At 55.1% G+C, this 57,113-nt stretch carries 50 protein-coding genes, 1 tRNA gene and 3 pseudogenes (1 of these 54 running past the window's edge); 35 read left to right on the top strand and 19 right to left on the bottom strand.

Translation table 11 applies throughout. From position 1 onward, the window contains the following. Positions 1–679: 679 nt before the first annotated feature. The 3 genes from DBV39_RS07725 (at position 680) to DBV39_RS07715 (ending at position 2,921) form a co-directional block, all read left to right on the top strand. Positions 680–1,462, top strand: coding sequence for an EAL domain-containing protein (locus tag DBV39_RS07725; protein WP_227870857.1), 783 nt, complete (start codon positions 680–682; stop codon positions 1,460–1,462). A 141-nt stretch (positions 1,463–1,603) separates the two neighbouring features. After that, positions 1,604–2,263 carry a 3-oxoacid CoA-transferase subunit A gene (locus DBV39_RS07720; RefSeq protein ID WP_108621045.1) on the top strand — a complete coding sequence of 220 codons (660 nt, stop codon included), beginning with the start codon at positions 1,604–1,606 and terminating at the stop codon, positions 2,261–2,263. Positions 2,264–2,282: 19 nt separating this feature from the next. Continuing rightward, positions 2,283–2,921, top strand: coding sequence for a 3-oxoacid CoA-transferase subunit B (locus tag DBV39_RS07715; protein ID WP_108621044.1), 639 nt, complete (start codon positions 2,283–2,285; stop codon positions 2,919–2,921). 752 nt (positions 2,922–3,673) lie between these two features. On the opposite strand, the pseudogene cysE reads toward DBV39_RS07715, so the two are convergent. Beyond that, positions 3,674–4,183 (bottom strand): annotated as a pseudogene (cysE, locus tag DBV39_RS19895) (serine O-acetyltransferase); the annotation flags it as partial. Between the two features lie 94 nt (positions 4,184–4,277). Then, positions 4,278–5,063 carry an RNA methyltransferase gene (locus tag DBV39_RS07705; protein WP_108621042.1) on the bottom strand — a complete coding sequence of 262 codons (786 nt, stop codon included), beginning with the start codon at positions 5,061–5,063 and terminating at the stop codon, positions 4,278–4,280. Between the two features lie 42 nt (positions 5,064–5,105). Between DBV39_RS07705 and DBV39_RS07700 the strand changes: the two genes are divergently transcribed. Genes DBV39_RS07700 through DBV39_RS07690 form a run of 3 tightly spaced genes read left to right on the top strand, consistent with a single transcriptional unit; the run spans position 5,106 to position 8,349 of the window. Beyond that, positions 5,106–5,894: an inositol monophosphatase family protein gene (locus DBV39_RS07700; protein WP_108621041.1), complete on the top strand. Its 789-nt coding sequence runs from the start codon at positions 5,106–5,108 to the stop codon at positions 5,892–5,894. Positions 5,895–5,953: 59 nt separating this feature from the next. Beyond that, positions 5,954–7,534 carry a TerC family protein gene (locus DBV39_RS07695; protein WP_108621040.1) on the top strand — a complete coding sequence of 527 codons (1,581 nt, stop codon included), beginning with the start codon at positions 5,954–5,956 and terminating at the stop codon, positions 7,532–7,534. Between the two features lie 5 nt (positions 7,535–7,539). Next, positions 7,540–8,349: an undecaprenyl-diphosphate phosphatase gene (locus DBV39_RS07690; RefSeq protein ID WP_407669274.1), complete on the top strand. Its 810-nt coding sequence runs from the start codon at positions 7,540–7,542 to the stop codon at positions 8,347–8,349. A gap of 44 nt (positions 8,350–8,393) precedes the next feature. Here the strand turns inward: DBV39_RS07690 and DBV39_RS07685 are convergent, their stop codons facing one another. The 3 genes from DBV39_RS07685 to DBV39_RS07675 all read right to left on the bottom strand — a co-directional run bounded on the left by DBV39_RS07685 (position 8,394) and on the right by DBV39_RS07675 (position 10,995). Further along, on the bottom strand, positions 8,394–9,233 hold the full coding sequence (locus tag DBV39_RS07685; RefSeq protein WP_108621038.1) for a UDP-2,3-diacylglucosamine diphosphatase: 840 nt from the start codon (positions 9,231–9,233) through the stop codon (positions 8,394–8,396). Next, positions 9,226–9,807, bottom strand: coding sequence for a peptidylprolyl isomerase (locus tag DBV39_RS07680; protein ID WP_407669284.1), 582 nt, complete (start codon positions 9,805–9,807; stop codon positions 9,226–9,228). Before DBV39_RS07680 ends, DBV39_RS07685 begins: the two co-directional genes overlap by 8 nt. Positions 9,808–10,137: 330 nt before the next feature. Next, complete coding sequence (locus DBV39_RS07675; protein ID WP_108621037.1) at positions 10,138–10,995, bottom strand: tetratricopeptide repeat protein; 858 nt, start codon at positions 10,993–10,995, stop codon at positions 10,138–10,140. 136 nt (positions 10,996–11,131) lie between these two features. Here DBV39_RS07675 and cysS point away from each other — a divergent pair, with 136 nt between their 5' ends. The 7 genes from cysS (at position 11,132) to DBV39_RS07640 (ending at position 17,465) form a co-directional block, all read left to right on the top strand. After that, positions 11,132–12,649 (top strand): cysteine--tRNA ligase, encoded by a 1,518-nt coding sequence (gene cysS, locus DBV39_RS07670; RefSeq protein ID WP_108621036.1) that lies wholly within the window; start codon positions 11,132–11,134, stop codon positions 12,647–12,649. A gap of 6 nt (positions 12,650–12,655) precedes the next feature. Further along, positions 12,656–13,312 (top strand): DNA-3-methyladenine glycosylase family protein, encoded by a 657-nt coding sequence (locus DBV39_RS07665; RefSeq protein ID WP_108621035.1) that lies wholly within the window; start codon positions 12,656–12,658, stop codon positions 13,310–13,312. Positions 13,313–13,528: 216 nt separating this feature from the next. After that, positions 13,529–14,494, top strand: coding sequence for an acetyl-CoA carboxylase carboxyltransferase subunit alpha (locus tag DBV39_RS07660; RefSeq protein ID WP_108621034.1), 966 nt, complete (start codon positions 13,529–13,531; stop codon positions 14,492–14,494). Positions 14,495–14,748: 254 nt separating this feature from the next. Continuing rightward, the gene (tilS, locus tag DBV39_RS07655; protein ID WP_108621033.1) at positions 14,749–15,438 is read left to right on the top strand and encodes a tRNA lysidine(34) synthetase TilS; all 690 of its coding nucleotides are present in this window, start codon (positions 14,749–14,751) and stop codon (positions 15,436–15,438) included. Beyond that, entirely contained in the window at positions 15,348–15,944 is a 597-nt protein-coding gene (locus DBV39_RS20605) for a TilS substrate-binding domain-containing protein (RefSeq protein ID WP_108621032.1), read from the top strand. Before tilS ends, DBV39_RS20605 begins: the two co-directional genes overlap by 91 nt. Positions 15,945–16,050: 106 nt before the next feature. Continuing rightward, positions 16,051–17,313, top strand: coding sequence for an aspartate kinase (locus tag DBV39_RS07645; RefSeq protein WP_108621031.1), 1,263 nt, complete (start codon positions 16,051–16,053; stop codon positions 17,311–17,313). 59 nt (positions 17,314–17,372) lie between these two features. Next, positions 17,373–17,465: transfer RNA gene (locus tag DBV39_RS07640), tRNA-Ser, on the top strand. Positions 17,466–17,925: 460 nt separating this feature from the next. Here the strand turns inward: DBV39_RS07640 and DBV39_RS07635 are convergent. Beyond that, positions 17,926–19,650 (bottom strand): SulP family inorganic anion transporter, encoded by a 1,725-nt coding sequence (locus tag DBV39_RS07635; RefSeq protein ID WP_159078868.1) that lies wholly within the window; start codon positions 19,648–19,650, stop codon positions 17,926–17,928. Between the two features lie 473 nt (positions 19,651–20,123). Between DBV39_RS07635 and DBV39_RS07630 the strand changes: the two genes are divergently transcribed. Next, positions 20,124–20,408 (top strand): DUF4936 family protein, encoded by a 285-nt coding sequence (locus DBV39_RS07630; RefSeq protein WP_159078867.1) that lies wholly within the window; start codon positions 20,124–20,126, stop codon positions 20,406–20,408. A 66-nt stretch (positions 20,409–20,474) separates the two neighbouring features. On the opposite strand, the gene DBV39_RS07625 is transcribed toward DBV39_RS07630, so the two are convergent. After that, positions 20,475–21,263: a tetratricopeptide repeat protein gene (locus tag DBV39_RS07625; protein WP_159078866.1), complete on the bottom strand. Its 789-nt coding sequence runs from the start codon at positions 21,261–21,263 to the stop codon at positions 20,475–20,477. A gap of 508 nt (positions 21,264–21,771) precedes the next feature. Here DBV39_RS07625 and DBV39_RS07620 point away from each other — a divergent pair. The 7 genes and pseudogenes from DBV39_RS07620 to DBV39_RS07590 all read left to right on the top strand — a co-directional run bounded on the left by DBV39_RS07620 (position 21,772) and on the right by DBV39_RS07590 (position 28,681). Continuing rightward, positions 21,772–23,457 (top strand): IS1634 family transposase, encoded by a 1,686-nt coding sequence (locus DBV39_RS07620; RefSeq protein WP_108623162.1) that lies wholly within the window; start codon positions 21,772–21,774, stop codon positions 23,455–23,457. 149 nt (positions 23,458–23,606) lie between these two features. Beyond that, on the top strand, positions 23,607–24,902 hold the full coding sequence (gene tnpC, locus DBV39_RS07615) for an IS66 family transposase (RefSeq protein WP_108621027.1): 1,296 nt from the start codon (positions 23,607–23,609) through the stop codon (positions 24,900–24,902). Positions 24,903–24,956: 54 nt separating this feature from the next. After that, entirely contained in the window at positions 24,957–25,340 is a 384-nt protein-coding gene (locus tag DBV39_RS07610) for a transposase (protein ID WP_159078865.1), read from the top strand. Next, on the top strand, positions 25,337–25,672 hold the full coding sequence (gene tnpB / locus DBV39_RS07605) for an IS66 family insertion sequence element accessory protein TnpB (protein WP_159078864.1): 336 nt from the start codon (positions 25,337–25,339) through the stop codon (positions 25,670–25,672). Before DBV39_RS07610 ends, tnpB begins: the two co-directional genes overlap by 4 nt. 100 nt (positions 25,673–25,772) lie before the next feature. Further along, positions 25,773–27,350 (top strand): IS66 family transposase, encoded by a 1,578-nt coding sequence (gene tnpC / locus DBV39_RS07600; RefSeq protein ID WP_407669283.1) that lies wholly within the window; start codon positions 25,773–25,775, stop codon positions 27,348–27,350. A 54-nt stretch (positions 27,351–27,404) separates the two neighbouring features. After that, a pseudogene (locus DBV39_RS07595) lies at positions 27,405–27,824 on the top strand (IS66 family transposase); the annotation flags it as partial. Next, positions 27,821–28,681: a DUF4338 domain-containing protein gene (locus DBV39_RS07590; protein WP_193853054.1), complete on the top strand. Its 861-nt coding sequence runs from the start codon at positions 27,821–27,823 to the stop codon at positions 28,679–28,681. The pseudogene DBV39_RS07595 and the gene DBV39_RS07590, both read left to right, overlap by 4 nt. 396 nt (positions 28,682–29,077) lie before the next feature. On the opposite strand, the gene putA is transcribed toward DBV39_RS07590, so the two are convergent. Both putA and DBV39_RS07580 read right to left on the bottom strand, forming a co-directional pair. Next, positions 29,078–32,902 carry a trifunctional transcriptional regulator/proline dehydrogenase/L-glutamate gamma-semialdehyde dehydrogenase gene (gene putA / locus DBV39_RS07585; RefSeq protein ID WP_108621022.1) on the bottom strand — a complete coding sequence of 1,275 codons (3,825 nt, stop codon included), beginning with the start codon at positions 32,900–32,902 and terminating at the stop codon, positions 29,078–29,080. Between the two features lie 496 nt (positions 32,903–33,398). Next, entirely contained in the window at positions 33,399–34,562 is a 1,164-nt protein-coding gene (locus DBV39_RS07580; protein ID WP_108621021.1) for a C4-dicarboxylate TRAP transporter substrate-binding protein, read from the bottom strand. 258 nt (positions 34,563–34,820) lie between these two features. Here DBV39_RS07580 and DBV39_RS07575 point away from each other — a divergent pair, with 258 nt between their 5' ends. Then, positions 34,821–35,906 carry an alcohol dehydrogenase gene (locus tag DBV39_RS07575; RefSeq protein WP_108621020.1) on the top strand — a complete coding sequence of 362 codons (1,086 nt, stop codon included), beginning with the start codon at positions 34,821–34,823 and terminating at the stop codon, positions 35,904–35,906. Positions 35,907–35,962: 56 nt separating this feature from the next. On the opposite strand, the gene DBV39_RS07570 is transcribed toward DBV39_RS07575, so the two are convergent. From DBV39_RS07570 to DBV39_RS07555, 5 genes are all read right to left on the bottom strand, one after another. Further along, positions 35,963–36,490, bottom strand: coding sequence for an aldehyde dehydrogenase family protein (locus DBV39_RS07570; RefSeq protein ID WP_108621019.1), 528 nt, complete (start codon positions 36,488–36,490; stop codon positions 35,963–35,965). A 52-nt stretch (positions 36,491–36,542) separates the two neighbouring features. Continuing rightward, positions 36,543–37,850, bottom strand: a complete 1,308-nt coding sequence (locus DBV39_RS07565) for a TRAP transporter large permease (protein ID WP_108621018.1) — start codon at positions 37,848–37,850, stop codon at positions 36,543–36,545. Continuing rightward, the gene (locus tag DBV39_RS07560) at positions 37,847–38,368 is read right to left on the bottom strand and encodes a TRAP transporter small permease (protein WP_108621017.1); all 522 of its coding nucleotides are present in this window, start codon (positions 38,366–38,368) and stop codon (positions 37,847–37,849) included. Before DBV39_RS07560 ends, DBV39_RS07565 begins: the two co-directional genes overlap by 4 nt. 39 nt (positions 38,369–38,407) lie before the next feature. Further along, positions 38,408–38,554 carry a hypothetical protein gene (locus tag DBV39_RS19465; protein ID WP_159078862.1) on the bottom strand — a complete coding sequence of 49 codons (147 nt, stop codon included), beginning with the start codon at positions 38,552–38,554 and terminating at the stop codon, positions 38,408–38,410. Positions 38,555–38,934: 380 nt separating this feature from the next. Then, complete coding sequence (locus DBV39_RS07555) at positions 38,935–39,738, bottom strand: IclR family transcriptional regulator (RefSeq protein WP_108621016.1); 804 nt, start codon at positions 39,736–39,738, stop codon at positions 38,935–38,937. 213 nt (positions 39,739–39,951) lie between these two features. Between DBV39_RS07555 and DBV39_RS07550 the strand changes: the two genes are divergently transcribed. Then, on the top strand, positions 39,952–40,449 hold the full coding sequence (locus tag DBV39_RS07550; RefSeq protein ID WP_108621015.1) for a DUF2165 family protein: 498 nt from the start codon (positions 39,952–39,954) through the stop codon (positions 40,447–40,449). Between the two features lie 147 nt (positions 40,450–40,596). Beyond that, positions 40,597–42,291: a Na/Pi cotransporter family protein gene (locus tag DBV39_RS07545; RefSeq protein ID WP_108621014.1), complete on the top strand. Its 1,695-nt coding sequence runs from the start codon at positions 40,597–40,599 to the stop codon at positions 42,289–42,291. Positions 42,292–42,674: 383 nt separating this feature from the next. On the opposite strand, the gene DBV39_RS07540 is transcribed toward DBV39_RS07545, so the two are convergent. Continuing rightward, the gene (locus DBV39_RS07540) at positions 42,675–43,238 is read right to left on the bottom strand and encodes a DUF2889 domain-containing protein (protein WP_108621013.1); all 564 of its coding nucleotides are present in this window, start codon (positions 43,236–43,238) and stop codon (positions 42,675–42,677) included. A gap of 591 nt (positions 43,239–43,829) precedes the next feature. Here DBV39_RS07540 and DBV39_RS19460 point away from each other — a divergent pair. Together DBV39_RS19460 and DBV39_RS07525 are read left to right on the top strand one after the other, a co-directional pair. Next, positions 43,830–45,023, top strand: a complete 1,194-nt coding sequence (locus DBV39_RS19460) for a hypothetical protein (RefSeq protein ID WP_159078861.1) — start codon at positions 43,830–43,832, stop codon at positions 45,021–45,023. Further along, entirely contained in the window at positions 44,908–45,390 is a 483-nt protein-coding gene (locus DBV39_RS07525) for a GGDEF domain-containing protein (RefSeq protein WP_159078860.1), read from the top strand. Before DBV39_RS19460 ends, DBV39_RS07525 begins: the two co-directional genes overlap by 116 nt. An 11-nt stretch (positions 45,391–45,401) precedes the next feature. Here DBV39_RS07525 and DBV39_RS07520 read toward each other — a convergent pair whose 3' ends face one another. Together DBV39_RS07520 and DBV39_RS07515 are read right to left on the bottom strand one after the other, a co-directional pair. Beyond that, positions 45,402–46,325, bottom strand: a complete 924-nt coding sequence (locus DBV39_RS07520) for a ZIP family metal transporter (RefSeq protein WP_108621009.1) — start codon at positions 46,323–46,325, stop codon at positions 45,402–45,404. Between the two features lie 286 nt (positions 46,326–46,611). Next, the gene (locus tag DBV39_RS07515) at positions 46,612–47,457 is read right to left on the bottom strand and encodes a DMT family transporter (RefSeq protein ID WP_108621008.1); all 846 of its coding nucleotides are present in this window, start codon (positions 47,455–47,457) and stop codon (positions 46,612–46,614) included. An 88-nt stretch (positions 47,458–47,545) separates the two neighbouring features. Here DBV39_RS07515 and DBV39_RS07510 point away from each other — a divergent pair, with 88 nt between their 5' ends. Beyond that, on the top strand, positions 47,546–48,133 hold the full coding sequence (locus DBV39_RS07510; protein ID WP_108621007.1) for a methylated-DNA--[protein]-cysteine S-methyltransferase: 588 nt from the start codon (positions 47,546–47,548) through the stop codon (positions 48,131–48,133). A gap of 188 nt (positions 48,134–48,321) precedes the next feature. Beyond that, a complete protein-coding gene (mtgA, locus tag DBV39_RS07505; protein ID WP_227870856.1) occupies positions 48,322–49,107 on the top strand; it encodes a monofunctional biosynthetic peptidoglycan transglycosylase in 786 nt (261 codons plus the stop codon). Between the two features lie 19 nt (positions 49,108–49,126). On the opposite strand, the pseudogene DBV39_RS07500 reads toward mtgA, so the two are convergent. Further along, a pseudogene (locus tag DBV39_RS07500) lies at positions 49,127–49,920 on the bottom strand (isocitrate lyase/PEP mutase family protein). Between the two features lie 225 nt (positions 49,921–50,145). On the opposite strand from DBV39_RS07500, the gene DBV39_RS20275 reads away from it, so the two are divergent. From DBV39_RS20275 to DBV39_RS07480, 4 genes are all read left to right on the top strand, one after another. Continuing rightward, positions 50,146–50,280, top strand: coding sequence for a hypothetical protein (locus tag DBV39_RS20275; RefSeq protein WP_265416044.1), 135 nt, complete (start codon positions 50,146–50,148; stop codon positions 50,278–50,280). A 147-nt stretch (positions 50,281–50,427) separates the two neighbouring features. After that, the gene (locus DBV39_RS07490) at positions 50,428–51,432 is read left to right on the top strand and encodes a TRAP transporter substrate-binding protein (protein WP_227870855.1); all 1,005 of its coding nucleotides are present in this window, start codon (positions 50,428–50,430) and stop codon (positions 51,430–51,432) included. An 8-nt stretch (positions 51,433–51,440) separates the two neighbouring features. Further along, complete coding sequence (locus DBV39_RS07485) at positions 51,441–52,031, top strand: TRAP transporter small permease (RefSeq protein ID WP_159078859.1); 591 nt, start codon at positions 51,441–51,443, stop codon at positions 52,029–52,031. Beyond that, positions 52,028–53,302 carry a TRAP transporter large permease gene (locus DBV39_RS07480; RefSeq protein WP_108621004.1) on the top strand — a complete coding sequence of 425 codons (1,275 nt, stop codon included), beginning with the start codon at positions 52,028–52,030 and terminating at the stop codon, positions 53,300–53,302. Before DBV39_RS07485 ends, DBV39_RS07480 begins: the two co-directional genes overlap by 4 nt. Positions 53,303–53,328: 26 nt before the next feature. Here the strand turns inward: DBV39_RS07480 and DBV39_RS07475 are convergent, their stop codons facing one another. After that, positions 53,329–54,315 (bottom strand): LysR family transcriptional regulator, encoded by a 987-nt coding sequence (locus DBV39_RS07475; protein WP_108621003.1) that lies wholly within the window; start codon positions 54,313–54,315, stop codon positions 53,329–53,331. A 205-nt stretch (positions 54,316–54,520) separates the two neighbouring features. Between DBV39_RS07475 and DBV39_RS07470 the strand changes: the two genes are divergently transcribed. The 3 genes in view from DBV39_RS07470 to DBV39_RS07460 are tightly spaced (at most 54 nt apart) and all read left to right on the top strand, a layout consistent with a single transcriptional unit that may run on beyond the window. Next, a complete protein-coding gene (locus DBV39_RS07470) occupies positions 54,521–55,729 on the top strand; it encodes an NAD(P)/FAD-dependent oxidoreductase (RefSeq protein WP_108623158.1) in 1,209 nt (402 codons plus the stop codon). A gap of 54 nt (positions 55,730–55,783) precedes the next feature. Next, the gene (locus DBV39_RS07465) at positions 55,784–56,755 is read left to right on the top strand and encodes a TAXI family TRAP transporter solute-binding subunit (RefSeq protein ID WP_108621002.1); all 972 of its coding nucleotides are present in this window, start codon (positions 55,784–55,786) and stop codon (positions 56,753–56,755) included. A 3-nt stretch (positions 56,756–56,758) separates the two neighbouring features. After that, positions 56,759–57,113, top strand: the 5' portion of a protein-coding gene (locus DBV39_RS07460) for a DUF1850 domain-containing protein (RefSeq protein WP_159078858.1). 161 nt of this gene lie beyond the right edge of the window; the window shows 355 of its 516 coding nt (coding positions 1–355); its start codon is at positions 56,759–56,761; its stop codon lies off the right edge, out of view.

Here is a 57,113-nt window from a genome sequence, read left to right as displayed (position 1 = left end):
TTCGTGTTGTAGATGTGCGGCAAGCAGATTGTGTATGACACGGGCGCATCGGTCTGATGCCAGTGCATTGGCAGCAAGACGGTCTCTTGTGGCGACCCGGTTGGTAGTGTCCGGGCACGGTTTGTCAGAAGAGATGTTGCAGGCAATCCGATTTTGTCTCTCATCTAGTGCCCCACTAACCTTCTGCTCGACTCATGCGCTGGAGATGAGGGTCTGAGAAAGTCACGCTGATCGTTGCCAAACCGCCATTGGGTATGTAATGACTAATGACCGTCTCTGCGGTGCCTATTTCTCTGGAGCCACTTTTCGTATGCGCCACTGTTACTGACAGTTTAGCCGGTTTGGACCTTGCCCAAGCGGCCGACCAGGGTTGCCAGATGTCAAGTCCAGACGATCGCTTTAGTCGTCGTGGATCGAGCAGCTTACCCGTGGCCGCAGCGATCTGGCGTGACCAGGCGGTTGGGCAATCTGGAGTGACAACCCCTTGTGCCAATGGATGCATCATCTTCGATTACTCTCGGTTTTCGAGCAGGGAGTTGTGGCTGTGGTTGATGTGGGTGATCGATCACGCTCATCGCCTTTGGTGCCGGTCACTCCATGTGCTACATTTTTTAGTTAAACGACCAATGTGAGGTCAGATGAGTCGCAATCCAGTGACTTGCATGCGCTCACGGAGTTGATGATGTATTTATCCGAATTTTTTGGGGATGCCGATGACGAGATCATCGGCTGTATCCACTGTAAAGGCGCCAGACCACTGAACAAGCGGATGAAGATGGCATTTCAGCCGATTGTCGATGTCGATACTCGGGAAGTTTTTGCGTATGAGGCGCTGGTACGTGGGGAGAACGGTGAGTCGGCATGGTCCGTTATCAGTGCGATATCGCAAGAGGATATGTATACCTTTGATCAGACCTGCAGGGTGCTCGCAATCGAGACGGCCCAGCGTCTTGGCATGCAAACTTATCTATCGATCAATTTTCTACCGAATGCCGTGTATGAGCCTGCGACCTGCATCCGTCTGACTCTGGCCGCTGGCCGAAAGGTTGGGTTTCCTCCGGAGCGTCTCATATTCGAGATGACCGAATCGGAGAAAATCAGTGATCCAGCGCACGCTCTGCGCATCATCAGAGACTATCAGAAGAGAGGGTTTTTGACTGCGATCGATGACTTCGGGGCTGGGCACTCAGGTTTGAATCTGCTGGCTGATTTTCAGCCGCATATCGTCAAGCTTGATATGGCGCTGACTCGCGACATTGATAAAGATCCAGTGCGTCAGGCAATCGTAGGAGGTGTAATTGGTACCTGTCGTGCACTGGGATGCAGGATTGTTGCCGAAGGGGTGGAGACCCGCGAGGAGCTCGACACGCTGCGCCAGATGGGGGTGCACCTGATCCAGGGTTACCTGTTGGCCATGCCAGCGCTTGAAGCACTGCCAGAGCCTGACTACAGCGTTTGCTGACAAGCATGTCCAGGAACGATCCATATCCAGGAACCGTCCCTGAGGTGCGGGTTTTGATTTTTGGGGCTGCGCAGGACTTGCTTGGAACATGGCCGCCATCGCGTTAGACTGGCCTTTTTTTGCTTCGGGTGTGACGCAAACATGATCAACAAAATAGTTTCCTCCCTGGAAGAAGCGGTGGCCGGGATTAAGGATGGTTCCACCGTTCTGGTCGGTGGCTTCGGGGGTGCTGGCCAGCCGATTGAGCTTATCGATGCGCTGATTGCACAAGGTGCCAAAGACCTTGTCATCGTCAATAACAACGCGGGTAATGGTGAAACCGGACTGGCGGCTTTGATGAAAGAAGGTCGGGTCCGAAAGATTATCTGTTCGTTTCCTCGCCAGGCTGACTCCTACGTGTTCGACGAGTTGTACCGAGCTGGCAAGATCGAGCTCGAACTGGTGCCACAAGGCGGTCTTGCCGAGCGAGTACGCGCAGGCGGGGCTGGAATTGGTGGGTTCTACACTCGTACAGCGGTCGGAACCCCACTTGCCGAGGGGCGGGAAGTCCGTAACATCGATGGTGTGGACTACCTGTTTGAGTACCCGATTCGTGCCGATGTGGCGCTAATCAAGGCCAAGCATGGTGATCGTTGGGGTAATCTGACATACAACAAGTCTGCCAGAAACTTCAACCCGGTCTATGCAACAGGTGCAGATCTGACCATTGCCCAGGTGGCTGATGTGGTCGATCTCGGTGAACTGGATCCTGAGGCGATTGTGACACCAGGTATCTATGTCGATCGTGTAGTCAAAGTTTAGTCGCGAGGGTTAGAACAACATGGCACGTTTATCCAGAGACCAGATTGCAGAGCGACTGGCAAAAGATATTCCTGAAGGCGCGTATGTGAATCTGGGCATCGGGTTGCCGACCAAGGTCAGCAACTACCTTCCAAAAGACAAAGATATTTTTCTGCAAAGCGAGAATGGCATTCTGGCCATGGGTCCGCTTGCAGCCGAAGGTGAAGAGGACTGGGATCTCGTTAATGCTGGCAAACAGGCTGTAACCCTGCTCAAAGGTGGTTCCTACTTCCATCATGCCGATTCATTCGCCATGATGCGAGGAGGTCATCTTGACTACTGCGTGCTAGGGGCATTTCAGGTCTCACGTGATGGTGACCTGGCCAACTGGTCGACTGGTGAGTCAGGCGCGATACCGGCTGTGGGTGGAGCAATGGATCTTGCCGCCGGCGCGCGTGCGACCTACATCATGATGGAGTTACTCACCAAGGACGGTCAGTCCAAACTGGTCGAGAAGTGTACTTATCCGTTAACCGGCGTGCGTTGTGTCAAGCGAGTTTACACCGACTATGCGGTCTTTCAGATCGAACCCGAGGGCGTCGTGCGGGTGATTGACGACTGCGCCGGTGTGGGTCAGGACGAGTTGCGCAGACTGACAGGGCTTGATCTGGTTTTCTGAGAAATGCCTGCACCTCTTCGCGAAACGTTTGGTCTTGTCGCGAAGAGGATATTTCGCTGTGTCAACAGCTCCACGCGTCCTGACGTTTTCTCCGGATCATCTGGCTGACGGCTATCGCTCCAGGTTATTGGGATGTGGCCGGGCCTCCTGGAGCGGTGCTCGCTTGGTTACCGGGGCCTTCATGTATCACACGGATCCGTTATCCGCGTGATACGCAACATGCGTTATTCCACCAGCTTGTTCAGTCTTTCGGTATCTAGCGAACCGTTTTCAGGTTGCTCGATTTTTTTACCCAGAGATTCGATCGCCTGGCACAGTTGGGTGATTCTTGCATCCTGTCGTGCAGCATGCTCGATCAGCTCCTGAACCACCTTGACGAGCGGGTCGGTGTCACTACTGTCGACCGCATAAGCGCTAAATCCGCTATCCGTATCTGTCTGGTTTTGTGCCTGACTCTGCTTGCTTTCCTGTGTATCGGTCGACGTGCTATAGGATGTTCCGCTGGTCCTTGCGCTACTCATAGCATTGGGTGCGCCGTTTGATTGTGTCGAGGCCGCTCGGCCAGCTGCATTTGCCTGCGGACCACCCTTGCCGTTGTTGCTCAGCATCTCCTGAAGTGGTCGAGTATCGAGCTGTCCTTCGTTGCAGCATCCAGTCAGGTCCTGCGTGGATAGAGGGGGAGGCGCAATCGGTTGCTGCGGATCGACGAAGGGGCGTGCGCGCGCCGCAGTATTGTCCTGGTTGTCTCGGTGCTCGATGATGCGCGCTGGATTGCCGACCGCCGTTGCACCAGCTGGCACAGGCTTGACCACTACTGCGTTCGATCCGATTCGGGCACCGTCGCCGACCGTAAATCCGCCGAGTACCTGTGCACCGGCACCAACCACCACGCCTTGACCAAGCGTCGGATGGCGCTTCTCACCTTTGTATAACTTGGTTCCTCCGAGGGTTACGCCTTGGTAAATCGTACACTCATCACCAACTTCTGCGGTCTCGCCAATGACCACTCCGTGTCCATGGTCGATGAAAACCCGCCTCCCAAGCGTCGCGCCAGGGTGAATCTCAATCCCTGTCAGGATGCGCCCAAGGTGCGAGATGAAGCGCCCAAGCCAGTACCAGCCGCCTGCCCAGAGTCGATGCGCCATGCGATGTATCAGGATAGCGTGCAGGCCTGGATAGCAGGTGATGACCTCGAGCCGGCTCCGTGCGGCCGGGTCGCGTTCCAGTATGCAGGAGATGTCTTCTCGGATTCGTTCAAACATGTATCAATCGTAACTGAAGGCGCCAGTCTGATCGTGACGCAGACGTGTGACTGGCAGGGTCATTGTGTTGTGTCTGACCGACACTGTCACTGCCTCATGGGATGTCGTGGCCGGCCTTGCGCGCTGTGGTGATCATGGCAGTGCAGACGCCTCGCAGCATGTCGACCTCGTCCCGGCTCAGATCTGAGCGCTGAAGAAGATGCTGCATTCTGGCAACCAGCTTCTTGGGATGTTTTGGATCCAGAAACTTGATTGCAACCAGTGCCTGTTCCCAGTGCTCAAGAAGGTTATGCACGGCCTGTGCACTGGCTGGCGCCTTGCCTGGATCAGGTCGAATGTCCGGGGTTGTGGGTAGACGCTCGTCAGGATCAATCAGTGCGTAACGCATTTCCCAGGCGGCAAGTTGCAGGGCCTGGGCCACATTGAGCGAACTGTAGGCCGGGTTGGCTGGGATGTGACAAACGCGCTGGCAGAGGGCCACCTGAGCATTGTTAAGTCCGGCACGCTCACACCCCAGGACAATTGCGACCCGATTCTCTGTATGCTCGGCGAGGTGAGCGCGCCCCAGTTGTGCGGCTTCCCGGATGTCTAGCGGTGGCGGACCGAGATCACGCGCCCGTGCAGTCATCGCAAATGCCAGTGTAACGGGGGCGAGTGCCTCCTTTAAACTGGTAACCTGACCCGCGGATGTCAGGACGTCTGTGGCGCCTGAGGCGAGTGCGATTGCTTGTGAATCACTGATGATGTCGGGCTGCTGGGCACCCGCAATCCACAGATCCGAGAAGCCCATGGTCTTGACGGCACGCGCCGCCGAGCCTACGTTGCCAGGGTGACTTGGCTCTGTCAATATGAAGCGCACCCGTTCGAAGCTAGAAGTCAACTAAAATCCCCGCATTACTCTGTCAGGACGACGAAATTTTCCATGCATCCAATGTTAAACACGGCGGTCAAGGCCGCCAGAAAAGCAGGCAATATTATCAACCGCGCCAGCCTCGATGTAGAGCGACTGCAAATTGCACAGAAAGGTAAACGTGATTTTGTCACGGATGTCGATCACGCGTGCGAGGAGGCAATCATTGATATCCTGCACACGGCCTATCCCCAGCACGCGTTTCTGGCTGAGGAGTCTGGCAAGGTACATCACCCGGAAGATGGCTCTGTGCCGGATTTTGAGTGGGTAGTTGATCCCCTGGACGGTACCAGCAATTTCATTCATGGTATGCCGATTTATGCGGTGTCGATTGCCTTGCGTCACCGTGGGCAGCTCACCCATGCAGTAGTCTACGATCCAAACCGCAACGAGTTGTTCACGGCTAGCCGGGGAGGCGGAGCGTTTCTGAATGACCGCAGAGTGCGGGTCTCGGGCCAGCGCCGGCTTGGTGATGCATTACTTGGTGCTCGCTGGCCTGGCTCGGCAGATCCAGACGGTGGTTCGACTCGTCAGCTCAGGCAGCTGAGCTTAGACAGCGCGGGCGTTCGTCGTACGGGGTCATCGGTTTTGGATATGGTGTATGTCGCTGCAGGTCGCCTTGACGGGTTCTGTGGCGCAAATCTCAAAGAATGGGATCTGGCAGCGGCCGCATTGATTGTTCAGGAAGCTGGAGGTCTCGTGACCGACTTCACTGGTGAGCAGCAATGGATGAGTTCGGGTGAGGTTATCGCTGCGACACCTAAAATCTTCCCGCAATTGCTGTCGTACTTCACAGAGTGACAGAACCCTGCGACATAATTCCGCTACCATTGAGCTTAACTTTACAACGGGAGCTCTGAATGGAATGGCTGCTTGACCCGACAATATGGGTCGGCTTGTTGACGCTGGTTGTCCTGGAAATCGTTCTGGGGATTGATAACCTCATCTTCATCGCCATTCTGGCTGAGAAGCTTCCGCCGCGCCAGCGGGATCAGGCCCGGGTGATCGGACTGTCGCTTGCGCTGATCATGCGTCTGGTGCTGCTTGCTGGCATCGCCTGGCTGGTACAGCTTACCGAGCCAATCATCGAGTTTGGTTCGATCAGTTTTTCTGCCAGAGATCTCATCTTGATTGTGGGTGGATTTTTTCTGCTCTTCAAGGGTACGCTTGAACTGCACGAGAGGATCGAGGGCAAGCGCCCAAGCAGCTTTGGTCCCAGGGTCTATGCAAGCTTCGGTGTGATCGTTACCCAGATCGTCGTGCTCGATGCGGTGTTCTCGCTTGACGCGATCATTACTGCAATCGGGATGGTCAATCAGTTGCCAGTGATGATGGCTGCCGTGATCATTGCGATCGGAATCATGCTGATTGCCTCCAAGCCATTAACCAGATTCGTGAATTCTCACCCGACGGTGGTCGTGCTCTGTCTGGGCTTTTTGATGATGATCGGTTTTTCGCTGGTAGTCGAAGGGTTCGGTTATGAGGTGCCCAAAGGTTATCTGTACGCGGCAATTGGATTCTCGATTCTGATCGAACTGCTCAATCAACTCGCGCGTCGCAATTTGTTGCTTATCGATGCGAAGCGTCCCTTGCGTGAACGTACTGCGGAGGCGGTCATGCACATGCTGGGCAAACGGCTTCCACAGCAAGCGATGGAACAGGACGTGGAGCCCGGCGAGAAGGGCGAGCACGTCACCTTTGCAATAGAAGAGCGCAACATGGTAAGCGGAGTGCTCACGCTGGCCGAACGTTCCGTTCACTCCATCATGACGCCCAGAACGGAGATTACCTGGATCGACATGGAAGAAGCGCCCGATATGATCCGGCAGCAGATTGAGGATACGCCGCACAGCTTTTTTCCGGTGTGTCGGGGGTCCCTCGACGAGGTGGTCGGAATTGGTCGAGCCAAGCGTATGGTGTCCGATCTGCTCACGCACGGGCGCATTCGCGAGAGTCGTCTCAAAGACCCTATCATCGTACATGACACGATCAGTGTGATCAGGCTGATGGATACGCTCAAGCGGTCTCGTGGTCAGTTGGTGCTGGTCGCAGACGAGTTCGGAACCATTCAGGGGCTGGTCACACCAATCGACGTGTTTGAAGCAATTGCAGGGGAGTTTCCGGATGAGGACGAAACACCAGACATCGTTGCTGTGGATGAACGTCACTGGCAGGTGGATGGTGCCGCCGACCTTCATCTGCTTGAGCAGGTGCTCGAGTTAGGTGGGCTGGTGCAGGAAGCGGATGAGTACACGACCTTGGCCGGTTATCTGCTGGCACGATTTGGGCAGCTGCCGGCAGTGGGTGATCAGTGTGAATTGACGACTGATCATGCCTCTTATGTTTTCAAGGTGATGCGTCTGGAAGGGCGTCGGATTGCAATGGTTGATATCGAGAAGATGTTTCACAATCCACAGTACAACGAGGCAGAGGAGTCTTGAGCGACATGGAGCTGCAACTGATCAAGGCTTTCTTTTTGGGGATTGTTGAAGGGGTTACAGAATTCATCCCCGTTTCAAGTACCGGACACCTTATCCTGGTTGGCAAATGGATCGATTTCCAGTCGACTGAGTCCAAAACCTTCGAGGTGGTGATTCAGCTCGGCGCCATCCTGGCTGTGATCTGGCTGTTTCGTGACCGGGTGTTCAAGCTTCTAAAAGGCTCGATCGATCGTGATCCGGTCGAACTCTCCTTCATGCGTAACCTGGTCATTGCATTTCTGCCTGCTGCCGTCATTGGGGCGATATTCATTTCCCAGATCAAGGCGCTTTTTTTTCATCCTGGAGTGGTTGTCGTCACACTGTTTCTCGGGGGGCTGATCATGCTCTGGGTGGAAAGTCCCTCCCGGCGCCAGGGGAAAAAACCCAGTGCTGTGTCACTCGAGACGATCAGCTGGAAGCAGGCACTGGCGGTGGGGTGTGCACAGTGTCTGGCCATGGTGCCGGGTACATCTCGGTCGGGGTCAACGATTATTGGTGGCATGATAGCCGGAATCGAGCGTAAGACCGCTACCGAGTTTTCGTTTTTTCTAGCTATGCCGACCATGCTGGCCGCCGCTGTCTATGACACATACAAGCATGCGGGCGAGCTTTCCCAGGCGGACATCTGGGTGATTGTGGTTGGGTTTCTGGCTGCGTTCTTCAGCGCACTGTTCGTGGTTCGTGCCATTCTGGCGTTTGTCTCTCGTCACACGTACAGGGCTTTTGCCTGGTATCGAATCGGACTCAGTCTGGTGGTGGCCTACTTCATCTTCTGAACTCACCATTTTAAATCAACGCGAGTCAGCGACTCTGGGTGAGGTCAGATGCGGGCAGGCAAATCGATTAGCCCCCGCAAAACGAGTCCGCTCTGGTCGATCTCCATCCATCCACCCCGTTCTGGTTCTCGCCCGCAATGGTGATCACATTCCCAGTCAGGCAGCACCCATCTGCTGAGGTCTCCTGACTGAGCGGTGTGAACCGGAAAATGGCCTGGTCGATGGGTATGTCCATGGATGCAGCAGTGCGCGCCTGAGTTTTGAAGTGCCATCGCCAGAGCAGTATCCTGCACGTCGTAGGACGCTTCATGCGGGCTGCGATCGGTCTGCTGGCTTGTCTGGCGTGCGCGCCGGGCGATCTGTGTCCGCAGGGAAAGCGGCAAGAGCATGAAACATGATTGAAGAGCGGGGTTTCTGACGATGCGTCGGAAACGCTGATACTTCAGGTCTTCTGTGCAGAACTCGTCGCCATGCGCCAACAGAAACTTTTTGTCTGGTTGGGTGACTGTGTGTTTTGAAGGCTTGTCCTTGCCATGTGACGTGATTCGCAGCAGGCACTGATCCCGGATCAATCGTGCATCGAGGTGATGGGCCAGTTTATCTCCGATCAGGAAATCACGGTTTCCGCCAAGAATCCACATCGGGAGGGTCTGACCTGTCTCGCGCAGGTGGTGCAAGGCCAGTTCTAGCCAGGGGGGAGGGTGACGGATCCAGTCATCTCCGATCCAGACATCAAAAATGTCGCCTAGCAGAATGAGGGCGCCAGCCCGGTTTCTTGCGTGAGCCAGAAACCGGTAGAAAGTCTCAGACGTTCGCGGATTGTCTGGACCTAGATGAATGTCGGAAGCGAGCCAGACAGGCTCGCAAAACGACAGATTATTCAACGATCACAGCCTTCTCGATAATCACGTCAGCGGTCGGCACGTTCTGGTGAAAACCTGATGTGCCGGTTTTTACACCACGAATCTTGTCAACTGTGTCGGTACCCTCGACGACGCGACCAAAGACAGCATAGCCCCAGCCTTGCGGGGTGGGTGCGGTGAAATTGAGGAATTCGTTGTTCGCTACATTAATGAAGAACTGGGCGGTGGCAGAGTGAGGGTCGTTCGTGCGGGCCATCGCGAGGGTGTACTTCTCGTTCTTGAGTCCATTGTCAGCTTCGTTCTCGACTGGATCCCGGGTCGGCTTTTGCTTCATCCCTGGCTCGAAACCTCCGCCCTGAACCATGAAGCCGTCGATCACTCGGTGAAAGATCGTGTTGTCGTAGAACCCGTCTTTAACGTACTGCAGAAAGTTCTCTGAGGTCCTGGGTGCTTTCTCGAGATCGACCTCGATCACGAGGTCGCCTTGGTTGGTGGTGAGTTTGACGCGGTTAGGAGATGTCATGGATGAATTGCCTGTATCGGTTTGGGTTGTCGTTTCGGCCGCAACAGAGGCGACCGGCGAAGCAAATGCCATGATCAGCAAGGCTGCTGCGGCATGTCTTCCGAGCAAGCTCGGGAGTATGGTTGAGTTAATCATGTTGTGAAAGCAGTCCAATATATATTAACGGGGGATTGCAAAGGCAGGGTTCTGTCAAAAGTGGCACCGGCAAATGTGCCAGAGTGCGGGTAGCCAGGATATCCAGAACGCATGTGTGCCTGTGACGACTATTTTGCAGCTTTCTCAAGTTGAGTTCGCTGCCGCCAGTCAGCCCTGCTAGCGGTAGCTTGCCTGGGCCCGGAACGCTGCCCGGTTCCTGATGATTTGATGATGGAACCGGCCGATGGTTCAACCGACCGGTTCCAGTCAATTATCCTTCAGGAAAGATTCAAGCGCCTTCAGTCGTCTGGCGGCCCCTGGGACTTTCATCCTGGCCGCTTCACGGTAGTCACGAAGTGCCATCAGTAGACGAACATCGGCCAGGTTGGCAATCGCATTGCCATTGTCCGGGTTATTCGTTACCGCGGTTTCGAGCGCAAATTCTGCTTGGTCCAGGCTGCCGCTGCGCACATAGAGCATTGCCAGATTATTCCACGGCTCTGCAAGTTCCGGAAACCGGATAGTCATCTGCTGGTAAATGCCTCGGGCTTCTTCAGCACGGTCAAGTGCCGTCAGAGCTCTGGCCTTCTGGAACATCAACTGGACGTCGGTGCCGGGTGCCGTGGAGGCGGCTAGTTCCGCTTCGCGTGAATCAATCAGGGCAAGTGCTTCGGTTGCACGACCCTGATTGATCAGGCCCTCGATCTCGTCAGTGATCTGGGTGCCAGAGGGCGTTTCATCGGTGTTGATCGAAGGGGTCAGCGCATCGAGCATGCGAGCGAGCCCCTCCCATCCGCGATTCTCGGTCTCAACGGCTGGGGTGGCAAGATCCTTTGTGTTGTCCATGCTGTCGGATCGGCTGCCTGCAGGTTGGGCTGATACGTTCAGGCTGGTGAGCGTCACTACAGCGACAATTAACAGCCAGCCTGGTAGTGGCATAGGGCTAGCGTAAAACAGGCTCTCACGCAGTTTCGCGCTTGCAGATGCCCGCAATGCCGGCAAGATTCGGACAGGTGTGGTTGTGTCATAGGGGGGCTTGTGCGCGATGACGGCCGCCTTCGGTCGCTGGCTGGCGTGACTTGGTGACTTGCACAATCTGACAGTTTTGTCGAATGGTCTGGACATCAGTTTGATTGACCCACGTTGTTATACTGACGAGCTCTCATTGTAGCCAGCCTTTGGACAATAACCAGCCACCCCGGGTGAGAGATTTCCAGACTGTCAGGGCCTGGTCGCGTGGCGCAGCAAACCCTTGGAAACGATGCTCCAGATCTATGACTCCCTGTCGCGTAACAAGCGACCCTTCAAACCCGCTCGCGACGGCGAGGTGAGAATGTACGTGTGTGGCATGACGGTGTACGACTTCTGCCATCTGGGACATGCGCGCATGCTGGTCAGTTTTGATGTGGTCCAGCGCTGGCTGCGGGTACTGGGTTACAAGGTTACCTACGTTCGCAACATCACGGACATCGATGACAAGATCATCCGTCGCGCAGTCGAGACTGATCGCAAGTTGTCAGACGTGACGCGCTTCTTCATCGATGCCATGCACGCCGACGAGGCAGCGCTGGGAGTCCAGGCTCCCGACCATCAGCCTCGGGCAACTGCATTTGTGCCAGACATGCTCGACATCATTGACCGACTCGAACAGCGAGGCCTGGCCTATCGAGCCGAAGATGGTGATGTGAACTACGCCGTGCGTAACTTTGCAGATTACGGCAAGCTGTCTGGAAAGACGCTTGACCAGTTGCGAGCGGGCGAGCGCGTAGCAGTGTCTGCGGGCAAGCGGGATCCGCTGGACTTTGTACTGTGGAAGTCAGCCAAGCCAGAGGAACCTGAAGAATCGCGCTGGCCGTCTGTTTACGGCTGGGGGCGGCCAGGGTGGCATATTGAGTGTTCGGCAATGAGCAGGTCAGTGCTCGGACTGCCTCTTGATATTCACGGTGGCGGACCTGATCTGAAGTTTCCGCACCATGAGAACGAGATTGCACAAAGTGAAGGGGCGTTTGGTGGCGCATTGGCCAATACCTGGATGCATTGCGGATCGCTGATGGTCGATTCGGAGAAGATGTCAAAGTCTCTGGGCAACTTCCGAACCATTCGACAGACAGTGGCAGCGCTTGACGTGTCCCAGGATCGGGCCGAGTATGAGCCTAATCCGCGAGAGGCGCAGATGCTACGTTTCTTTATTGTGCGAAACCACTACCGTAGTCTGCAGAACTATTCGCCAGACAACCTTGTTGATGCACAGTCGGCGCTCGACAGGCTGTATCAGACACTGGCCAACGTGGCGCCTGATCAGGTCGAGGTGAACTGGCAGGAGGGCCCTGCCCGACAGTTTGCCGACGCGATGAATGATGACTTCAATACTGCGGAGGCGGTGGCTGTTTTGTTTGAGTTGTCCGCCCGTGCGCATCGAGATCACGACAGCGCAACCAGTGGTCTCATGCTGGCGCTGGGTCAGACGCTGGGGCTTTTTACTGTTAATCCGCAGACTTATATCCAGAGCAGTTCGCGCTACACCAGACGAGCAATTGAAGCCAGGGAGCAGGCTGCGCTGGAACAAGAGCAGGAGAGCGGCCCCGAACAAGGTCTGATGCAGGCTGGACAGGTAGTCGAGTTCGATGCCCGGAAGATCGAGGATTTGATCGCGCAGCGCGCCCAGGCGAAGAAAGACAAGGATTTCAAGCGTGCGGATTCCATCCGGGAGGAGCTTGCACAGGCTGGCGTGCTGCTTGAGGACAAGCCGGGCGGTGTCACTCAGTGGCGGCGAGGTTAATCAGCCATGACCGACGATACCAGAGGGATAGCGAGCGTTGCAGAGAAACCAGATTACTGGGAGTCAGCCACTGAGCAGTTGATGGCTCGTGATCGTATCCTGAAGAGAATCATTCCTCAGCATCCCGAAGTCCACCTGGCCTCGCGCGGCGATCCGTTTGTCACGTTGGCCCGTTCGATTGTCGGGCAGCAGATTTCAGTCAAAGCGGCTGAGTCCGTATGGCAACGCATGCTTCAGACTTGTGATCAACGGGTCACACCAGATGGCGTTCTGGTTGTCGGGGCCGATGCCTTGAGAGAGGCCGGGTTGTCAAAGCGCAAGGTCGAGTATGTGATGGATCTTGCAATTCATTTCAGGGATGAGCAGGTGCATCCCCAGAACTGGGCCCATATGGATGATGAGGATGTCATTGTCGAGCTGACTGCAATCAGAGGGATCGGTCGCTGGACGGCGGAGATGTTTCTGATTTTCAACTTGATGCGTCCGGATGTGCTGCCTCTTGATGATGTCGGGCTTCTGAAGGCGATATCCCTGCACTATTACAGTGGCGAACCGGTTTCCAGGTTTGAAGCGCGAGAGGTTTCGCAGGCCTGGCAGCCGTGGCGAACGGTCGCGACCTGGTATCTGTGGCGCAGTCTGGATCCTGTTCCAGTCGAGTACTGAGGCGCCAGAATCAGGCGCTTTCCCTGGGGACTATCGGGCCATTGAAACGGCTCATGAACCACCGCTAAGGGGCAGTTGCGAACTGGCACGAAGTCACGCCTTCGAAGCTCACGCAGGTTTAGCGAATGGATTTCTCAAGGTGCAAACGAGGATTCGCGCTGGATTTTGCTAAACTGTGAGGTTGTGGAATCTGACTCCAGGAACAACGGCAACGAGATGCGCAATACATTTCTCGAATTTGAGCAACCGCTCGCGGAACTAGAAAACAAGATCGAGCAGCTTCGGTACGTTCAGGCTGACTCAGCTGTCGATATTTCCGAGGAGATCGTTCGCCTTCAACAAAAGAGTCAATCACTCGCAAAGGACATTTACGCCAAGCTGACGCCCTGGCAGACCGCACTGGTAGCGAGGCATCCCCAACGTCCTTACACGCTTGACTACGTTCGCGAGATCTTCACTGACTTTCATGAGCTTCATGGTGATCGTATGTACGCGGATGATCAGTCGATCGTTGGCGGTCTGGCACGTTTTAATAATGTGCCTTGTATGGTTGTTGGGCATCAGAAAGGTCGTGACACCAAAGAGCGTGCGGCAAGGAACTTCGGGATGCCAAGACCCGAGGGCTATCGCAAGGCTCTGCGGCTCATGCGTCTGGCAGAAAAATTTCGGATGCCAATCTTCACATTCGTTGACACACCTGGCGCCTACCCAGGTATTGGGGCTGAGGAGCGAGGTCAGTCCGAGGCGATTGGAAGAAACCTTTTCGAGATGGCGCAACTAAAGGTGCCGGTTATCAGTACCGTGATTGGAGAAGGTGGCTCGGGCGGGGCACTGGCTATTGCTGTGGCCAACAGCGTGCTGATGCTTCAGTACTCGACCTATTCCGTGATTTCTCCAGAGGGTTGCGCCTCTATCCTTTGGCGTAGTCCAGACAAGGCGCCCGACGCAGCCCAGGCACTCGCGATCACTGCAGATCGACTGAAGGCGTTCGGGCTGATCGATAGGGTGGTGAACGAGCCTGTCGGTGGTGCGCACCGCGACCCACGTGTCATGGCGAGACTGCTCAGACGTGCCTTGTCAGATGCTTTGCGACAGTTGTCTGCCATGAATGCTGAAGAGTTGGTCGAGCATCGTCTCAAGCGTCTGCTGGCTTACGGGCAGTTTCAGGAAGCTAAAGCCTGATTTCCGAAGGGACGTGATCGCGTGGTCGCGATGCGAGTGTCGGCGTTTGGTCGGCGTGCTGATTGGTGACAGGGGCAAGTGTCGACTCGGGCTTGTGCCGTTTGCGCCGAGTTCTGCCGTGTCAATGCGTTAAAGCCCAGCGACCTGGACTGGCGCCTCGGATGCGACGCTCTGTCACAGTTTGAGTGGCCCGTCTGTAAAGATGCGACCAAGGTGGCGAGACAGCGGTCTAATCCTTGTAGCGAGAGGCTGTGTTGACACAAGATTCCGAACTCGTTGATCCTATTCTGAGGCTGCTTGCCGAAGGTCAGTGTTTTGCCTTTGGTGAGTCCACAGGTGGTTGCGTTGGTACTGCAGGTTCGCCGGAGTCTGCTGCACCCGGACGTCTGGATCCTCTTGCTGTGTCACTTTCGCTCGCCGAAACTCCCCGCAAGTCCATGGCTTCAACTGGATTGTCAAAACTTGTTGAGCGGTTTGCTGTGGGTCTTAGTGCAGGGCCGGACTCCTCGGCACTCGCTATCTGTGCGGCCGAGATCGCACGACGTCACAATGTACAGGTTCGGCTGTTTCATGTTCATCATGGGTTGATGCCGCAAGCCGACGCATGGCTTGGGCGAGTTGAGCAGTTGGCTGCACTTTTGGATCTTGAGCTGCAGGTGCGTCACGTCAAGGTTGACCTGGATCAGGGAGTGGGGCTGGAGGCGGCTGCTCGCAAGGCCCGACATCACGCGTTAAAGCAGATGGCGATAGGCTCGGATACGGCTTATGTTCTGTTGGCACACCATCTCCAGGATCAGGCGGAGACCGTGCTTCAAAGGCTGTTCAGGGGGCAGGGGTGTCTGGTGCAGCGGCTATGCGACCGGTTGCTGCAGCGGGTGGTGGTGCTATTCGTGGCACATCAGTTGACGCGCCCGATGCGTACCAGCGATCAGTCTGGTGGTTGAGACCCTGGCTGGGCGTTTCGCGCGACAGAATTGTCCGGTGCGTGCGTCAGTTTGAATTGGCCACAGGATGGCAGGCCGTAGATGATCCGAGCAACACTGATCAGTCACTCGCGAGAGGGATGATCCGGGGGGCGCTCGCACCGTTGATCAGCAAACACTGGCCCGGATGGGTGCCTAATCTTGCACGCCATGCCGAACAAGCCCAGGAGGCATCGGCTTTGCTCGATGAATATGGGTGTTTGTTGCTTGAGCAGATCGGCGATTCTGATACGACTTTGGATTTGCGCCGATGGCGTGCCCTAACGTCACCTCAGCAGAGTCTCGTACTTCGGACCTGGCTTGCCCGATTATCGCTTCAGATGCCTTCTCAGAGGCGGCTGGCGGAACTGTGCCGGCAGTTAAATCAGGTCCATGCTTTTGGACACGATCGAGTGCTGTTATGGCGCCAGTCTGGATGTGAAATAAGGTGTATACGCGGAAAAATTCATCTTCAAGTTACAATATAGAGCTTTGGTTTGGCGCACATCAGGTATTTCAGGGTGATTCACCGATGTTTGAGCCGACCGCTAAAAAGAAGAACGGGCGCAGTTTGCGTCAAGGGAAACAGACAATATGGCATTGATTGTTCAGAAGTACGGTGGCACTTCCATGGGGAGCACCGAACGGATTAAAAACGTTGCCAAGCGTGTCGCAAAGTGGAAAGCAGCAGGTCATCAGGTTGTGGTGGTCCCATCGGCTATGTCCGGAGAGACTAATCGTCTTTTGGGGCTGGCAAGAGAACTATCTTCTTCGCCTGACAGTCGTGAACTCGACATGATCGCATCGACCGGCGAACAGGCTTCCAGTGGCTTGCTTGCGATCGCGTTGCATCAGGAAGGTGTCCAGGCACGCAGTTACACCGGATGGCAGGTTCCCATCAAGACTGATTCAGCCTTCACCAAGGCCCGGATTACATCGATCGATCATGAGCGCATTCGTGCCGAACTCGATTCAGGCAAGGTCGTGATTGTGACCGGATTCCAGGGGATTGATCCGGATGGCAATATCACGACGCTCGGGCGAGGTGGTTCTGACACATCAGCCGTCGCAGTCGCTGCGGCCATCAAAGCCGATGAATGCCTTATCTTCACCGACGTCGACGGGGTTTACACCACGGACCCGAGAGTCGAGCCCAATGCTCGTCGCCTGAATGTGATTTCGTTTGAAGAGATGCTCGAGATGGCATCTCTCGGTTCGAAAGTGTTGCAGATTCGTTCAGTCGAATTCGCAGGAAAGTATCAGGTACCGCTGCGTGTGCTGTCGTCGCTTACGCCGCCTGAGTTGCCTGTCGAGCAGGAGATGCGTTCCGGCACATTGATTACTTTTGAGGAAGACGCACAAATGGAAGATGCAGTTGTTTCCGGGATTGCCTTTACCCGTGATGAAGGCAAGATCACTCTGCTTGGCGTTCCAGATACGCCCGGTGTGGCCTACGTGATCCTCGGCAAAGTGGCTGAGGCAAACATTGATGTGGACATGATTGTTCAGAACCAGTCTGTTGATGGAACAACCGACTTCTCGTTCACCGTGCACCGTAACGATTTCGAGAAGGTCAAGGGTCTGATCGAGAAGCACGTTATTTCTGCAGTCGGTGCGCGTCAGATGATCGCCGACGAAGATGTGGCGAAAGTATCGATTGTGGGTATTGGTATGCGCTCGCATGCGGGTATTGCCAGCCTGATGTTCCAGACTCTGGCTCAGGAGAACATCAATATCCAGATGATCAGCACCAGCGAGATCAAGACATCGGTCGTGATTGCTGACAAGTACATGGAACTTGCTGTGCGAGCACTACACAAGGCGTTTGATCTTGAGACACCGGCATCCGCTTCGTGATAGAATTATGGACTTAATTCGACGCTAACAAAAAATTTGGTGGTGTTGAAAGTTGTACCGGAGGCGTGCCCGAGAGGCTGAAGGGGCTCCCCTGCTAAGGGAGTATGTGGCTAAAAACTGCATCGTGGGTTCGAATCCCACCGCCTCCGCCAGTTACCGAATTTGCATTACAGCATTACAAAAATCCCGCATCGCTTTACGACGTTGCGGGATTTTTGTGTCTGTGTCGCTCTAAATGACAGGTGCAGACGTTCGAATCGCGGCGGTTTCGGGTTGCTATCTGGCATTAGACGAGAATCGGTTTTGCATCCTCTCCCCTGAGAGGACCGATTCCTCTTTTATCTGGAAATGACACCGGTCTTTGGGTTGACTCGTCGATTGTGTGCTTTTGGCGGTTTTGCCAGGCCAGGTTTCTGGCTCCCACCTTTTCGAGTGGCTGCAACGTAAAACACTGTTAATACAGTAGCTACGATCAGCACGATTGCACAAAGCACGATCAAGTTTGTCATCGCAGTCGACATGATTCAAGCCTCAAAAGCCACGATTTCTCGGAATCGTAATCGATTTCAACTCCGATGTTTCGCTTTGTGATCAGACGCAACAGATCAAGGGTCAGGTCGGTTCAGACACTTGCTTCGTGCAGTGTACATTGCGATTGATAGCTTCAAACGCCTCGTTGTTTGACAGATGAAGCGTGACCTGCTCAAAAAGGTGCACACGTTTAAGTTTGTCCGATATGGGGCCCTTGACCTCGCACAGTGAGAGCTCGATCTGTCGTGAGTTGAGGTCTCTTGCAAGTTCTTGCAGCCCCTCAAGTGCCGTGCTGTCGATGTCGGAAACGCTTGCCATGCTCAGGACGACCTTTCCTTTGTTGCTTAGATGTCGTGCTTGCTGGTCGATGAATTCCCGGATCCGGTCCCAGTTGGCAAAAAACAGGTTGGCATCAACTCGCAGGAAAACGGCGTTGTCCAACGTTTCGACACGATGCCGTTGTACGTTCCGAAAATGTTCGGTCCCAGGAATCCGACCAATAATCGCGATGTGTGGGCGCGACTGACGCCACAGTACCGTGCCAACCGACAGTGCGATACCGAGCATGATGCCGTGCTCTACACCAAAAAAAAGCACTCCGAGGAATGTGACGAGCCAGCCGGCGGCATCAGCCCGGTCAAACCGGATGCATTCACGCAATGTGTGCCAGTCCAGCAAGCTTGAAATTGCAACGATGATCAACGCTGCCAGGCTCGCGAGCGGTAATGATTCAAGGTACTGACCTGTACCCAGGAGGACCGCCACCATGAGGATGGCGGAGAACACGCCAGCTAGCGGAGAACGGGCGCCGGCATCCAGATTGACGACTGATCTGGATAGTCCGCCTGTGACTGGAAAGGCTCCAGATAATCCGGAAAGCAAGTTGGCTGCACCCAGACCGCGCAACTCGGCATCAGAATCGGTTGATACTTGTCGTATGCGGCCGATTGCCCGAGCCATAGACACACTCTCGATGAAGCCCACCACGCCTATCAGGAGCGCCGAGATCAGTAGACTGTTGTAAGCTGAACTAATGGGAGGCAGCATGAGAGTCGGCAGACCAGTTGGTATCGATCCAACCGTCTGAGTATCGGAGTTGTAGCCTGTGCTCACGAGTACCAGAGTCACGATGGCGATCATTGCCAGCGGACTTGCCTTGGTGAGAATGTCGAGCAAGAGTCCTCGCACACCAGCAAGCTTGAACAGCCGCCCGGCCAGACGTCGTGCCAGAAGCAACAGGAGAAATGTCGATAGTCCGACAGATAACGTCACCCAGTTGACATCACCCATGTTGGCAAGCAGTTGCTGCAACTGCTGCAATGCCGTCCCTCCCGTGACAGGTATCCCGGTCAGAGTTTTGATTTGACCCAGAATGATGAGGATGGCTGCGCCTGTGACAAAACCGCTCATGACCGGATGGCTCAGAAGAGCAGCAATAAAGCCAAATCGCAAGAAACCGAAGACCATCAGAATCAGGCCTGAAGCGACTGCGAGAAACATTCCGCCTGCTATCCATTCTGAAGAACCTGGTTCGAAAAAAGGAATCAGGGCGTCAAAAGTCATTACGGATGCAATGGCCACGGGCCCCACGGCGAGAGCTGGGCTCTTCCCAAAAATGGCGTAGCCGATCAGCGGTAGCACGCTGGCATACAGGCCAATGTGTGCCGGCATTCCGGCCAGCAGGGCATAGGCCAGACTTTGAGGGATCAGCATCAGCGTCACAACCAGTGCTGCAGACAGATCTCCTGTGACGGTCTTGCCATCAAGTCGGGAGTCTTTGAGCCATGGAAAGAATGGTGAGTTCATGCACATCCAGTCATTGACGAGGGGGGTGACACTTGCTCTGGGCCGTGAGGTTGAGGTTCAGTTCAAAGTGGCGAACTTCGCACGAAAGTCGTTCGAAAATCGTGCAAAAGAATTCAGACCAGGAGAATGGTGAAAGTTAATATATTATGTAATTTGATTATATTTTATTTGAAATTGAACGGTCAACAACATCGCAAGAAAATAGCGATCTTCGTTTGAGCGAACTTCGTTTGCAGCAGCTTTTTGATTGTGTGTTGTGGTGAGCGTACGATGGACATGGTTTCGGTTCCGGGTTCTGGTGTAAACCATTGCACCACACTGATCGATAATCGAGTCGGGCTGGAGTGGTGAGGAGGGGGCGTATGTCCCGTGTTCGGTTGCGTTCTTAAAGGTATTGTTGATCTTTGTAGAATTTTCTTTATTGTTCGGGCCTGCCAATGGGGACTGGACGAACTTGCAAGGGGGCGTGTCGAGTGTTTTTGTTTGTGTATTACAAGTTCATCGCACAAGCGTATCCGTCGATTGCAACGCAGCTCGCCGAGCTGGAGACAACAGTGCATGAAAGGTTTCCGGAAGTCTCTATCCGGTTATTGAGACGCCCTGAAGCAGATTCTTCCGGTCAGCAAACCTGGATGGAGATGTATGAAATCCAGGGTCGGGATCTGCCTGGCCTGCAATCTTTGTTGAGCGAACTCGTCGACCGACTGGGACTTCCCCCAAAGCGGGCAATCGAGGTCTTTATCGCACCGGGAGAATAACCTGAGCGCTCCGATTGCCAGTGGATGGGTGCTGTTCGCTGCAACGGTGAGCGCACGGTCGTGTCGTTATGGAATACTCAAGGCACGTTTTGCCGCGAGGTGGCCAGGATACTGTTTGAGGACCATTTCATAGTCGGATCTGGCAGCTTCTGTGTCAGCGAGCCCATCATGGCAGCGAGCGCGCATCAGGTAACCTGTCCAGTCTGCGCCTAGCGTGATCGCGCGTCCCAGGTCCTTGCAGGCCAACTGGAACTGCTGAAGGGTTAAATAGGCCTGGCCCCGGCCGAGGTGGCTTCGCATGTGGTCTGGATCAAGCTCAATGGCACGCGTGTACGCATCAATCGCGGCTTCGGGTTTAACGGCTGAGAACTGAAGCTCTTCTGCATAGATGTAGGCGGCATTGAGCATACGTTCCCGGATTGCGTCGGTCATGGGTACTCCCGCCAACAGAGCGATCTCATAGTGAAAATCAGCACTTTGCACGTCACCCAGCTCGAAATACACGTTGCCAAGTTCCAGATTGAGCGCAGCGGTACTGGGCCGGTTCGTCAGGAGCTCGATCGCGTCTTTGTGTCGTGACTGGGAGCGGAGCTTTTCAGAGGCGTGAATCGCAGCCTCGTTTATCTTCACATCTGAGCCAATGGCCCCGGTCGACGCCATCTCGCAAATATTGAGTGCACGCTCTGTTGTCGCTTCATTCAGACAGCGTTCTAACGTCGGTAACTGCTGAGCATGACTGGTCGCTATCACGGCGATGACTCCAGCAGTGACAATGGCAGTCGCCGCCGGCAGAAATCGGGTTGATGTCAGCACTATATCGCTGTTGGCCGGCTTGTTTGGTCGAATAGGCGTCATGTTGATGCGGTCCGAGATCAAAAATCGAGGTTCGGATATCTTGTGCGCAAGAAGCAGGAACTGGCTCCAGCATGAATGCTTCGGGTACATCTCATGACTATTTTCGTGCAGAAGTCCAGGATTGCTCTACCCAACGGGTGTTCCATTAATGTACTCGAGACTAAGATCGCAGTGGTCATCGGCTGTAGCCGAGGGCTGGCGGATAGAACGTTCCTGGCGGTTTTCTTTCATGTCAGCGATTTGCGTAATCCGTTCGGATCGAGGTTTTTCAGCCTATCCTCTTCATCCATCACCCCGACCGGTTAAGTAAGCGTGCACGGAATATGCGTTTCGCTGAGTATGAATCTTGCTCACAGAAGTTCGACACCAAATGCCATTTTTCCCGGATTTTCGCCGGCCGAGGTGTTTTGAATCAACATGTTAGCCTGATCAGTTTCAGATTTTTGTAGTGGCAACAAATTATATGATGGGTGTTGGCAACCATTCGGCGATTTGCTACACTCCTGTCATGTTCATCAAACTCACCACCGCCCGCGGCCACCAGTACGTCCAGCTGGTCGAGTCCTACCGTAACGAAGAAGGCAAGGCTCGCCAGCGAACCATTGCCACCCTGGGTCGCCTGGACGACGCCGGCGGTCAGGTCGATGCCTTGTTGGCCTCTCTCTTGCGCGCCAAGGGCCGTGGTACCGAGGTGGCGGGCCCGCAGGTTGCCTTCGAGTCTGCCTTGACGCTGGGTGATGTCTGGGCACTACACGGTCTGTGGCAGGAAGTCGGGTTTGACGCACTGGCTGGCGTGTTTCGCAAGGCACGCTACACCACCGCGGTTGAACATGCCATTCGGGTGATGGTCTTCAATCGACTGTGTGATCCGGATTCCAAGCTAGGGGTGCTTCGCTGGCTGGAGACGGTCAGTTTGCCGGAAGTCGATACCAAGGCACTCACGCATCAACAGTTACTGCGCAGCATGGATGCCCTGATGGATCACCAGGATGCCGTCGAGGCTGTCGTGGCCCGACAACTCAAACCCATGGTGGATCAGGATCTATCACTCGTCTTTTACGACCTGACCACCATCCGGGTGGAAGGCCAGACAGAGCTCTCTGATGATGTACGCCATTACGGCATGTCCAAAGAAGGTATGGTGGCCCGTCAGTTCATGCTCGGCGTGGTGCAGACCGCCGAAGGCTTGCCGATCTATCACGAAGTGTTCGATGGCAATCAGTCCGAGACCGCCACTCTGTTACCCACCATCAGGAAGGTCTTGGCACGCTATCCCCACATCCGCAAACTGATCATCGTGGCCGATCGAGGACTGCTCTCACTGGATAACCTGGAGGAACTACTCGCGCTCAAGCTCGATGAGGGCCAGACACTCGAATTCATCCTGGCGGTACCCGCCAGGCGTTACGGCGAGTTCCACGACATCCTGCAACGGTTCAATGACACGATCACCGACCCGGAGAACGAAACCATCAGCGAGACCCGCTGGCAGGATCTTCGTCTGGTGGTCGCGCATAACCCGCAAACTGCTCAGCACCAGACCGAGTGGCGACGTTCCAAAATCGAGGAACTGGAGAACAAGGCAGACCAGTGGGCCAGCAAACTCGATGGGCAGGATTCCGGCAAAGTCAGCCGAGGTCGCAGACTCTCGGACAGTGGTGCCAAGGCGCGCTTCTATCATGAGGTCAAGCAGGCCCACCTGGCGAAGATCATCAAAGTGGATCTGACTTCTGATCTGTTTACCTACCAGATTGACGAGAAAGCGCTCAAACAGGCGGAGCTGGTCGATGGCAAGCTGCTGCTCGTGACCAACGCCAAGGAATTCACCCCGAAAGAGGTCGTCGAGCGTTACAAGTCACTGGCTGACATCGAGCGTGGTTTCAAGGTGCTGAAGTCAGAAATTGAAATCGCACCGGTGTTTCACCGGTTGCCGCACCGGATCAAGGCTCACGCCATGATCTGTTTCATGGCACTGATCCTGTACCGGATCATGCGCCACCGCCTCAGACTCGCCGATACAGGACTATCGCCAGAAAGAGCCCTGGCACAGTTGCGTCGCATCCAGCGCCATCAGGTGAAGGTCAATGACCAGACGGTTGAAGGGGTATCGACGGTCTCAAAGGAACAATCAGGAGTTCTCAGTGCACTGAAGCTAAAGAAACCTTCAATGCCCGAGCAGCTGACGCTGCTGTAGTGGCAATTTAAAAACTGATTTCAATGAAATCAGGTGTTTATGAAGCTTCGTGTCGAACTCGTGTAAATATTCGGTGAGGACGTCCGTCATTTTTTCGGTCCTGTAAAAATGACTGGACACAAATTTCATTTAAGGCTACTGTTGCCGTCATGGACAACTGCCTGCCAACCCTCGAACACTCAATCGCCGCTGAGCCCGACTCCACGGGCACTACGCCTTTTGATCTCGATCGGGTTACCATCACCCGCCGAGAGCACATCGAGCTGAAGTGTCAGGCTGCCCAGTATCAGTCATTACACGCCCGGGCGATCGAGCGAATCGAGAACATCCGCATCGCCCACAAGAAAGAGATGACTGCGCTCAAGGCGAAGTGTGCGGCTTTAGAGGTTGAACTGGAACAGACCAAGGCGCAGTTGCGCGGGTTGCGGCGGCAGGCCTTTGGAACGCGTAGCGAGCAATCCAGGACCGTCAAACCGCCTTTATCCGGACTCAAACCAGAGGGGGCTCCAGCACCTAGACCACGCGGGCAGCAGACCGGCTGGCAAGGTCATGGGCGAACCCGACAGACAAACCTGCCTGCACGGGAGCAGATCATTGATGTTGACCCGTGCTGCTGTCCGCAGTGTGGTCTGGGATTTGTCGAGATGGCCGGCACCCAGGACTCGGAGGTTCTCGAGATCGAGGTCAAGGCGTATCGACGGGTGATCCGGCGAAAGCGCCTGCGCGCGAGCTGCCAGTGTCGGGTGCTGCCCGGCATTGTGACCGCACCCGCACCACCCCAATTGTTTGATCGCGGCAAACTCGGTCTGTCCGTCATGACCGAAGCCTTGCTCTCGAAGTATCGCCATGGCATACCGACGCATCGCTTGCTCGAACAGTGGCAGGACATTGGCCTGCCCGTTGCCCAGGGCACGCTCACAGGCAATCTACAACAACTGCTACCGCTGTTCACCCCATTGATTCAGGCCGGATTGAAGCGACTGCGTGCTTCTGATGCCTGGCACGCGGACGAAACCCGCTGGGAGGTGTTCGGTGCGCAGGGAGATCGCTCGGGTTACCGCCACTATCTCTGGGTCTTTCAGAGCGCGGATGTGGCGCATTTCGTGATGGACCCGTCTCGCTCGGCCAGCGTTCCGAAGGCGGTTCTGCAAGGCGTGACATCGGGTGTGCTCTCAGCTGATCGCTATGCCGCTTATCAGTGCTACGCGCGCAGCACACCCGGTGTGGAGCTGGCCCTGTGCTGGGCGCATCAACGGCGCGACTTCCTGCAAGTTGCCAATCAGTGTCCCGAGCATGCCCTCTGGGCACTGCGCTGGATTGACCGGATCGCCGAGCTTTACGCCTTGCATCACAAACGCCGTCAACTTGCTACGACTGAGGACGTGGACGAGTACAAGCTGATCGATGAGCTGCTCAACGGTAAGCGAACGGTGAACACATATTGAGGGCAAATCCAGGATGGCCGATCATGTTGGCATGTAACTCTTCAGGACATGCCCATGACCGAGCTCCACTCTGCGGTGAACCCACCAACGTCGCGTCGCCGATATAGCGCGCAATTCAAATCCGATGCTGTCCAGGCCTGTCTGGCTCCCGGTGCGGTCATCGCCCACGTCGCCAGGCAACTCGGCATCAACTACAAGATGCTCGGTCACTGGGTCAATCGCCACCGACGGCAGTTGGCGCAGGACAAGCCCGCGTTTGTCCTCTGGTCACCTTCAGAGCGCGAGCCGATCCCGGATCAGGCTTTGAGTTCGCCGCCACAAATGCATCGTGAGCCTATTCGTGTGAGTTGCTCACGTGGCAATCAACAAGTGAGGATCGAATGGCCGGTGAGTGATGGCCAGCAATGTGCCGAGTTCTTGCGGGAGTGGCTGCGATGATGCGCATCGAACAATACTGGCTCGCGCGCGACCCGATCGATATGCGCGCAGGCATGGAAACCATGCTGGGCAAGGTCGTGTCGGTGTTTGGTGCAGCCCAGGCTCATCACGCCTATTTGTTTACCAATCGACGAGGCAACCGGATCAAGGTTCTGATCACCGATGGGTTTGGGGTCTGGGTGGCCGCACGACGGTTGCATGATGGTGGGTTTACCTGGACGCAATCGACGGGTAGTAGCCGGTTGGAGATGACCCAAAGTCAGTTCGATGCACTGGTGCTCGGGCTGCCTTGGCAGCGGGTGTCGAAGGGCGAGATCGTACGCTATGCGTAGCGATTTCACGACTCAGATTTGACCGAATTTCTCTATATAAATCAATTGGCAATTGTGCCAATGGCGAGATACTTTCGCGCATGTAATACTGTTTCCCATGATCACTGACACCACCGCATTGGAGCACTTGGACGAGCAGGCCCTCAGGCGCCTGGCGCAAGAACTCATGTCGACTGTCGGTGCACAATCCCAGGTGCTGGCCGAGCACGAACGGGTACTGCGTGAGCGTGATCAGTTGATCAACGAGAAGGATCTCAAGATCGCTCGCCTCACCCAGGAGATTGCAGTGTATCGACGCTGGCGCTTTGACAAGCGCAGCGAAGCCTTCAAGGGCGCGCAACGCAGCCTGTTTGACGAAGACATCGATGCGGACCTGGCTGCCATGCAGGCTGAACTGGCCGCTTTGTTGCCCAAGAACGACAAACCGGCTGCACCCAAGGACAAACCCAGGCGCAACACATTTCCGCCGGAACTGCCTCGCACCGAGTTCCATCACGAGCCTGAGACCACCACCTGTGGATGTGGCTGTGCGCTCAAGCGTATTGGCGAAGATGTCAGCGAGAAGCTGGACTACACGCCGGGCGTGTTTACGGTGGAACGTCACATCCGCGGCAAGTGGGCTTGTGCCGCTTGCCAGACGCTAACCCAGGCACCGGTGCCCCCACACATCATCGACAAGGGCATCCCGACCCCCGGTCTGCTAGCCCATGTCATGGTGGCCAAGTATCAGGACCATCTGCCTTTGTACCGTCAGGAGCGCATCTTCGGACGAGCTGGCCTGGAGATTCCGCGTTCGACATTGTCGCAATGGGTCGGTGTCTGTGGTGTGCGCTTGCAACCCCTGGTTGATGCATTACGCCAGTGCATGCTAAAGCTGCCAGTGTTGCATGCCGATGAAACCCACGTGCCGATGCTCAAACCCGGTTCGGGCAAGACCCATCGCTCGTTTATCTGGACATACGTCTCGGGTCGGTTCGAGCAGCTCAAAGCTGTCATTTACGAGTTCCATGACAATCGGGGCAAAGTCAATCCCGAGTCGTTTCTGGCAGGCTGGAAAGGTCAGTTGGTTTGCGACGCCTATGGTGGTTACCACGGTCTGATGGCCGAGGGTGTGACGCACATTGGTTGCATGGCGCATGCCAGAAGATATTTCTTCGACTTGCACAAGGCAACGGGTAGTGATGTGGCTGATCAGGCGCTGGTGATCATCCGGGAGCTCTACAACATCGAACGGGATTGCAAGGATCTTGATACTCAGGCGCGATGGCGAATCAGGCAAACTCGCAGCAAACCGATCATGGAAAGATATCGTGCCTGGCTGGTATCCCAGCGACTGCTCGCAACAGATGGCACGCAGTTGGCCAAGGCGATCGACTATAGCCTGAAGCATTGGCCGGCATTGGTTCGCTATCTGGAGGACGGTCAGCTGCCGATAGACAATAATTCAGCTGAGTCCGAAATTCGTCCAGTTGCCGTGGGCCGCTCCAATTGGCAATTCGCCGGATCCTTGCGCGCAGGAAAGCGTGCCGCAGCGGTGATGAGTCTGATCCAGAGTGCTCGCCTGAACGGGCATGATCCTTACGTCTATTTGAAAGACATCTTCACGCGACTGCCCACTCATCCGAACAGTCGGATTGAAGAACTGCTGCCTCACAACTGGACCGCACCGACAGTTTGAGCTCTGTCAACCTGTCTTGCCCGGACGCTTACGCTCAACGATCATGTCACCGGGATGCAGATGCAATGCCATCTCGAACTGCAGCAGCCCGCTCTGCCCAGACAGGCACACGCTGTCTTGCGAAGCATGACCCGTCACTGGAGGGGGTTGCTGACCTTTGTTGAACATCCCGAGATCGAACTTGACAATAATCGATCCGAACGCAGCCTGCGACCGGCCGTGGTGGGACGCAAGAACTATTACGGCTCTGGCAGTCAGGCGAGTGGCCAGTTGGTGGCCACGATGCTCAGTTTGTTCACCACGCTGGACCTCTGGCGAATCAATCCCCGGCAGTGGCTCACCGAGTACCTGCAGGCCTGTGCGCTCGCCGGTGGGCAACCGCCCATCGATTGCACCCCTTTCATCCCCTGGCAAATGGATGCGGCAAGACTGGCTGGGCTCAGACAAAGCAATCCACTCAAGGCTGCCGCATGAAGCGCTACGGTGGCTATCATGCGAACGTTCTGGTGGACACGCTCAGCCGACTGATGACCGAACATCCCGGGATCAAACGTTCGCCGCTCTCGCGGCTCGTGTGCGAAGCACTGGATTGGCGCGGTGTGGACGGACGCCTGAGCGAGATGACGTGTCGGGTAATGATGTTGCGATTGCAGAAAGACGGTCTGATCACACTGCCTGTTTCGCAAATACCCAATCCCAGGCAACGCGCACGCTACGAACCCACGCCCGCCACAGATCCTCAACTCGAGATCGATCAACCCGTGCATGAGTTGCCGCCGCTGCGCATCGAGATTGTCCTTGGACAAGGCCCGCAATCACGATTGTGGAACGAGTTCATGGCTCGCTACCACTATCTGGGCTACACGCCGCTCTCAGGCCATCAGATGCGGTACCAGGTCTATGCAGGCGACACCTTGGTGGCCTTGCTCGGATTCGGTGCGAGCGCCTGGAAACTTGCCGATCGCGAGCGTCTGATTGGTTGGACCGACGAGCAACGTCAGCGCAATCTGCACAAAGTGATCAACAACACCCGGTTTCTGATCCTGCCCTGGATTCACTCCAAGGGGCTGGCGTCAAAGATCCTGGCCAGAATCGCCCGACAGTTACCCCATGACTGGCAGCAGCGCTACGACTATCAGCCAGTGCTACTCGAAACCTTCGTTGAGAGCCCGCGCCATGCGGGCACTTGCTACAAGGCCGCCAACTGGCAATGCATTGGAAGAACAACAGGTCGAGGCAAGAAGAGTCGAAGCAGCAAGCAGGTTCTGCCCATCAAGGACATCTGGATGTATCCGCTGCGCAAGAACTACCGGGATGTTCTGTGCCGGTGAGATTCGGAGCCGTGTGGGCCAGAATCAAAGAGCCGGACGTCCTCACCGAATATTTACGAACTCGTGTGCTCATGGCATGGGCGGCTCTTTTGCAGTTCGGATCTCCCTTTAGCCAGTCTTTAGTCGAGGGCAACTCGAGTGGGCGAGTGTATGAGGCGCTCGCGTCATGTACGTCATGCTCGTAACGACTGGCAGCATAGAATATCCCGGCAACTGGTGTACGAAAATCAGCTCGTTACGACAGTGATGCTGAACGTCAAAGGTATGATGGGGTGTTGGAGCCTTAGCCGTGCCATCTCAACCCATGCAGGCGCGGTAGTGGACACCGGGCGCCTGTCTGCTACCACCCACGGACTGGGAAGCTTGCGACTTCAGGCATATGACTCCATTACCTCTTCACCCGATCATCATGAGGCTGGCGTTACCGCCAGCCGCTGCCGTGTTGACACTGATGGAGACTTCTCGCAATAAGGGTTCCGGTCGATAATGCATACCGGCTTCGATTTCATCGCTCGAGAGTCCTTGGGCAAGCACGATTGGACCATTGCGTTGAGTCAGGACTTGATTGAAGGCAATAAGTGCGTCACCGTCACCTTCAAAAAGGGCTGCCTCAAAAGACTGATTCATCCAGTCCTCGTGCGAAACCAACTCACAGAATGCGCCTGAAGACGGGGCTTTCTGGTCGACCATCTGCTTGACGAATTCGCGTGCGACCGGAGTGTCGATCAGCAGCATCCTGTTGCCGGTTTGAACGCAGATATCCTGTTGTGCCTGTATCCCTTTGATACTAACGGCCTTGCAAATGACTTGTCCACGCGGCTTGAGCAGGTACGTGTTGCTCTCTCCGGTCGGACCTTCCAGAATGACTGGGGCCTTTGCTGCGAGCGCGCTTTCAATGCTTTCAGGCATCTCGTCTGGTTGGGTTGCTAGCAGTCTGCGCAAATAGAGCGGTCCGCCAGCTTTGGGCCCGGTTCCTGACAGGCCTTCGCCACCAAATGGCTGCACTCCTACAACCGCACCCACGATATTTCGGTTGACGTAAATGTTGCCCACACGGATTCGTTCACTGACCTGCGCAATCGTCTCATCAAGGCGGGTGTGAATGCCAAAGGTCAACCCATATCCGGTCGCATTGATTGCATCGATCAGTTCATTCAATTGCTCTCGTCGGTAGCGCAGGACGTGGAGCACGGGTCCAAAAACCTCTCGACCCAGTTCACTGATCTGACTGATTTCGATGAGCGTGGGGGCGATAAACGTGCCATGGCGGGTTGCGGGCCCCAGGTCGATCTGGTCCACGCGTTTACCGGATTCGCGCATACGCACGATATGTGACTGAATGGCTCTTTGCGCCTCGGCGTCAATGACCGGGCCCACGTCAGTGGAAAGCTTGTCCGGACGATCGATCGAGAGTTCACGCATTGAATCCCGTAACATGCTGATCACATGATCGGCGCAATCATTCTGTACGCAAAGGACGCGTAGCGCAGAACATCGCTGACCTGCCGAATCGAAGGCCGAAGCCAGCACGTCCTGGATGACTTGTTCACACAAGGCAGACGAGTCAACAATCATGGCGTTCTGTCCACCCGTCTCGGCGATCAGCGGAATGGTGTGGCCTTCATTGTCGAGGCGTTCAGCCAGCGAGGCAGCGATGACTCTGGCAACCTCGGTTGAACCCGTGAACATGACAGCACGCACCGCAGGATCGCTCACCAGCGCCGATCCGACCGTTTCGCCACGTCCGGGCAGGAGCTGGATCGCACCTTCGGGGATTCCTGCGCGTCTCAGAGCGTTGACCGCGGCCGCTGCGACAAGGCTGGTTTGCTCGGCAGGCTTGGCCAGAACGGTATTGCCAGCAGCCAGTGCGGCGCTGACTTGCCCGGTAAATATTGCCAGTGGAAAGTTCCAGGGACTGATGCACACCACGGGTCCGAGAGGTCGATGGGTGTCGTTCGAGAAACCGTCCTTGATCTGGTTGCTGTAATACCTCAAAAAGTCAACCGCCTCGCGCACCTCTCCGATGGCGTTAGGCAGAGATTTTCCGGCTTCTCGAACGATCAGACCAATGAGGGTCTGCATCTCGTCTTCCAGTATCTGGGCAGCTCGTGACAGACATTCGGCACGCTCCTGAACAGGTGTCGACGCCCAGATGCCGAAAGCGTTGAGAGCCTGTTCGATGGCTTTCGGGATCAGGTCCGGATCGGTGTCCATGACGTGCCCGACAATGTCCCGATGATCTGCCGGGTTATGTACCGGACGTGCGTCTGCCGGGTTCCACGTGGTTTGCATCTCATCGATCATCGGCATGGCTCGCCATTCGAGCGAGGTGCTGTTGAGCAGTGAGCCCGACAATGACGCAAGCCGTTGTTCGTTGGACAGATCCAGACCGATCGAGTTGCGACGCCCTGAGATGCAGTACAGGTCACGAGGTAGCGGGATTTTGTCGTGAGGAGAACCAATCGGAACGATCTTCTCTGCGACAGCGACGGGATCGGCTACCAGTGACGACACGCTGATCTCTTCGTTGCCGATCAGATTGACAAATGACGTGTTGGCCCCGTTCTCCAGCAATCGTCTCACCAGGTATGGCAGTAATGTCTCATGTGAGCCAACTGGGGCGTAGATCCTGCAAGGGCGGTTCAGCTTGCCTTGCGAGACCGGGCCAGTGACAAGCTCGTATAAGGGCTCGCCCATACCGTGCAGACACTGAAATTCGTATTGCCCCGGGTAGTAATTGTTGCCTGCCATGTAGTAAATGGCAGATAGTGTCTGTGCGTTGTGCGTGGCAAACTGAGGGTAGACGTATTGTGGCGATGCCAGCAGCTTTCTGGCGCAAGCAAGATACGACATGTCGGTATACACCTTGCGTGTGTAAACCGGGTAGCCTTCCAGGCCATCGATCTGCGCCCGTTTGATTTCGGTGTCCCAGTAGGCACCCTTGACCAGGCGAATCATGATTCGATGGTTGCTACGCTTGGCCAGGTCGACCAGATAATCGATGACGAAGGGGGCCCGTTTCTGGTAGGCCTGGACCACGAACCCAATGCCGTTCCAGCGATTAAGCTCCTCATCAAAACACAGGGCTTCGAGCAGATCCAGCGAGAGCTCAAGCCTGTCGGCTTCTTCGGCATCAATGTTCAACCCGATGTCGTACTGCCGTGCCTGGCGCGCCAGTACGAGCAGCCGTGGCAGCAGTTCCTGCATCATTCGCTCACGTTGTGCACGGCAGTATCTTGGATGAAGGGCAGAAAGCTTGATCGAGATGCCTGGGCCTTCGTAAATGCCTCTTCCCTGGGCCGCTTTGCCAATGGCATGGATAGCCTGTTGATAGGACAGAAAGTAACGCTGTGCGTCATCGGCGGTCGTCGCCGCTTCACCTAGCATGTCGTATGAATAGCGAAACCCTTTGGCTTCAAATTTTCTGCCATTAGCCAGCGCCGACGCGATGGTTTGCCCGGAAACAAACTGCTCTCCCATCATTCGCATGGCAACGTTCACACCTTTGCGAATCAGGGGTTCACCACCTTTACCGATCAGCCGTGTGAGCGCGTGAGACAGATTGCGTTCGCTGCTCACCCCCACGAGCTTGCCTGTCAGCATCAGTCCCCAGGTTGCTGCGTTCACGAACAAGGACGAGGATTCCCCCATGTGAGAGCGCCAGTCGCCTCGACTGATCTTGTCCCGGATGAGTGCATCGCGGGTGGCTCGGTCAGGGATACGTAACAGGGCTTCGGCCAGGCACATCAGTGCGATGCCTTCCTGGCTTGACAAGGAAAACTCCTGGATAAGTCCTTCAACGCCGCCGGTGCTGGGTTTTGCTCGCAGGTCCTGCACAAGCCTGGTGGCCAGGGTGTTCACCTCCCGTGGATGTGAGGATCTGGCCAGGCTCAGCAACATGGGAATCTGTTCGGTCTCGGGTCGCCTGTAAGCAGACGTGATGCAAGAGCGCAGAACCGACTGTGGCAGGATGTCCTGAGCAAATTCGTAGAATGGACTGTAAGACTCGGCATTGCCTACATCATCGGTCGAGTCCGGATCGGTTGACGATAAAAAAGAAATTTCCGCCGGTAATTGACCCTTCTCGATCGCCTCAATGTAGGCAATGAGTGCTTGCTTGTGTAACCAATGGGGGGTACAACCCAGCCTTTCTGATGCACGCTTGAGACGGTCGCGAATCGCGTTATCAACTTTAACGCCCAAAGTGGTAGTCGTGGACATGAAGGCAAGCTTCCATTCAGGAGGGGATGCAAAGACGCTATGTACGTTTACGCGCGTATCTGGCGCGGTTTCGTAGATGACGATCCATCTTATAGTGTCATCTCTCCAACCAGAACTAGGGTTAACCCTGTGAGGTTGTACCTTTTCCGAATATTGACCATTCCTGTCGCGTTTTCAGGTGCCCCGATCAAGGGTTAGTCCGGTCAGTCTGGGTGGCGCCCGTGAGTTCAAGCACGCTGTGGCGTTTTTATCCAGTGAGACGGAGGAGAACACTGGTGCCAGCAGTCCGTCTAACGGATTTGTCCAGTGCGCAGTGTTGCGGGGCGGAAGTCGGGAGGCAAGGGCGCCAGTTTTTTCATCGCTCTGCGGGGGGGGAGGGGGCGCAGAGATGTGGATACGATTGCGCGAATCACTTTGCCTGTGTTCGGCGCGTGTCGCACACCGTGTCACCAAGTAAAAAGGCACGCGTTTGACGCGTGCCTTTTTACGACCTAAATTAATCTGCCGCGTACGTTTTGGGATCAATCTTGGAGTAAACCTGATCCCAGTACAGCTGGGTCAGATCGTCAGGATTGTCAACGTCCACGACTAGTGCTTTCCATTTGTCGATCAGGTTGGACATGTTGTCGGTCAGCTCCTGTGCGCGTTTCGGGTCAATTTTGTATTGATCTACATAGAACTGGGGGATAAAGGCCAGGTCGCCACGAATGAACTCACGCGACGACTCTAGCAGTTTGGGATCTGCGTTCACAATGTTGATCCCGCGTGCTTTGGCTTCAGTCAGGTCTTTGTCAGCCTGTTCCTGGTACAGGTAGGTGACGTAAGAAGACATGACAGAGCCGGCACGTAGCATCGCTTCTTTGGTCTTGTCATCAAAGCTGTTCCAGCGGTCACGGTTCAGTGTCGAAGAGCCGCCAGCTGCATACAGTCCACCTGGTACGTCCATATTGATGTTCTTGACCACTTCCTTGAGGTTGAAGTTGGTCAGCTCCGGTGCGGACATCAGTGTGCAATCGATTACGCCCTGGCTCAAGCCTTCATAGACTTCACCGATGGGAAGCACCACGGGTGAGGCGTTAAAGCTTCTGACCCAGCGAGCCCACGGTGCACCCGATGTGCGGATCCGCTTGCCAGCAAGATCTTCAGCTTTAGTGATGGGCATGTTGCAGAACAGGCCATATGCAGGTGTTGATACAACGCTGGTGTAAACCTGATTGTTGTCCTTGAACTCCTTAAGGCACTCGGGACAGTTCAGCAGAATTTGCTCAAGCATGGCACCTGAGTAAGCAAGACCTTCCTTGCCAGCGATCGAGTTGTCAAGCGCGAGCTTCATGGACAGATCTGCTGCCATATTGGAGTAGGGGTAATCAGATGGCGAGTAGGCGGTCAGAAGGTAGCCAATGTCGGCAATGCCATCGCCTACGCCAGAGGACATCTCGCTGTGGTTGAGCAAGGACAGCTCGTACACCCGGACAGTGAGCTCTCCACTAGTCAGGTCCGAGACGGCCTTGGAGTAGGCTTTGGCGGCCTCAAGTGGTACGCCAGCTGGAAAGCCAAGTGCGAACCGAAGCTCATCTGCCTGGGCAGAAAAGGAAAGGGCAGAGGCGGATGCCAGTGCCAGCGCATACTTGCTGAGCTTGCCAAACTTTCTAGATTTCATATTATATTTTTCCTGGTTGACTTTAATTGAGTTTGAATTAATAAAATGAGCTGTATTGTAATGAGGCCAGAAAATCAACTTGCCTAAATTGATTATGTTACGTAATATGGTTTGCGTCAATGGTATTTATACTAGTGTGAATAAAAATTATATTTCAACACGTCTATTTAATTAGATTAGGCAAAATAAATCCAGCTCACCAGATATTATAATTTCTGGTGAGGATGTTATTTTCAAACACAACAGGAACGAGAGAATATGCAGACTGCTATCGAACGCCCATCCAGCTATGTTCGCTATGAGTTCAAAGAATTTGGCGGAAAAATATTTGCTGCTGAGCACGAACTCCCTAAGGTTTCAGGAAATGAAATTCTGGTTAAAACCGATTTTTGTGGTGTGTGCCACAGCGATGTTCATATCCATGAAGGTTTTTACGGACTTGGTGATGGCAAGAAACTGACGCTTGAAGACCGAGGCATCCGTCTGCCGGTTACGCTGGGGCACGAAGTGATCGGCACAGTTGCCGACGTTGCTGACAATGGCGATCAGTCCATGGTCGGAAAACAGTTTTTGGTGTATCCATGGGTTGGTTGTGGCGAATGTCACGAATGCACCACTGATCAGGAGAACCTTTGCACAAAGCCAGCCTCGCTCGGGGTGTTCCGCCCTGGCGGGTATGCGCAATACCTCGTTGTCCCGCACCGGCGTCATCTGGTGGATGTGACCGGGCTTGATCCAGCCCGGGCTTCCATGCTGGCTTGCTCGGGGCTTACTGTCTATTCCGCAATCAAGAAAGTGCTCCCGGTTGCGGATGTCGACAGCGTGGTTGTGATTGGATGCGGCGGACTGGGCCAGCTTGCCATCAGGATGCTGTCTGCAATGGGTATCAAGAATATTCATGCTGTTGATATTTCCGCAGATAAGAGAGAAATCGCAAAAGAGTCCGGCGCAAAGCATGCGTATGATCCAACTGAAGACGGTGTTTCACAAAAGATCCTTTCCGAGACTAACAATCGTACGTATGCTGTTCTTGACTTCGTGGGTAATGAGCAGTCCGTCAATCTTGGCCTGAGTGTGCTCAAAAAAGGCAGCAAGCTAGTCATTGTCGGTCTGCATGGTGGAGAACTCCGCTATCCCATTCCGGTCATCATCACGAAAGCCATCTCTGTGATCGGTTCCTACACTGGCAGCCTGGGAGAGCTCAAGGAACTGGTGAAATTTGCTCATGGCAATAACTTCACCGATATTCCTCTGGAGATCCGCAACCTCGATCAGGCTGATTCGGCAGTTAACGATCTGGAGCAGGGCAAGGTAAAAGGTCGAATCATCCTCCAGAACAAGTAATCCGTCCGGCTAAACCGGTCTGATATCGCCCCGACTGAATTCGGGGCGATATTCTGTCAGTGAATATGTAAGAACTCAGCCACACACACGTGGTGAATTTCCAGAAACTCCTCGATTCCGTACTGTGAGCCTTCACGACCGATCCTTGACTCCTTGACGCCACAGAATGGCACTGTCCCGGAAACAAACCTCGGTGTGTTCACACCAACCATCCCGTACTCCAGCGCCTTTGTGACCCGGAAAATCAGGTCAGCGCTTCGTGTGTAAAGATAGGCGGACCGATCATATGGCGTGCTGTTTGCCTTTCTCGGACAGGGGGGCGATAACACTTCGGCATGTACCTTTGCAAATGACTTGTCTTGTTCCAGGGTGAGCTGGGTGGCCAGTGACTCCGAGTGACCCTGAGCCTCCTGATGCCATCGCTTAGGCAGGATGCTGCGGTCCCTGGGAGTCAGGCCTTTCCATGGACCGAGTGCCTTGTGAGCAGCCTTGATTGCAGTGGCCATATCGTCAGCCTCCATGTCAGGAACCTGCGCAAGCACCTCTTCGGTGGAGGGATTCGGAACCGCTTCTGGAATGGTCATGTGCTCACTCCTGGTTGATGATGGTGTGTGACTTGTCGTGCAAGTCTGGGGATCACTCCATCAAGCGAGGTAGCCACATGATCATGTCCGGGAAAGCGATGAACAGCACCACCAGAATCACGTCCATCACCAGGAACCAAAGGATTCCTTTGAAAATCTGGGATGTGGTTACCAGATTTCCCACTACACCTTTGATGACAAATACGTTCATGCCGATCGGCGGGGTGATCATGCCAATCTCAAGCAGTTTTGTGAGCAACACCCCGAACCAGATCAGGCTAAAACCTGTTGCATCTACAATTGGCAGCACGATAGGAAGGGTCAGGAGCATTGCACCGATCGGCTCCAGGAACATGCCGAGCAGAAGATAGAGAATTACAATTCCGAAGATGATGACTAATGGTGATGTATCGAGTCCGATGACCGCGTCAGACAGAAAATTACCGGCTCCTGATAGCGCCAGAAACCGCGTCAGGAGACTGGCACCCACTGCGATGATCAGCAAGGAGCTCGTCGTGACCAGTGTCTCGATAATGGCCTTCTGAAAATTGCTCCAGTTCAGTGTGCCTTTCAACAAGGCAACCAGACAGGCCAGGAACGCGCCGACCGCACCGGCCTCGGTTGGTGTGAAAATGCCACTGAACAAACCTCCGAAGATACCCACCATGATGAGGATGATTGGCCAGGTGTCCTTGAGGGCATGAATCTTTTCCGAGAGCAGGATCTTCTCGTTAACGTCGGGTGCAAGTGCCGGGTTGAGCTTGACGCGAATCAGTACGACCAGGATGTAGCCCACCATAGTGGCGATACCCGCCACGATTCCACCCAGAAACAGACTGGAGATCGGAATCTGGGCGATCACCCCGAAAAGAATCATGATGATGGATGGCGGGATCAGTGCACCGATGGTTCCAGCGACGGCGACTGTTCCGGTTGCCAGCTCCGGGTCATATTTGTATTTGATCATCTCCGGAATCGCGATCCGTCCCATTGCTGCCGAACAGGCAACCGATGAGCCAGACACCGCAGCGAATCCCGACGATCCAAAGATCGAAGCGATCGCCAGCCCACCTGGAATGGACGACAGCCACATTCGTGCGGCCTTGAACATGCCTTGGGTCAGGTTGGTGTGATAACAGATGAACCCCAGCAACAGGAACATTGGTACCGAACTCAATGTCCAGCTCGATCCGAAGTTGTAGGGAATGATACCCAGAGATGACCAGGCCACGTTGAAGCCGATCACAAACCAGATCCCGAAGAATGAAACGCTTATCAGTGCGATGCCGATGGGGACACGTAACGCGATCAGGAGCATCAATACCCCGATTCCGGCGAGTCCGATCTGAACGTCACTCATGAATGAATCCTCAAGTCCGCTTGTTTTTTGAAAAGGCTGATGACGTACGAGACGAACTTCAACAGCAGGACGAGTCCCAGCAGACTGAAGCCGATCGGCAAGAAAAAGTAAGTGGGCCAGGTGATGATCGAGTGATCAGCCTGCATGACGGCAGTGCCTGAGTTGAATCGTCGGATCGCTTCCTGCCAGGTCCGGTCCGTCACAATGAAGCACACGATGGAGGAACCAAGAAAAATCAGGCCTTCAAGATGCCGTCTGATACAGGCAGGTAGTCTGTCAGAAAAAATCTCGACCGAGATGTGCGCGTTGGTATGTTCGGCATAGGCAAGTGGCAGGAAAATCGCGATCAACATGTAGTAGTTCGCGACGTAGGTGATTGTCCCGGGAATAGGGGTGTTGAACACAAATCGCATGACAACGTCTGCTGTGATGTGGATCATCATCAGCGCAATCGCCAAGCCCCCCATGATGGTGGTGACCCGATAGATCTGTGCGAGAACTTTCTCGAGTTTATTCATGGTTGCAAGTCAGCATTGTCTGAAAGGTTGAAAACCGGGTCAGCAGCTTTTTTCTGTTGCCCGGTCCGTAAAGAGTCCTGAAAACGAGGCAATATTTTTCTGGTGTTTCTCAAGCACGGCAATCCGGTCTGACGCCTGACGTCCAAAGGATTCGCAGATGTCATCGGACTGCGACAAATCAGGCATGGCATCTTGTCTCCTCAATTGCCAGCACGCGTTGCGCACAAATGGATCTCTGGCGTTTGTGATTTTGTTGAACTGAATTGTGAATGCAATTCAGTATTGAAAAATATGAGAACTGTCGTAGGGGTGTCAAGCACACGCTATGAGGGATTGTCTGGATAGGCTTCGCCGGAAGTTTTTAGGGCTAGTTATAAGTTATTGAATAATTTAAAAAAACTTAGGGGTTCCAGTTTTGTTAACTCAGACTTAATCTTTGTCTGTTTCTGGGTGCACGTATAAATAAGGGCAACCTCTCGATCTGTCGCAGGTGCGTGCCTGGCGGACCTGCAGTCTGAGCTGGTCGGAATGTGAATTCCCTATCTATGCGGGAGAGTGGGTGCGCCTCAATGACCGATGTCGCGCGAGTGCTCATGCGAGCGTGGAAAGAGTGACCGTTGCAGGTAAAGCGCCGTCTCCCGGATCGAGTAAGCTGCTTTGAGCAGGCTATCGTTGTTCTGTTGAGTCGAGATCGCAATGCCCGACAGGGCAAACCTGGGCTTGCCATGCTGGTCAGTGATGGCGCTTCCGACCAGGCTCACTCCGTGATACAGGCCACCTTCGTCGATAGCCCATCCCTCGGCCCTGGCTTTCTCCACATCGGCCAGGTAGCGATCGAAGTCTGGCGGGTTGTCCCATCGAATTCCGGAGAAATGGCGCCTGAGCGTATCGACCGGGAGGTTGCGGGCGGCCGCAATACAGCGCCCGACTGCACCAACGAGTTCCGGCAGACGGCTATCCTTGCGAACGGCGACGTGCGGAACGCGAGGCGTGGCACTCGCAATCATGCTGATGTGCCGGTCACTTGTGACTCGCCACAGGACGGTCAGGATCTGCAGGTTCAATGCCAGACGGTCAAGTTCGGGCTGGATCAGATCTGCGTGGCTTTGCCCAATCAGGTTGACGGCAAGTTCAGACAAACCGAGTCCCAGGCTGTAGGTTTTGGTGCTTTCATTAAATCTGACCATGCCTTCGCTGGCCAGTGTTCGCAGGATGTTGAAGGTCGTGCTTGGGCTGACGCCGGTTGCACGCGCGGTGGTCGTGACGCTCTGGGGGTTGGTCTGACTGGCAAGAAAGCGCAGAATATGGACTGCGTTGACAACGGCCCCAACCTCCTTGGTAGGTGTCTGTGGGACGATATTCTGTGCCATCGATTTTTCCTTATGCTGATTTGCATTTTGTTATGTGAATCTATCATGCAGAACGAGCATCGTCAGCACGGATCGATTGCCGTGCAGACAGGAGAGTGAGAGTCGGCGAGCTGGTTTGCGAATCAATCTACTCCATCCAGTTAGCGTTGATTTGCCTGGTCTGATTTGATCGATTTTGAGATCAGAATGGTTTGTTGTTTCTGGAGAGTGTCTGTGATTATCCGTGCCACCAAATCTTTGTTTGTTGCCGCGATCGGTTTGTTTGCAACGCTGGTTGCGTTTGGCAACCTTACTGATTACGGGAGCAATTTCGAGTTTGTGCGTCATGTCTTGCTGATGGACACGATTTTTCCCGAATCGAGCATCCGCTATCGATCCGTCGATGCGCCCTGGCTACATCACCTCGGCTACTGGATCATCATTCTGATGGAGGCGCTTGTTGCCTTGCTGTGCTGGATCGGGGCTTATCGTCTTTACCGCTTTCGACGGGCAGATGCACGTACTTTCAATCGGGCAAAGGGTACTGCGATCACGGGGCTGGCGCTCGGTTTTCTGGTCTGGCAAGTCGGCTTCATGACGATCGGTGGTGAATGGTTCGGGATGTGGATGTCCGATCAGTGGAACGGCGTGGAATCTGCTTTCCGTTTTGTGGTGGTAATCCTGCTGGTTCTGGTGTTTCTGGTGATGAGGGACACGGATCAGGACGCATAACTGTCGTTGTGGCTTGATTCGCTCACGCAAGCGAGACGATGGACGGGAGATTTACCGAAGACATGCACCGCGGGCGAATGCCAATGCAAAGACTTCCACATTTCGGTTACAAACGCGTTAAATGTATTTGAATGATGGTGTTTCTTGATGGGCTTCCAGTGGACTGAACTCGTAGGTGGGCTAGGCATGTTCATGCTTGGCATGGCCATGTTGTCCAATGGCCTGAAGCTTGCCGCTGGTTCATCACTTGAGCGGATATTGGCTAATGCCACGAGCACCCGTCTCAAAGGGCTGGGTGCCGGTGCGCTTGTGACCGCGCTTGTTCAGTCGTCCAGTGCTGTAACAGTTGCGACCATCGGATTTGTGAACGCTGGCCTGCTTTCACTTGGGTCGGCACTGTGGGTGCTTTTTGGCGCGAGCATCGGTACGACCACCACTGGCTGGATTGTTGCAATCGCCGGCTTGAAGCTCAACATCGCTGCGGCTGCCTTGCCGCTGATTGCACTTGGTGTGGCGGCGCAGATCGCGCGCAAGAACCACAGGATCGGATTTTTCGGGGAGGCTCTGGCCGGTTTCGGAATGCTCTTTTACGGCATCATGCTGATGCAGGCTGGCTTTTCCGGGGTGGCAGAGGGCTGGACGATTCCGCAAGGTTCTGGCTTGTCGATTGCAGCCTTGCAGTTGCTCATTGGTATTGTCATGACTGTCGTCATGCAGTCCTCGAGTGCGTCAACGGTGATCGCCATTTCAGCAGCGCAGGCGGGGCTCATTGATGTTGGCGGAGCAGCGGCCGTGGTGATTGGTGCGAACGTAGGAACCAAGGTGACTGCGATTCTTGCAGTGATCGGGGGTACTCCGAACGCCAAGCGGGTGGCCACTGCTCATGTAATTTTTCATCTGCTAGCCGCGATCATCGGGTTTCTGTTGCTGCCGGTCCTGCTCTTGGTGATTGATCTTCTAGGTAACTGGTTCGGTTTTGACGAAGCGCCCGCAACCAGTCTCGCATTATTCAACACAACCTTTAATGTCATGGGTGTGATCGTGCTGGCGCCGTGGGTGAACTGGCTGACAGGCCGGCTCGAGACCTGGTATGTGCCGGCTGAGGACAAGGCAGCAGCCAAGCCGCAGTTTCTGGATCGCACCACATTGCCTGTACCCATGTTTGCTGCCAGTGCACTCGCTAATGAGGCAACCCGTATGCTCTCAATGGCCTGGGATTACGTCTCCTGTACGATTGGAGCCAAGTCGGATGCACCGGATCGTAGACGGGATTTGTTCAGTCTGCTCAAAGCGAGCGAATCGTTTGTTGACGAAATGAGCCGCGGTACCATGGACGAAGTGACCAGTGACCGGGTCGCAGCACTGCTCAGGGTGCGCCGTTACCTTGAGAACGTGCTTGAGTTGGTCTTTGAAACGCTGCAACTGCCAGTAGACGTTCTGCAGTCCGAGGCTCTGACCAAAATTTACACGAACTATCGAAATCGCATCGAAGAGTTGATGGCCTGTTATCAGAATCCCGAGACAGACTCTGATAGTCTGGAGAGTCTTTCTCGATTCGAGCAGTCCTACCAGACGCTAAAGATGGCGCTATTGCGATCTGGCGCGAGCGGGCAATGGCGGGTCGAAGACATGGAGCGGGCGTTGCATCGAATCAGTTCGCAGCGCAGAGCTATCCAGCAAATGGTCAAGGCGCAGCGCTGGCTCGAGTATGCGATCAAACTCTCGCAGTCCGGTTCACAAGTCCTCCCCACTGCGCCATCCGAGGTGTTGGTGCCGGGACGGCAGGTCAGAGAGTCCAGTGCCGAACTGCAGGCTCAGGCGCAACAGACAACTGCACAATAAAGTGCCGATGGCGTTCGATTTGAAAGCAAAGTCGCTTTGGTCACCGCAGGCAACGAGACAACACTGTTGGCAAACGAGATTGGCTTGTAAAGCTCGGCAGCCATGTTCAACGACCGGCATTGTGCCCTGCTGCTCTGGCGTTTCAGGCGTTTTTCGTCGTGTCAACGCTGGATAAATGCCTGACTTTGACGCCATTTCATGTCAGCGAGCGGTTTGCCGGCTTTTGCTATCCCCACCCATCTGACTGGAAAGTGCTGCAACAAGAAACGGTACGCTTCTGTCCTCTTGCACGTGTTGCAAGAGGTCTGCGCACACGAACGCGTACACGAGCGAGACATCGCGATCTTGATCTGTGCTTTGCCGGCCGTCATCCGTTCAAACAATCAGGCATCTTGTTTGCTGCGTGCCAGATCGGGCCACAGGCGCGCCACAATCTCGCGTTCGGCAGAGTAGGCATAGCAACTGTCGACCTTGGCACGGCGCAGATGCTCATTCTCTGGTTTGTTGGTACGTTCGATGCGCTGAGGAGCCAGTCCCTGGTAGGCCGTTGTAGCCATCGGTCCGAGCATTTCCATGATGTGAGTACAGGACTTTGATCCACCTAACAGATCACGCACCTTTTTGTTCCAGCCTTTGGCGATGGTCAGTCCGATCAGGCCGTCAAGTGTTTGCTGCGCACCGCGACAGACGCCAAAAGGGGTTGCCAGCATGATCGCACGGACATCATGGACTTGGAGGTCGGTATCAATGACCAGTCGTACGATGATGTCATGTACAGGGTCACCTGGTTCCAGGTTTTTCTGACCCAGCTGACGCATGAATGGGTGACTTTTACTGTCTGTCAGGTGCCCCTCTACTTCATACAGGCCGTCTGAACGGCGATAGAACTTCATGTTCACCTGGCGATGGTGCAACTCCTCGCGGGTGTATTGGTCTGACGTGGTCATTTGGCTACGGCCCTCGTTGCCCGACTGAATGAGTGAGACAGTCCGGGTTGCAGAATAAGATTGATAGATAAGCGGCACGGTCTTGCCCAGGCGTACTCACGCGAGTTTCACTGGCATCATGAGTATTACCTGTACATCGTGCCATCAGACAGCAATAATAGGTCAATGGCGGGGTTGTTTTGCCCGGCAGGATGACTGGAACACATTCCGACTGGCGTGCACACCAATGCCTCGGCTGTTGTGCGAACGAGACACAATGACGTGGTCGTCTTCAAGCGCAGGTGAGAGTCTTTTGTTTTGTACGATTCCTGTGAGGATGGTTGCGGCAAGGAAAGAGAGCACTGTTATAGTGCCAATGGAAACATCTTCGCCAAGTCATCAGAGGGCTTGGATCGCGAACGCAGAACTGCATAACTGAACTTTCGAGCGCTGGCATTTTTTGATCAGACTCAGAAAGAGGGGATGATTGTCGGAGCCACTTTGTGCTTTCCTCCATCAGGCTTGCTTGGTGTATCTGATAGAGATGACTCACCCACCCATCCCCTTTGATCCGGATTTTCCTTATCAAGTCCTGAGGAACCATTCACTGCCATGCTAGTTCGCGCTTATCTCAGAGCATATGGTCTGGTGTTTGTTGTATTTGCCGTGATCGTGTACTGGGCTTTCCTGGACCGTGAGCATCAGAGGGACATTGTCCTGGCTGATACGGCAGTCATTGCAACCCAGCAGAGTCAGCTGATTTCCAAAGGAGTCACGTTTTTTCATGTGGCTGCTCGCTATCTTCTGGGAGAGGTCGTGTCGAGTGTGGAGGATGAGCACCTGAGTCAGTTGCAGAGTGACGAGGAGCTACGACAGTTTTACAACAGTCTGCTGCAGAACAAGTTGCTGGATGCGCCTTTCTTGCACGGGTTGTCGATTATTGGCTCCGATTGTTCGACGCTGGCAGCCAATGACGCTTTGCACAGATCCTTTACCCAGACGCCGGCACGATGTGATCAGTTGTGGCAGACTTCGTCACCTGTTCTCCAGATGCATGTGCTTGGTCCCGGGCAAACGGTCCACGCGGGTGGATTGGTTGCGTTTTCCAGACAGATCACCAGCCAAAGTGGCGAGTTTCTGGGGGCAGTGACCACGGGTCTTGATCTGGACTTTGTTAAGGACTGGTTCGGTCACTACGCCAGTCGTAACAACGAATCCATCACGTTGCTTGGACCAGACGGACAGGTGCTGGCACATATGACTTACGGACTGAGTGAGATCCGGGCGCACGAAGTGTTCCTGATCATGCGTGCAAGCGCACATGACACGGGTGTGGAGAATTCGCAGGACGCCCGGAATGCTCAGTATGCACAAAGCGACCGGAACGCTTCCGGCAATTCGGTGTATGGCTCGGCCGGGGCCGCAATGCGGACGCTCTCCGGTAGTCAGAGTTATCTGGGTGAGGAGGCTGTTTATGCCTTGAGCAGAGTCGATGGTCTGCCGATGTACGTCCTGGTGAGTTATGACATACAAAGGCAACTGGCCAACTGGCGAGAACACAGCGTCAAGACTGGGTTGTTTGTTTTTTGGGCTGTTCTTGCTGTCACTGTTGATCGTTCAGTCTTATCTCAGAGTCCTGCAACAGCGCGAAGCACTGGCCGAACTGGCCACCACGGATGCACTGACAGGCATGAGCAACCGGCGCCATCTGATGGAAGTGGGGACTTACGAGGTCCGTCGTGCGAACCGTTACGAACGCTCATTGTCCATGTTGCTAGTGGATGCAGACCATTTCAAGGATATTAACGACGAGTGGGGTCATGGTGCCGGTGACCTTGTACTCAAGCGACTCGGTCATACAATTCTGAGTAATTTACGGCAGACTGATCTGGGAGCGCGTATCGGGGGCGAGGAGTTTGTCGTGCTCCTGCCGGAAACTCCCGTGGATAACGCAGAGATACTGGCTCAAAGATTGCGACAGGCGATCGAAGCGCTTTCTGTTCCGGTCACGAGTACTGACCGGGCCAATGTGACGGTCAGTATTGGGGTTGCAGGGTTGCAACCGGGCGAAACACTGGATCAACTGATGAGCCGTGCTGATCGTTGTCTCTATGATGCCAAGGAGCAAGGGCGCAACCAGGTGGTGCTGGCGCAAGAGTCACAAGAGATCTGAGGTGGCCATTTTCAACCCAGTATGCTGTCAAGTACCATCATGACTGCAAAACCGACCATCAGTCCTATTGTTGCGGGTGTCTGGTGATTGTTGCGGTGAGTCTCAGGGATGACTTCGTGTGAGACGACAAACAGCATCGCCCCGGCAGCCAGTCCCAATCCGACGGGATAGGCGAGCGCTGACCCACCTACCAGGCTCACGCCAATCAACGCTCCCACAGGTTCCAGCAATCCGGTCGCGGCGGTGACTAGCAGAGCATGCAGTGGTCTCATTCCGATGGAGCGCAGGGACATCGCGACCGCGAGCCCTTCGGGCAGGTTTTGTAGCGAGATGGCCAGGGCCAGCGGCAGGCCAACCGTGATGTCACCTTTCGAAAAGCCAAACCCGACCGCCATGCCCTCTGGCAGGTTGTGAAGCGCAATCGCGAAGACAAAGAGCCAGACTCGGGCGCATCGCTCATGTCCCGGTCCGCAAGGGCCTGTCTTGAAGTGCTCGTGAGGTGTAAACGCATCGAGTCCCAGCATCAGCAAGACGCCTGCAGCCATGCCGACTACGACCAGCCCTGCACCCATAATAGCGCTGTCAGTCAGAACAGCACCTGCTTCGAGCCCAGGCAGGATAAGCGAGAACGACGCTGCAGCAAGCATCATCCCTGCTGCAGTTCCGAGCATGACATCTTCCGTGCGCGCATTGAGGTTGTTCATCAGCAGCGCAGGGGCGGCACCTAGCGCAGTACTGGCAAAGCCCGCACCACCACCCAGCAAGGCGAGGGTGATGGCTGTCGAACCTAGCTCGGATGGATTGCCAAAGGCAAGACTCCATAGCCAGATCAGTCCGATGATGGCAACGCCGAGTCCGGCGAGTGACTTGGTGTGAGAGCGGGCATGATGACGAAGTTGCTCGGGCCAGCGCACTGACGCGGTACGGTTGCTCATGGAAGGAAGGTGCTCGGATTAACGTTGATGGCGTGAGAATAAATTCCGCTACATGACTCTTGCAGATTGGGCGTGTGTTTGAAATTCCCGCATGGAATCGACACGAGGTCGCAAATCATGATTGCTCAAACGCCTTTGTGAAGTGAAAATTGTAGCTTTGCCTGCAGTGATACGAGGTTATCAGCTTTCTGGCTCTACCGTGCAAGAGGAAGAATGGGTTGTCGCACACTCTCATGCCTTCGCCGCTGCCAAGCGCTGTCGTATAAACAGGTGTGTAACCGGTGTGCTAAAGGCGCATGGCGATCAGTCCACACAGGATGATGGACGCAGCAACGATCTGTCTTGCGCGCACTTTCTCTTTAAGCAATATTGCACCGAGCACACCAGCAAACAGTACAGAGGTTTCGCGTGTGGCGGACACCAGTGCCAGGGGAGCCTGGCTCATCGCCCAGAGCACGACGGTATATCCTGTTGCCGACATGATCCCGGCCAGTGCTGTGTTGCGGAATCGATCCCTAACGTAGTTGCGCAACGCCTTGCCGCGCCCTAGTGCAGTCAGAAGTGCCCAGAATGCAATGGACTCTGAAACAAAGAGCCAGGCAGCAAACGACAGGGCGTTCCCGGAGATGCGAGCTCCATAGCCGTCGATGATTGAATAAATGGCAATGGTCAGGCTGCAAGCCAGTGCCCATTTGAGTGCTCTTGCCACATTTTCGAGGCCGGACCGAAGCGCAATAACAAGTACACCCGCACTGATGAGCAGGACGCCGAGCCAGTTGGTCAGGTTCAGCGTTTCGTCGAGAAACACGAGTGAACCGAGTGAAATCATGATCGGCGCACAACCCCGGATGATCGGGTAGATCGTGCTCAGATTGCCATTGCGGTAAGCACCCGCGAGCGTGGTGTAGTAGGCAATGTGGATAATGACCGATCCCACCAGAACCAGCGCTGCCTGTGGAGTCGGCAGCGGCAGAAAAAACAAGGTGGGTAGCGCAAACACCCCGGTCCACCCGACCACGGCTGCAGTGTGCAGCAAGGGGTCTGAACCTCCCCGAACCAGCGCATTCCAGGTAGCGTGCAGAGCGGCTGCTGCCAGCACCGCCAGAAATACGTGTAAAGGATAGTCAAGCAAGGCTGTGGATGCCGTGTGAAGTCAAGATCAGTGGCTGCGATGGTAGCATGGGGGATGTCATCAAAAGCACAGATTGCAGATAGCGGCCATGAGCAGTATTCGACCCACCGTTCGTCTGGTGATGCCCTCTGGACAGCAGGGCCTGCAGTGTGCGTCCTGGGGCGTTGCTCTCACACCCTTTGGCCAGTCTGTCGCTGTCTGGGCTGACGCCGGGTTGCTAGCGCTGTGGCTGGCGACCGACGACCCGGAACCAGCAATGTCATTCGTGCAGGCAAGGCACGCTCAAGCAATGGGCTCCGGCGATTCGGTCCTGACCACGATACGTGACGACGGGAGTGCTCGGGTCTGGTGTGATCGCGTGTTTGGCGTGCCTCCTGAACGCGCTTGTCCGCACGCGACGCAGCCGCTTGACGTGGTGGTGAGTGGGACTGAATTTGAATTAACAGTCTGGCGGGCGCTGTGTGAGATACCCAGAGGAATGGTCGTGACCTATAGTGAACTGGCGAGCGCCATCGGACGTCCCAAGGCCGCGAGAGCTGTGGGAAGTGCGATCGGTCGTAACGGTGTGGCTGTTTTGATTCCTTGTCACCGTGTGGTGCCGGGTTCTGGCGGAGTTGGTCAGTTTCGCTGGGGTGCGTCAGTCAAGCGTGCCTTGATTGACTGGGAGGCGGCTTGATGGTGATGGGGCGACGAGTGCCGCATCATCCGGGGGATAGTCGCTGGCGTCGCAAACACGATCCGTTGTCAGTCAGATCGCCCGGATGGCGAATAAAAGGGCCAGTCTCAAAACATGTACACCCATCTCATGCACACACGAGACAGACCGCAGGACTCTCAGATAGTCCTCTGTCCGATCACCACCACATGTACCTGGATGACATTGCCGATGAAGATGAGTGCAATCATGTCGACTCGGGCCAGCGCTGGACTGACCCTGCCCCAAGGACAGGGCTGATGGGCAGAGTGTGGCGCCTGTTCGGGCGGCTCATCGGACTGCTGTGTCTGATCGTGATCGTCGTGCAGGCTTATTTTCTGGTGCAGATAGGCATGTTCCGCTGGTTTGATCCGCCTTCCAGTGCCTTTATGAGAAGCGAGGCAGTGCGACTGGCGCAACTGTCTAAGGGCGTCGAATTCCGCCATCAGTGGGTTGGGTATGACAATATTTCCAGACACGCCGGGCTGGCGGTCATCGCGGCTGAAGATACCGGATTCATGTCTCACCCTGGCATCGAGTGGCAGGCAATCGAGCGCGCCCTGAAAGTGAACCGGGAAAGTGGTGAAATCGCACAAGGCGGTTCAACCATCACCATGCAACTGGCCAAGAACCTGTTTCTGTCGTCTGACAGGAGTTATGTTCGCAAAGGACAGGAGGTGTTGCTTGCCGTCGTGATGGAGTTGCTTCTGGACAAGCGCCGGATCCTTGAGCTTTACTTGAATCTGGTCGAGTTTGGCGAAGGGGTGTTCGGGATCGAGGCGGCGGCTGAGCACTACTTCAAGACCTCGGCCGAAAAACTGACGGCAAGGCAGGCGGCATGGCTTGCCAGTATTCTGCCGGCACCCAAACGTTACGACAAGAACAGAAACTCTAACTGGATTCAGCGCAAGACCGGCATCGTGATGCGCCGCATGCCTCAGGTGCAAGCCCCTTGACCGGACTTGCACCTGATACTCAGTCTTGTGCGTGATTGCGGTCGAACTCCCAGACTGCCTCGAACCCCATCAGGCGACTGAAGGCTTCAAAGTTGTACAGGTGGTCACGGATCGCAGTCGTGTCACCGTCAGAGCGTAAGGTCTGATAGACGTTCTCGACGGCTTGTCCCATAGCCAGAAAGGCTGCAGTCGGGTAGATGGCCATCTTAAAACCCATTTGTTCAAGCTCGGTCTTTGACAGAACCGGAGTGCGGCCGCCCTCAACGATGTTGATGAGTGTTGGTTTGGCAAATGTCGCCGCAATCCTGGCCATTTCGTCCGTGCTTTCGGGAGACTCGACGAACAGAATGTCGGCACCCGCATCGCTGTATGCCTGCGCCCTGCGCAGTGCTTCATCGAGCCCGTGCGGGGTGCGGGCGTCTGTTCGTGCCACAATCAGAAAATCCGGATCAGTCCTGGACTCGACTGCGACCTTGATCTTTCGGACCATTTCCTCAAGCGGGATGACTCGCCGCCCGGGGTATGTCCACACTTTTTTGGATATTCCTGGTCTTCGAGCTGGATACCCGTTACGCCGGCTGCTTCGTAGCCGCGAACCGTATGCGCAACATTGAGCAGCCCCCCGTACCCGGTGTCACCGTCTGCGATCAGAGGTGTTTCGGTGCCCTGCGCAAAAGCGGCCGCGCGGTTGACCATGTCGGTGTAGCTTGCAAGGCCAGCATCCGGTAACCCAAGGTAAGAGGCAACTGTTCCGTATCCAGTCATGTAAAGCGTGTCAAATCCAAGCCGGTCGGCCATACGTGCCGAGATCATCTCGAATACGCCCGGCGCGACAATCAGTCCGGGCTCACCGAGCCGCTGGCGAAGCCGTTTGCGCTTGGCGGTCGGGTCAGGAATCGTGTGCATGTTGAATACCCCCATGTGTGTTCTGCAAGACATTGATTGGAATCAGCTGGCATTGTAGGCAACTGCCGTGACTGCTACATGCGCATTCAGTGTGAGAGGTTGCAGGTGATGCAATTTGATAAACGAAACTTCATGAGTAACTCTATCGCAACCCTGGTTCGCGAGTCGATTCCAGGCAGCCTGGGGGCAGGTGTTGTGGTCCAGGTTGTGTCAGTCATCACCATTCTGGTGCTCACAGTAGTACCATCAGACCACGAAGCCGTTTGACCGTCCGAGGGTGCTCTCTATACAATCCGCGCTGTTTTGCGAGGAGATGCAGTCCTGACGTCGATTTGATATTCAGCGAATTGTGCGCGGCGGCGCGACAGCTTTACTCACACACATAATATTGTTTTATCCTCAGGAGGAGTCTGTATGAAATCCCGCTTCATGAAAGCTGTTTCGGTTGCTGCGCTGGCAACAGCCGGTTTGATGGTCAGTAGCCAGGCGCTGGCTGAACGTACGGTGCGGCTGTCGTTGCAGTTGCCTCTCAAGCACCAGATCGGACAGAACATCGTGTTCTTTAAAGATGAGGTCGAGCGCCTGTCCAACGGCGAGCTCAAGCTCGAGCTCTACGATTCCGCTCAGCTCTACAAGGGCAGCGAAATTCCCCAGGCCGTCGGTTCAGGTGCCATTGATATGGGGCTGGTCCTGATTGACGAGTACGCCGGCACGATCCCGGCTGTGGGCCTGTTCTCGGTTGCGTTCATGTTTCCGGACTACGATGTCCTGGCCAAGGCTGCCAGCCCTGATAGCCCGATTCGCCAGAAAATCGACGAATTGATTCGCCAGACTGGCACCCGTGTGATGTGGTGGCAGGATTACGGCCCAATTCAGCTGGTATCCAAGACACACCTCGACATGCCCGAGCAGGTCAAGGGCCAGAAAGTTCGTGTGCTTGGCAAGCCCTCGGGTGACTTCGTCGATGCGCTCGGCGGCATTCCGGTCAAGATCAGCGGTTCGGAGCAGTTCATCGCCTACCAGCGCGGTACCGTCGATATCGGGATGACCGGCACAACGGCAATTGAGTCCCGCAAACTGTATGAAGTCATGGACTTCGTGACCATCACTAATCACGCCCAGACCGAGTTCCTGGTCGTCATCAACGACAAGTTGTTTGATTCCCTGAGCGATCAGGAGAAGAAGTGGATGAGCGAAGCTGCGCTGGCTGCCGAGAACAAGATTCGTGCCGAGACCAAGAAAGAGAACCTCGACTCGGAGAAGTTCATTGCAGAGAAGACCGACATGAAGGTCATCAACTTGACGCCTGAGCAGGTCAAGGCATGGCAGAAGGCTGCCGAGCCAGCAATCGATGAGTACATCAAGTCTGCCGGTCCTGTTGGTCAGGAACTTGTTGAAGAAGTTCGCAAACTTTACTGAGAATGAACATGCGGGCAAACAATGAACACAAGGGACCCCCGATTCCGGGCCTCGTCTGGGTTGATCGGGCATCAGAACTGCTGGGGCGCATCGGTGATGTGCTCATCGTGCTCATCACGGTTCTGCTGACCTATGAAGTTGTTGCCCGCTATGTTTTTTCAGCGCCAACCAAATGGACCCAGGATGTTTCAACCTTGATGCAAGTCTGGTTTACATTCCTGGGTATGGCGCTTGTGCTTCGCAAGCGCGAGATGATCCGTATCACTGCCATTCTTGCGATTGCACCGGCCTGGGTCCGGTATCTGTTTGAAGCGATCGCACTGATCGTGATTCTGGTTTTTTCTGTCGTCGCGGCCAGCAAAGGCTACGACATGATGCAGGACTCCCTGCGGCTTGGGCGTCGCCAGCCCACCATGATGGCTTTTCCAAACTGGGTGGGTGAGTTGCCTATTGTCATCGGGTTTGCCTTGCTGGCATTGCAGTCGCTGGTTGAGTTGATACGACTGCCGTTTGGTCCTGCTCCGCAGTTTTCGGTCAGTGGCGAGCAGGAAACTCCTGCTGCCGAGTCTGACAAATCTTCTCAGGTGAGTGCATCGTGACACTGGTCTATATCGCCATGGCCCTGCTGGGCTTGCTGTTTATTGGTGTTCCGGTCGGATTCGCACTTGCTGGCCTTGGTGCAGCGTTGATCGCCCTGAAGGGCCTGCCCATGGCGATGTTGTCGCAGAATCTGTATGGGTCGCTGGACAACTTTGTTCTGCTTTCAGTGCCTCTTTTCCTGCTCATGTCCAACATTTTGCTCAAGGGCGGGGTTGGGCGTGATCTGTTTGACGCTGTTCAGAAGTGGGTCGGTCACTGGCCCGGGGGACTGGGTGTGGCTGCCCTGATCTCGTGTGGACTGTTTTCTGCAATTTCCGGCAGTTCTGTCGCCACGGCAGCAACTGTCGGTACAGTTGCTATCCCGGAGATGACCAGGCGTGGCTACGGAAAAGGGTTCACGCTAGGACTGCTGGCTGCCGGAGGCACGCTTGGCATTTTGATACCACCGTCGATTCCGCTGATCGTTTACGGCGTCATCACGGAGGAAAGTATTGGCAAGCTGTTTCTGGCCGGTGTTGGCCCAGGCTTGTTGCTGGTCCTGCTCTTTGGTATTTACACGGTCATACATGCCCGTTTCAGCAAAACTCAACAACGCATTCCCAAGGCGAGCGCCTCCGAGCGCCGGGTGGCAACATTGCGTGCCTTGCCGACAGTCGGTCTGGCGATGCTGATTCTGGGCGGCATTTACAGCGGTGCATTCACGCCAACAGAAGCATCAGCCGTTGGCGCTGCGGCGTCATTTGTCCTGACCATGTTCTTTTTACGCACGCTTACATGGCGTACCTTTTATGAAGCGGTGCGTCACTCAACCTCGACGACCATTGTGTTGTTTCTGATTGTGGTGGGTGCCAAGATCTTCGGCAAGGCCATTACGATCTACCAGGTACCCGGAATGATCTCGGATCTGGTCGATCTGCACTTGTCGTCGGTTGATGGGTTCATGGTGATCGTCACGATCATCTTGCTGATTCTCGGGCTTTTTCTGGAAAGCCTGTCGATGCTGTTAATTATGGTGCCGGTCTTGTTTCCGACAGTCATGGCACTGGGTGTTGATCCAATCTGGTTCGGTATCTTCTTTGTAATCCTGATCGAAGTCGCGCTCATCACACCGCCAGTGGGGTTGAACCTCTTTGTCATTCAGGCTATCTCGAGTACATCGCTAGGTGTCATCTCCAGAGGTGTGTTCCCGTTCATCTTGCTGATGATGCTATCTGTGCTGCTGGTGTACTTTTTCCCGCAGATCGTGATGTGGTTGCCGTTTGCCTGGTGATCAGTTGCGCTGAACGGACTGCACAGTTACTCGTTCAGGGTTAGCACCAAAGCTTGATCAGACAGGCCTGGCAAGGCCTGTCTGATGCCTGGCAGGATAGTGTGCGCGATGATCTGCCGGATCATCTGTATCAGCAATCTTGCCAGTCTCTCATCGGCGTCATCTCGCCACAGCAGATAAAACTCCCGGCCTCCTTGCAGATTGCCGGCGAGTTCCCTGACGTCCACTCTGTCAAGACTGTGTCTTGACTGCAGTAGACAGAGTGCTGACGAGATTGCCCATCCCATTCCTGCAGCGACCAGTGATAACAGGGTCTCGGTCTCATCAAACTCGAAGCGCCTGTTCGCCCGCACCCCATGATGAACCACGAATCGCTCGATCTGGACACCGATGCGGGATCGCAGGCTGTACCGGATGAAGTCCTTATTCCTGGTCGCCGCCTGAAGGTTTGCGCTGGCACCAATGTTCTCAGGGCTTTGTCCCTGAGGATAGATTGCCAGCCAGCTCTCTCTGAACAGCGGTACGCAACGAACCGATTCCTGCTCGGTCATAGGGTCAGTTGACACGGCAAAGTCAATGTAACGCTCCATGATCTGCCTCGAGATATCTGGTGCCAGTCCTGAATAGAGTTGCAGGGAGTTCTCGTGTGTGTCTAGACCCCTGATGAGCGATGGTCCGACTGTCGCAGCGAAAGAGTCGACACAGCCAAGGCGAAGATTCCGGGGTGTGTGATGACCAGTAGCCAGCAGTCGCTTGCGTAAGGCGCTGGCTTCGTCAACCAGTCGCTGTATGGCGGGCAGCGACTGTTCACCAAATCGCGTCAGGCTGACAGGCCGGCTTGAGCGGTCAAACAATGGCTGCCCAAGGTCGCTTTCCAGGTTCCTGATGACCTGGCTCAGTGCACTTGCGCTGACGTTTAACTGTCTGGCTGTTTCATGAAACGAGCCAGTCCGGGCAATCCGGGTGAATGCGCTTAGTGCGCGCAGGTCCAGGTGATCGTCGTGTCTGGGCATGAGTGATTCATAAATTTAGATTTTCTTCACAACAAATGAAATATAACTGAACTTGTCGTGGGTTTCATGGCATGTCACTACGCTTGTAACTGCGATATCCGGTGTCATGCAGTTGTTGCTGACAGGCACCGGTGAGTCATCGGGATCGCGCCAGTTCGACGTTTGCCTGAAAGGCTGGCAGGTTGATCCCCTTCTTTACTACTCAATGGAAAGCAAGACCGTGTCGACAGAGCAGACATTTGATGTGATTGTGATTGGTGCCGGGGTCATCGGCGCCTCTGTGGCCTTTCATCTCGCCCGGCTTGGTGCTGGTCGGGTACTTGTTCTCGAGCAGAGCCAGATAGGCGATGGAACTGGAGCACAATCTTCCGGAATTTTGAGAACTCATTATTCAGTTGAGTCCAATGCCAAGCTGGCGCGTCTTTCCTGGGATGCGTTCACCGATTTCAGCCGGTATCTTGGTGATGAGGATGCCCAGTGCGGCCTGGTCAGGTGCGGTTATCTGATTGCAGCGGGCGAGGGCCAGCGGGCTCAGGCACTCCACGACACCATTGAGCAGCAAAAGTGTATGGGTATTCCGATCGAGGTGCTCAACGCCTCGCAGGCGCGCAAGCTGTTGCCGATCGCCAGGTTTGGCGAATCAGAACTGATTGCCTACGAGCCAGAGGCAGGGTTTGCCGATCCCTACATGACCAATACATCGTTTGCGAAGGCAGCGCGCCGTCTGGGCGCGAAGATCCTGCAGGGCACACGGGCGCTCGGTCTGATTCGTGATGGCAGCCGAGTCACGGGTGTGCAGACTTCAGCGGGTGACTTTTATGCTGGACATGTCGTCAGTACCCAGAATATCTGGGCGCACCAGCTCGCTAACTGGCTGAACGTCGATATCCCGCTCAAGGCCGAACGACACATTGTGCTGGCACTTGAAGCCGAGCGGGCCTACACCCAGGAGATGCCGGTCTTTAAAGACATGGTTTCTCCGGGTATGCTGTATCTGCGCAGTTATGGTGCACGCCAGATGCTGGTGAGTGAAGGCGTGCAGGGCGAGGTACTGGAGCAGTGCATGAACGAACAGGGTGACGTGCCACTCGATACCATGGTCTCGATTGGAGAGCAGGTGGCTGAGCGCTTTCCGGATTATGATTGCGCTCAGCTGGCATCTTCCTGGACAGGGGTTTATGATGTCACCCCTGACTGGAACCCTGTTCTGGGTGGACTGCCTGGTATCGATGGATTGACTGTCGGTTTCGGGTTTTCCGGGCACGGCTTCAAGCTCTCACCCGGAGTTGGCCTGGTTCTTGCTCAGCATGCGCTGGGAATGCCAACGCAAATCGAAATCAGTCCGTATCACATCGGTCGATTCGCCAGCGGGCAGTTGCTCACTGGAAAATACGGCGCCGGCGCCGTATCGTAAGAACAAGTCGACGGACATCCGATGACTTGGATAATTTTAATAAGGAGAAGTTGCATGAAGATCTCTTGGAAAACTGTTGCGGGCGCTGCGCTCGCTCTGTCACTGGTTTCAACCAGCGCTATGTCGCAAAGCCGCGAATTTTTTGGTATCGCAACGGGCGGCACTGGTGGTACCTACTACCCTCTCGGTGGCATGCTGGCTCAACTGATCTCGAACAAGGCCACGATCAATGGCAAGAAAGTATCGGCAACTGCCGAGTCGGCAGGCGCCTCGGTCGCCAATGCCAAGTTGCTTGCCAACGATGACATCGAGTCTGCATTTGTTGCTGCTGACATTCTTGATGCGGCTTACAACGGTCGTGCACAGTTCGAAGGCAACGCATTGCCGCAACTGCGTGCACTGGCTGCGCTGTATCCTGAGACGGTTCAGCTGATCACCCGTGCCGACTCCGGAATCAACAGCATCGCTGACCTGAAGGGCAAGAGCATTTCATCCGGATCGCCAGGATCGGGTCAGTACCAGTTGCTGACCGATCTGCTTGAGATCAGTGGATTGTCTCGCTCGGATGTAAGTGAGGATTCTTCCTCGTTCACGCAGGCTGTTGACAAGATTAAAGACGGTAACCTCGATGCAACGCTGATCACCGCAGGAGTGCCGACCGCTGCTGTGACCGACTTTGCCCAGGCTCATGATCTGAAGGTTGTGCCAATTGCTGGCGCGCTGGTCGAGAAGCTTCGTGAAACGCAGCCTTACTACGCGAAAGTCACGCTACCGGCTAACACCTACAAGGGACAGACAGAACCGGTCGACACCATCGCTGTACTTGCCGTCTGGGCCACCAACGAGAACCTGAGTGACGATGCTGCTTATGAGGTCACCAAGGCTCTGTTCGAGAACCTCGACACGATGGGCAAGGTCCACGTGCAGGGCAAGAACATCACGACTGATACTGCACTGGAGGTTGGTTCGGTACCTGTGCATCCCGGTGCGCTGCGTTACTTTAAAGAAAAAGGCCTGGTGAAGTAAGCCTTGTTCAGGAGACGGTGTTTCAGTCTCGCGCCACCACTTCTGGTGGCGCTTTCTCTGGGGGTGGGCGGGACGCCAGTTGCGGCCCAGTCACCCCCGGAGAAAGCGTGCTACCTGACATTAACGCAGCATCGGACTGGCCTGCCGCTGGCCAGTATCCTGATGCAGCAACGGCCGGTGCAGTTCTCGGTCGAGTTTATTCATTCAGTGCTCGGTACAAGGGTCAGCGACTTGTACGAGATGCGATCAGATGGCAAGCAGTGGCGGGCTTTCCTGATCGAGGAAACATTTGAAGGGCAGGGCTATGGTCTGCCCTATGGTGCCACAGCACCCGGCGAGCGGTATGAGCGAGTCGGTG

It is taken from the genome of Orrella marina, assembly GCF_003058465.1.
Taxonomy (GTDB): domain Bacteria; phylum Pseudomonadota; class Gammaproteobacteria; order Burkholderiales; family Burkholderiaceae_B; genus Algicoccus; species Algicoccus marinus.
Note: the sequence above shows the minus strand (reverse complement) of the source record. Positions and strands in the feature narration are given on the sequence as shown.

Excerpts from the sequence above, each read along its gene's own strand:
- DBV39_RS07725 (WP_227870857.1), top strand. The coding sequence starts at position 680 with ATGATGTATTTATCCGAATTTTTTGGGGATGCCGATGACGAGATCATC.
- DBV39_RS07720 (WP_108621045.1), top strand. The coding sequence starts at position 1,604 with ATGATCAACAAAATAGTTTCCTCCCTGGAAGAAGCGGTGGCCGGGATT.
- DBV39_RS07715 (WP_108621044.1), top strand. The coding sequence starts at position 2,283 with ATGGCACGTTTATCCAGAGACCAGATTGCAGAGCGACTGGCAAAAGAT.
- DBV39_RS07700 (WP_108621041.1), top strand. The coding sequence starts at position 5,106 with ATGCATCCAATGTTAAACACGGCGGTCAAGGCCGCCAGAAAAGCAGGC.
- DBV39_RS07695 (WP_108621040.1), top strand. The coding sequence starts at position 5,954 with ATGGAATGGCTGCTTGACCCGACAATATGGGTCGGCTTGTTGACGCTG.
- DBV39_RS07690 (WP_407669274.1), top strand. The coding sequence starts at position 7,540 with ATGGAGCTGCAACTGATCAAGGCTTTCTTTTTGGGGATTGTTGAAGGG.
- DBV39_RS07680 (WP_407669284.1), bottom strand. The coding sequence starts at position 9,807 with ATGGCATTTGCTTCGCCGGTCGCCTCTGTTGCGGCCGAAACGACAACC.
- DBV39_RS07675 (WP_108621037.1), bottom strand. The coding sequence starts at position 10,995 with ATGTCCAGACCATTCGACAAAACTGTCAGATTGTGCAAGTCACCAAGT.
- cysS (WP_108621036.1), top strand. The coding sequence starts at position 11,132 with ATGCTCCAGATCTATGACTCCCTGTCGCGTAACAAGCGACCCTTCAAA.
- DBV39_RS07665 (WP_108621035.1), top strand. The coding sequence starts at position 12,656 with ATGACCGACGATACCAGAGGGATAGCGAGCGTTGCAGAGAAACCAGAT.
- DBV39_RS07660 (WP_108621034.1), top strand. The coding sequence starts at position 13,529 with ATGCGCAATACATTTCTCGAATTTGAGCAACCGCTCGCGGAACTAGAA.
- DBV39_RS20605 (WP_108621032.1), top strand. The coding sequence starts at position 15,348 with ATGCGACCGGTTGCTGCAGCGGGTGGTGGTGCTATTCGTGGCACATCA.
- DBV39_RS07645 (WP_108621031.1), top strand. The coding sequence starts at position 16,051 with ATGGCATTGATTGTTCAGAAGTACGGTGGCACTTCCATGGGGAGCACC.
- DBV39_RS07635 (WP_159078868.1), bottom strand. The coding sequence starts at position 19,650 with ATGAACTCACCATTCTTTCCATGGCTCAAAGACTCCCGACTTGATGGC.
- DBV39_RS07625 (WP_159078866.1), bottom strand. The coding sequence starts at position 21,263 with ATGACGCCTATTCGACCAAACAAGCCGGCCAACAGCGATATAGTGCTG.
- DBV39_RS07620 (WP_108623162.1), top strand. The coding sequence starts at position 21,772 with ATGTTCATCAAACTCACCACCGCCCGCGGCCACCAGTACGTCCAGCTG.
- tnpC (WP_108621027.1), top strand. The coding sequence starts at position 23,607 with ATGGACAACTGCCTGCCAACCCTCGAACACTCAATCGCCGCTGAGCCC.
- DBV39_RS07610 (WP_159078865.1), top strand. The coding sequence starts at position 24,957 with ATGACCGAGCTCCACTCTGCGGTGAACCCACCAACGTCGCGTCGCCGA.
- tnpB (WP_159078864.1), top strand. The coding sequence starts at position 25,337 with ATGATGCGCATCGAACAATACTGGCTCGCGCGCGACCCGATCGATATG.
- DBV39_RS07590 (WP_193853054.1), top strand. The coding sequence starts at position 27,821 with ATGAAGCGCTACGGTGGCTATCATGCGAACGTTCTGGTGGACACGCTC.
- putA (WP_108621022.1), bottom strand. The coding sequence starts at position 32,902 with ATGTCCACGACTACCACTTTGGGCGTTAAAGTTGATAACGCGATTCGC.
- DBV39_RS07580 (WP_108621021.1), bottom strand. The coding sequence starts at position 34,562 with ATGAAATCTAGAAAGTTTGGCAAGCTCAGCAAGTATGCGCTGGCACTG.
- DBV39_RS07575 (WP_108621020.1), top strand. The coding sequence starts at position 34,821 with ATGCAGACTGCTATCGAACGCCCATCCAGCTATGTTCGCTATGAGTTC.
- DBV39_RS07570 (WP_108621019.1), bottom strand. The coding sequence starts at position 36,490 with ATGACCATTCCAGAAGCGGTTCCGAATCCCTCCACCGAAGAGGTGCTT.
- DBV39_RS07565 (WP_108621018.1), bottom strand. The coding sequence starts at position 37,850 with ATGAGTGACGTTCAGATCGGACTCGCCGGAATCGGGGTATTGATGCTC.
- DBV39_RS07560 (WP_108621017.1), bottom strand. The coding sequence starts at position 38,368 with ATGAATAAACTCGAGAAAGTTCTCGCACAGATCTATCGGGTCACCACC.
- DBV39_RS19465 (WP_159078862.1), bottom strand. The coding sequence starts at position 38,554 with ATGCCTGATTTGTCGCAGTCCGATGACATCTGCGAATCCTTTGGACGT.
- DBV39_RS07555 (WP_108621016.1), bottom strand. The coding sequence starts at position 39,738 with ATGGCACAGAATATCGTCCCACAGACACCTACCAAGGAGGTTGGGGCC.
- DBV39_RS07545 (WP_108621014.1), top strand. The coding sequence starts at position 40,597 with ATGGGCTTCCAGTGGACTGAACTCGTAGGTGGGCTAGGCATGTTCATG.
- DBV39_RS07540 (WP_108621013.1), bottom strand. The coding sequence starts at position 43,238 with ATGACCACGTCAGACCAATACACCCGCGAGGAGTTGCACCATCGCCAG.
- DBV39_RS19460 (WP_159078861.1), top strand. The coding sequence starts at position 43,830 with ATGCTAGTTCGCGCTTATCTCAGAGCATATGGTCTGGTGTTTGTTGTA.
- DBV39_RS07525 (WP_159078860.1), top strand. The coding sequence starts at position 44,908 with ATGAGCAACCGGCGCCATCTGATGGAAGTGGGGACTTACGAGGTCCGT.
- DBV39_RS07520 (WP_108621009.1), bottom strand. The coding sequence starts at position 46,325 with ATGAGCAACCGTACCGCGTCAGTGCGCTGGCCCGAGCAACTTCGTCAT.
- DBV39_RS07510 (WP_108621007.1), top strand. The coding sequence starts at position 47,546 with ATGAGCAGTATTCGACCCACCGTTCGTCTGGTGATGCCCTCTGGACAG.
- mtgA (WP_227870856.1), top strand. The coding sequence starts at position 48,322 with ATGTACCTGGATGACATTGCCGATGAAGATGAGTGCAATCATGTCGAC.
- DBV39_RS20275 (WP_265416044.1), top strand. The coding sequence starts at position 50,146 with ATGAGTAACTCTATCGCAACCCTGGTTCGCGAGTCGATTCCAGGCAGC.
- DBV39_RS07490 (WP_227870855.1), top strand. The coding sequence starts at position 50,428 with ATGAAATCCCGCTTCATGAAAGCTGTTTCGGTTGCTGCGCTGGCAACA.
- DBV39_RS07485 (WP_159078859.1), top strand. The coding sequence starts at position 51,441 with ATGCGGGCAAACAATGAACACAAGGGACCCCCGATTCCGGGCCTCGTC.
- DBV39_RS07475 (WP_108621003.1), bottom strand. The coding sequence starts at position 54,315 with ATGCCCAGACACGACGATCACCTGGACCTGCGCGCACTAAGCGCATTC.
- DBV39_RS07470 (WP_108623158.1), top strand. The coding sequence starts at position 54,521 with ATGGAAAGCAAGACCGTGTCGACAGAGCAGACATTTGATGTGATTGTG.
- DBV39_RS07465 (WP_108621002.1), top strand. The coding sequence starts at position 55,784 with ATGAAGATCTCTTGGAAAACTGTTGCGGGCGCTGCGCTCGCTCTGTCA.